This is a genomic window from Geminocystis sp. GBBB08 (assembly GCF_016743215.1).
Lineage (GTDB): Bacteria > Cyanobacteriota > Cyanobacteriia > Cyanobacteriales > Cyanobacteriaceae > Geminocystis.
The window spans coordinates 1-43115 of the sequence record NZ_VRZC01000011.1 but is presented as its reverse complement, the minus strand read 5'-3'; the positions used below and the strand labels follow the sequence as shown (position 1 = coordinate 43115).

General features: G+C 32.2%; 43 protein-coding genes and 3 pseudogenes. 24 read left to right on the top strand and 22 right to left on the bottom strand.

Annotated features, from left to right (window positions below; genetic code table 11):
* From FWJ34_RS03110 to FWJ34_RS03095, 4 genes are all read left to right on the top strand, one after another.
* On the top strand, positions 1 to 370 hold a 370-nt coding region (locus FWJ34_RS03110), incomplete at its 5' end, for an AbrB family transcriptional regulator (protein ID WP_308253866.1).
* A 157-nt stretch (positions 371 to 527) separates the two neighbouring features.
* The gene (locus tag FWJ34_RS03105) at positions 528 to 1343 is read left to right on the top strand and encodes a type II CAAX endopeptidase family protein (RefSeq protein ID WP_308253865.1); all 816 of its coding nucleotides are present in this window, start codon (positions 528 to 530) and stop codon (positions 1341 to 1343) included.
* A gap of 174 nt (positions 1344 to 1517) precedes the next feature.
* On the top strand, positions 1518 to 1817 hold the full coding sequence (locus FWJ34_RS03100; protein WP_308253864.1) for a hypothetical protein: 300 nt from the start codon (positions 1518 to 1520) through the stop codon (positions 1815 to 1817).
* Positions 1818 to 2023: 206 nt separating this feature from the next.
* On the top strand, positions 2024 to 4177 hold the full coding sequence (locus FWJ34_RS03095; RefSeq protein ID WP_308253863.1) for a polyribonucleotide nucleotidyltransferase: 2154 nt from the start codon (positions 2024 to 2026) through the stop codon (positions 4175 to 4177).
* Positions 4178 to 4195: 18 nt separating this feature from the next.
* Here FWJ34_RS03095 and tilS read toward each other — a convergent pair whose 3' ends face one another.
* Positions 4196 to 5158 (bottom strand): tRNA lysidine(34) synthetase TilS, encoded by a 963-nt coding sequence (gene tilS / locus FWJ34_RS03090; protein WP_308253862.1) that lies wholly within the window; start codon positions 5156 to 5158, stop codon positions 4196 to 4198.
* A gap of 94 nt (positions 5159 to 5252) precedes the next feature.
* Between tilS and FWJ34_RS03085 the strand changes: the two genes are divergently transcribed.
* Positions 5253 to 6542: a glucose-1-phosphate adenylyltransferase gene (locus FWJ34_RS03085; protein WP_308253861.1), complete on the top strand. Its 1290-nt coding sequence runs from the start codon at positions 5253 to 5255 to the stop codon at positions 6540 to 6542.
* 162 nt (positions 6543 to 6704) lie between these two features.
* On the opposite strand, the gene FWJ34_RS03080 is transcribed toward FWJ34_RS03085, so the two are convergent.
* Positions 6705 to 7952, bottom strand: coding sequence for a pitrilysin family protein (locus FWJ34_RS03080; RefSeq protein WP_308253860.1), 1248 nt, complete (start codon positions 7950 to 7952; stop codon positions 6705 to 6707).
* 196 nt (positions 7953 to 8148) lie between these two features.
* Here FWJ34_RS03080 and glp point away from each other — a divergent pair.
* The 3 genes and pseudogenes from glp (at position 8149) to FWJ34_RS03065 (ending at position 11404) form a co-directional block, all read left to right on the top strand.
* Positions 8149 to 9372: pseudogene (gene glp / locus FWJ34_RS03075) on the top strand (gephyrin-like molybdotransferase Glp).
* A 167-nt stretch (positions 9373 to 9539) separates the two neighbouring features.
* Entirely contained in the window at positions 9540 to 10574 is a 1035-nt protein-coding gene (locus FWJ34_RS03070; protein ID WP_308253859.1) for a permease, read from the top strand.
* 26 nt (positions 10575 to 10600) lie between these two features.
* Positions 10601 to 11404 carry a TIGR03943 family putative permease subunit gene (locus FWJ34_RS03065; protein WP_308253858.1) on the top strand — a complete coding sequence of 268 codons (804 nt, stop codon included), beginning with the start codon at positions 10601 to 10603 and terminating at the stop codon, positions 11402 to 11404.
* A gap of 369 nt (positions 11405 to 11773) precedes the next feature.
* On the opposite strand, the gene FWJ34_RS03060 is transcribed toward FWJ34_RS03065, so the two are convergent.
* Positions 11774 to 12295 carry a hypothetical protein gene (locus FWJ34_RS03060; protein ID WP_308253857.1) on the bottom strand — a complete coding sequence of 174 codons (522 nt, stop codon included), beginning with the start codon at positions 12293 to 12295 and terminating at the stop codon, positions 11774 to 11776.
* Positions 12296 to 12413: 118 nt separating this feature from the next.
* On the opposite strand from FWJ34_RS03060, the gene FWJ34_RS03055 reads away from it, so the two are divergent.
* Genes FWJ34_RS03055 through FWJ34_RS03045 form a run of 3 tightly spaced genes read left to right on the top strand, consistent with a single transcriptional unit; the run spans position 12414 to position 15534 of the window.
* On the top strand, positions 12414 to 13520 hold the full coding sequence (locus FWJ34_RS03055) for a hypothetical protein (protein ID WP_308253856.1): 1107 nt from the start codon (positions 12414 to 12416) through the stop codon (positions 13518 to 13520).
* A complete protein-coding gene (locus FWJ34_RS03050) occupies positions 13465 to 14745 on the top strand; it encodes a vWA domain-containing protein (RefSeq protein WP_308253855.1) in 1281 nt (426 codons plus the stop codon). The genes FWJ34_RS03055 and FWJ34_RS03050 overlap by 56 nt, the downstream gene beginning before the upstream one ends.
* A gap of 36 nt (positions 14746 to 14781) precedes the next feature.
* Positions 14782 to 15534, top strand: a complete 753-nt coding sequence (locus FWJ34_RS03045; protein ID WP_308253854.1) for a hypothetical protein — start codon at positions 14782 to 14784, stop codon at positions 15532 to 15534.
* A gap of 93 nt (positions 15535 to 15627) precedes the next feature.
* Here FWJ34_RS03045 and FWJ34_RS03040 read toward each other — a convergent pair whose 3' ends face one another.
* Positions 15628 to 16014, bottom strand: coding sequence for a type II toxin-antitoxin system VapC family toxin (locus FWJ34_RS03040; protein ID WP_308253853.1), 387 nt, complete (start codon positions 16012 to 16014; stop codon positions 15628 to 15630).
* The gene (locus FWJ34_RS03035) at positions 16011 to 16253 is read right to left on the bottom strand and encodes a DUF2281 domain-containing protein (RefSeq protein ID WP_308253852.1); all 243 of its coding nucleotides are present in this window, start codon (positions 16251 to 16253) and stop codon (positions 16011 to 16013) included. Before FWJ34_RS03035 ends, FWJ34_RS03040 begins: the two co-directional genes overlap by 4 nt.
* A 168-nt stretch (positions 16254 to 16421) precedes the next feature.
* On the opposite strand from FWJ34_RS03035, the gene FWJ34_RS03030 reads away from it, so the two are divergent.
* Entirely contained in the window at positions 16422 to 17894 is a 1473-nt protein-coding gene (locus FWJ34_RS03030; protein ID WP_308253851.1) for a VWA domain-containing protein, read from the top strand.
* A gap of 50 nt (positions 17895 to 17944) precedes the next feature.
* Here the strand turns inward: FWJ34_RS03030 and FWJ34_RS03025 are convergent, their stop codons facing one another.
* The 9 genes from FWJ34_RS03025 to FWJ34_RS02985 form a co-directional block, all read right to left on the bottom strand.
* Positions 17945 to 18082, bottom strand: a complete 138-nt coding sequence (locus FWJ34_RS03025) for a hypothetical protein (protein WP_308253850.1) — start codon at positions 18080 to 18082, stop codon at positions 17945 to 17947.
* A gap of 59 nt (positions 18083 to 18141) precedes the next feature.
* The gene (locus tag FWJ34_RS03020; RefSeq protein ID WP_308253849.1) at positions 18142 to 18465 is read right to left on the bottom strand and encodes a hypothetical protein; all 324 of its coding nucleotides are present in this window, start codon (positions 18463 to 18465) and stop codon (positions 18142 to 18144) included.
* Positions 18458 to 18598: a DUF1778 domain-containing protein gene (locus FWJ34_RS03015; RefSeq protein WP_308253869.1), complete on the bottom strand. Its 141-nt coding sequence runs from the start codon at positions 18596 to 18598 to the stop codon at positions 18458 to 18460. The genes FWJ34_RS03020 and FWJ34_RS03015 overlap by 8 nt, the downstream gene beginning before the upstream one ends.
* 270 nt (positions 18599 to 18868) lie before the next feature.
* Positions 18869 to 21025, bottom strand: coding sequence for a hypothetical protein (locus FWJ34_RS03010; RefSeq protein WP_308253848.1), 2157 nt, complete (start codon positions 21023 to 21025; stop codon positions 18869 to 18871).
* A gap of 142 nt (positions 21026 to 21167) precedes the next feature.
* Positions 21168 to 22034, bottom strand: coding sequence for a hypothetical protein (locus FWJ34_RS03005; protein WP_308253847.1), 867 nt, complete (start codon positions 22032 to 22034; stop codon positions 21168 to 21170).
* Between the two features lie 84 nt (positions 22035 to 22118).
* Positions 22119 to 22385 carry a nucleotidyltransferase domain-containing protein gene (locus FWJ34_RS03000; RefSeq protein ID WP_308253846.1) on the bottom strand — a complete coding sequence of 89 codons (267 nt, stop codon included), beginning with the start codon at positions 22383 to 22385 and terminating at the stop codon, positions 22119 to 22121.
* A 199-nt stretch (positions 22386 to 22584) separates the two neighbouring features.
* A complete protein-coding gene (locus FWJ34_RS02995) occupies positions 22585 to 23403 on the bottom strand; it encodes a hypothetical protein (protein WP_308253845.1) in 819 nt (272 codons plus the stop codon).
* Between the two features lie 13 nt (positions 23404 to 23416).
* Complete coding sequence (locus FWJ34_RS02990) at positions 23417 to 24166, bottom strand: hypothetical protein (RefSeq protein WP_308253844.1); 750 nt, start codon at positions 24164 to 24166, stop codon at positions 23417 to 23419.
* Between the two features lie 42 nt (positions 24167 to 24208).
* Positions 24209 to 24445 (bottom strand): hypothetical protein, encoded by a 237-nt coding sequence (locus FWJ34_RS02985; RefSeq protein WP_308253843.1) that lies wholly within the window; start codon positions 24443 to 24445, stop codon positions 24209 to 24211.
* A gap of 135 nt (positions 24446 to 24580) precedes the next feature.
* Between FWJ34_RS02985 and FWJ34_RS02980 the strand changes: the two genes are divergently transcribed.
* Positions 24581 to 26074: a hypothetical protein gene (locus FWJ34_RS02980; RefSeq protein WP_308253842.1), complete on the top strand. Its 1494-nt coding sequence runs from the start codon at positions 24581 to 24583 to the stop codon at positions 26072 to 26074.
* Positions 26075 to 26131: 57 nt separating this feature from the next.
* A pseudogene (locus FWJ34_RS02975) lies at positions 26132 to 26242 on the top strand (WD40 repeat domain-containing protein); the annotation flags it as partial.
* A 94-nt stretch (positions 26243 to 26336) separates the two neighbouring features.
* Here FWJ34_RS02975 and FWJ34_RS02970 read toward each other — a convergent pair.
* Together FWJ34_RS02970 and FWJ34_RS02965 are read right to left on the bottom strand one after the other, a co-directional pair.
* On the bottom strand, positions 26337 to 26711 hold the full coding sequence (locus FWJ34_RS02970) for a type II toxin-antitoxin system PemK/MazF family toxin (protein ID WP_308253841.1): 375 nt from the start codon (positions 26709 to 26711) through the stop codon (positions 26337 to 26339).
* Positions 26662 to 27030, bottom strand: a complete 369-nt coding sequence (locus FWJ34_RS02965; RefSeq protein WP_308253840.1) for a type II toxin-antitoxin system prevent-host-death family antitoxin — start codon at positions 27028 to 27030, stop codon at positions 26662 to 26664. Before FWJ34_RS02965 ends, FWJ34_RS02970 begins: the two co-directional genes overlap by 50 nt.
* Before the next feature lie 247 nt (positions 27031 to 27277).
* On the opposite strand from FWJ34_RS02965, the gene FWJ34_RS02960 reads away from it, so the two are divergent.
* The 10 genes from FWJ34_RS02960 to purU all read left to right on the top strand — a co-directional run bounded on the left by FWJ34_RS02960 (position 27278) and on the right by purU (position 37767).
* Positions 27278 to 27544 carry a hypothetical protein gene (locus tag FWJ34_RS02960; protein WP_308253839.1) on the top strand — a complete coding sequence of 89 codons (267 nt, stop codon included), beginning with the start codon at positions 27278 to 27280 and terminating at the stop codon, positions 27542 to 27544.
* 2 nt (positions 27545 to 27546) lie between these two features.
* Positions 27547 to 27951 carry a PIN domain-containing protein gene (locus tag FWJ34_RS02955; RefSeq protein WP_308253838.1) on the top strand — a complete coding sequence of 135 codons (405 nt, stop codon included), beginning with the start codon at positions 27547 to 27549 and terminating at the stop codon, positions 27949 to 27951.
* Between the two features lie 120 nt (positions 27952 to 28071).
* The gene (locus FWJ34_RS02950; RefSeq protein ID WP_308253837.1) at positions 28072 to 28959 is read left to right on the top strand and encodes a hypothetical protein; all 888 of its coding nucleotides are present in this window, start codon (positions 28072 to 28074) and stop codon (positions 28957 to 28959) included.
* 132 nt (positions 28960 to 29091) lie between these two features.
* Complete coding sequence (locus FWJ34_RS02945; protein ID WP_308253836.1) at positions 29092 to 29484, top strand: hypothetical protein; 393 nt, start codon at positions 29092 to 29094, stop codon at positions 29482 to 29484.
* A 133-nt stretch (positions 29485 to 29617) separates the two neighbouring features.
* Positions 29618 to 31018, top strand: coding sequence for a VWA domain-containing protein (locus tag FWJ34_RS02940; protein WP_308253835.1), 1401 nt, complete (start codon positions 29618 to 29620; stop codon positions 31016 to 31018).
* A gap of 68 nt (positions 31019 to 31086) precedes the next feature.
* On the top strand, positions 31087 to 31659 hold the full coding sequence (locus FWJ34_RS02935; protein WP_308253834.1) for an FHA domain-containing protein: 573 nt from the start codon (positions 31087 to 31089) through the stop codon (positions 31657 to 31659).
* Between the two features lie 147 nt (positions 31660 to 31806).
* Positions 31807 to 33648 (top strand): protein phosphatase 2C domain-containing protein, encoded by a 1842-nt coding sequence (locus FWJ34_RS02930; RefSeq protein ID WP_308253833.1) that lies wholly within the window; start codon positions 31807 to 31809, stop codon positions 33646 to 33648.
* 94 nt (positions 33649 to 33742) lie between these two features.
* Positions 33743 to 35896 (top strand): protein kinase domain-containing protein, encoded by a 2154-nt coding sequence (locus FWJ34_RS02925; RefSeq protein ID WP_308253832.1) that lies wholly within the window; start codon positions 33743 to 33745, stop codon positions 35894 to 35896.
* A gap of 76 nt (positions 35897 to 35972) precedes the next feature.
* Positions 35973 to 36848, top strand: coding sequence for a carbohydrate kinase (locus FWJ34_RS02920; protein ID WP_308253831.1), 876 nt, complete (start codon positions 35973 to 35975; stop codon positions 36846 to 36848).
* 64 nt (positions 36849 to 36912) lie between these two features.
* A complete protein-coding gene (gene purU / locus FWJ34_RS02915; protein ID WP_308253830.1) occupies positions 36913 to 37767 on the top strand; it encodes a formyltetrahydrofolate deformylase in 855 nt (284 codons plus the stop codon).
* Between the two features lie 303 nt (positions 37768 to 38070).
* Here purU and FWJ34_RS02910 read toward each other — a convergent pair whose 3' ends face one another.
* The 6 genes and pseudogenes from FWJ34_RS02910 to FWJ34_RS02885 all read right to left on the bottom strand — a co-directional run.
* Positions 38071 to 38880 carry a nitrate ABC transporter ATP-binding protein gene (locus FWJ34_RS02910; protein ID WP_308253868.1) on the bottom strand — a complete coding sequence of 270 codons (810 nt, stop codon included), beginning with the start codon at positions 38878 to 38880 and terminating at the stop codon, positions 38071 to 38073.
* Positions 38881 to 39018: 138 nt separating this feature from the next.
* A complete protein-coding gene (locus tag FWJ34_RS02905) occupies positions 39019 to 39375 on the bottom strand; it encodes a type II toxin-antitoxin system VapC family toxin (RefSeq protein ID WP_396231611.1) in 357 nt (118 codons plus the stop codon).
* Positions 39376 to 39443: 68 nt separating this feature from the next.
* On the bottom strand, positions 39444 to 39662 hold the full coding sequence (locus FWJ34_RS02900; RefSeq protein WP_308253829.1) for a transferase hexapeptide repeat containing protein: 219 nt from the start codon (positions 39660 to 39662) through the stop codon (positions 39444 to 39446).
* Between the two features lie 105 nt (positions 39663 to 39767).
* A complete protein-coding gene (locus tag FWJ34_RS02895; RefSeq protein WP_308253828.1) occupies positions 39768 to 41768 on the bottom strand; it encodes a nitrate ABC transporter ATP-binding protein in 2001 nt (666 codons plus the stop codon).
* A gap of 89 nt (positions 41769 to 41857) precedes the next feature.
* Positions 41858 to 42688, bottom strand: coding sequence for a nitrate ABC transporter permease (gene ntrB / locus FWJ34_RS02890; protein ID WP_308253827.1), 831 nt, complete (start codon positions 42686 to 42688; stop codon positions 41858 to 41860).
* Between the two features lie 45 nt (positions 42689 to 42733).
* Positions 42734 to 43115, bottom strand: a pseudogene (locus FWJ34_RS02885) (bicarbonate-binding protein); the annotation flags it as partial.

Below are 43115 nucleotides of genomic sequence, written 5' to 3'. Positions count from 1 at the left end.
CTTATCAGGAAAAGCCTTATTACAAAAAGTTAAAGAATTATCAGATATTCCTCGTCGTCAACGAGCTAAAGCCTGTGGTTATTATACCTTGGGAAAAAATGATAAAGAGCGAGTAAATTTAACAGCTTTTTATGATGCCGTCTTAGCAGCTAAAGGCGTTCCCCTTGATCCAGAAAGAATAAAAGATGGTCGTGGCAGAGAGGCAACTTTTCGAGTTAGTGTCCATAAAAATGGTCAAATTGTTATCGGTTCTAGTTATACCCAAAAAATGGGATTACAACCGGGTGATGAGTTTGAAATAAAATTAGGCTACAAACATATTCATTTAAAACAAGTTGGTGCAGATGATGTAGAAGATTATGAAGATTAATTCTTAATATTGAGATTTATCAATAGATGGGATCAAAAATTTAATTCTGTACAACTGCTCAAAAAACCACTGTTTCTGAAAATAATTAACCTTGTCAATAAAAATGCTAAATTTTGAGGGTGATTCATTAATTGCTCTATTTAATCAATTTAATTCAATGGTAAAAATCATTTTATTTTTGATAATATGGGCGGTTATCTGGTTTCCCATCGCAATTCCCCTCGCAAGGTTAGTTAAATGGCAAATAGCCGCACCAATTTCCAACACTCAAAAACTAACTTTTATTATTTCTCTTTATGCTCTAGCTCCTATTTTAACTTGGGCTATGATCACATTAGAGCAAACCTCCTTAGAAAAAATAGGATTGATTTTTCAAGCTAGTCTTTTTAAGTCTATCCTATTTGGCTATGGTTTGGGCATTATAACTACTTTCATCATTGATGCCTTAGAATTAGTAACAGGTTCGTTAAAGTTAAATAATCAAGAAGATTCCACCCCTAATAATATATGGTTAAATTTACCAATACTTTTATTCCTCAGTTTTTTTATTGCCTCCATTGAAGAGTTGATTTTTCGGGGCATCTTCGTCAATTTTTTAAGAGAAGATTTTAATATTTGGCTAAGTGCAATTATTTCCAGCGTGATTTTTGCCTTATTACATTTAATTTGGGAACAAAAAAACACATTACCGCAATTACCCGGATTATTTTTTATGGGAATAGTTCTTTTTTACGCCCGTATTATCGATAATGGTAGCTTAGGATTAGCTATCGGCTTACATGGTGGTTGGGTGTTTGTTTTGGCTTGTATCGATACATTTAACATTTTCAGTTATAATCCCAAACAAAAAAGTTGGCTCATCGGCAAAAAAGATCAACCATTAGGTAGTATTGCTGGTTTAGGAGTTTTATTATTAACTTCTTTATTTTTAGTTTTTCAATCTTCTCGCCTTCTAGTTTTCCCTTTCTCCTAGTTCTAGTATTCCTTTGATTTATTGATAAATTATTATAGGCAAGGGGGTTAAACCTCTTGTTATCATAGATTTGAGAAAAACAAAATCTACGATTAATTTTGCACTGGTACTTAGATGTAGCAAAAATAAAAATAATCAATTATCATTAATTTCTGTTAAGTAATTTTAAGATTCATGAATAGCAGTATCGATAACAGTACCATTGAAAATGAACTCAAAAAGTTAGTTAGTGATATGGGGAATTTAGCAGAAAAATCCCAAGATAACATTTTTGACGTGCTTTTGATTCTCCGAGAATTAGAATTGCTTCATCGTAACATCCGAGAAAAAATGCTTGAACCGAATTTACCCGATACTCGTCACCGACTTTATTTATTATTAAAACACATTGAAGAAGTGGGAGGTTGGCCTTATATTGAAAGAATGAGAGTAAAAGATATTTGTCAACAACTACTTTCTGAAGAAAAATCTTAATCAGCTAGGATTGATTAAAGTATAACACTCTTGATGAGGAGACTCTTATGACTAGAAGACTCTTATGACTAGAAGGCTAGGTTGACTTTTTGCTTTTTCATTCTAAATTCTAAATTCTAAATTCTAAATTCTAATTGTTCGTTACTGAAAAATGTTACCATTATAGGGTTTATAGAGAAAAGCGAAGAATAAGGAAAAAAAGTTGAATGGAAGAATATAATAAGTCAATTTCTTTTTTTGAAGGAAGAGATATAAAGATTAAAGTAGGATTATTAGCACCTCAAGCGGGTGGTTCGGTGTTAATACAAGCAGGTGAAACTGCAGTTTTTGTAACGGCAACTCGTACAAAAGGCCGAGAAGGCATTGATTTTCTCCCCTTAACTGTAGATTATGAAGAAAGGTTGTATGCGGCAGGACGTATCCCAGGAGGATTTTTACGCCGTGAAGGAAGACCACCAGAACGTGCAACCCTTACCAGTCGCTTGATTGATCGCCCTTTACGTCCTCTTTTTCCCTCATGGTTAAGAGATGATTTACAAATTGTGGCTACAACTTTATCTATGGATGAAGAAGTACCACCAGATGTGTTAGCAGTTACAGGCGCTTCCATAGCTACTTTAGTGGCACAAATCCCTTTTTATGGACCGATGGCGGCGGTAAGAGTAGGATTAGTTCATGATGAATTTATTATTAACCCCACTTTCCGAGAAATCGAAAACGGTGATTTAGATTTAGTCGTGGCTGGTACTCCTGATGGTATTGTCATGGTGGAAGCTGGGGCAAATCAGTTACCTGAACAAGATATAATCGAGGCGATCGAATTTGGTTATGAAGCGATTTTAGAATTAATTCAAGCACAAAAAGATCTTCTTCAAGAATTGGGCATTGAAATCAAAATCGAAAACAAAGAAGAAGATAATCCTCATGTAGTTAACTTTATTCACGAAAAAGCCACAGAGGAAATTAAACAAGTTCTTTCTCATTTTGATTATGATAAAAATACTAGAGATGAAGCTTTAGATGCTATTCAAGCTAATGTACAAGAAGCCATTAATAGTTTACCCGATGATGATGAAATTAAAGTCGCTGTTAGCGAAAATGGGAAACTTCTCCCCAACTTATTTAAACAGTTAACCAAAAAACTCATGCGTCATCAAATCATTGAAGATGGTGTGCGTGTTGACGGACGTAAATTAAATGAAGTACGACCTATTTCTTCCCGTGTCGGTTTATTACCGGCAAAAGTACATGGTAGCGGTTTATTTCAACGAGGTTTAACTCAAGTACTTTCGATCGCCACTTTAGGAACTTCAGGAGATGCCCAAGATTTAGCAGACGATTTACACCCTGACTTTGAAAAACGTTATCTTCACCACTATAATTTTCCCCCCTATTCCGTGGGTGAAACGAAACCCTTACGCCCCCCCGGAAGACGTGAAATCGGTCATGGTGCATTGGCAGAAAGAGCTATCACCCCTGTTTTACCACCTCAAGCAAACTTTCCTTATGTAATTAGAGTAGTTTCTGAAGTATTATCTTCTAATGGTTCAACCTCGATGGGTTCGGTATGTGGTTCAACTTTAGCCTTAATGGATGCTGGAGTACCTATTACCAAGCCTGTTAGTGGTGCCGCCATGGGATTAATCAAAGAAGGTGATCAAGTGCGTATTTTGACCGATATTCAAGGTATTGAAGACTTTTTAGGGGATATGGATTTCAAAGTAGCAGGTACAGATAGCGGTATTACTGCGTTACAAATGGATATGAAAATTACTGGTTTAAGAATGGAAACCATCGCCGATGCGGTGAAACAAGCCAAAGAAGCCCGTTTGCATATCTTAGGAGAAATGATGAAAACCATCAATGCCCCTCGTAAAGAATTATCACCTAATGCACCTCGTTTAATGACAATGAAAATTGATCCTGATATGATTGGTTTAGTTATAGGACCAGGTGGCAAAACGATCAAAGCGATTACAGAACAAACAGGCTCAAAAATTGATATTGCCGATGACGGCACTGTAACTATTTGTGCAGTACAAGCAGAAAGAGCTCAGGAAGCTAAACGTATTATTCAGACGATGACTCGTAAACTGAATGAGGGTGATGTTTATTTAGGGCGTGTAAGTCGTATCATCGATATTGGGGCTTTTGTCGAAGTGTTACCCGGTAAAGAAGGCATGATTCACATTTCCCAATTAGCAGAACATCGTGTCGGAAAAGTAGAAGATGAAGTTGCCATTGGTGATGAAATTGTGGTCAAAATTCGTGGTTTTGATCAAAAAGGACGTTTAAATTTAACCCGTTTAGGTATTCATCCCGAACAAGCAGAAATCGCCCGTCAGGAGTCTAAAATTTAGTACATTATTTTCTCAAACTCAAATGATTACAATTTTATCTCCTTTTACTTGAGCAAAATAACCTTTATGTAAGGTAGAAGTTCGAGATAGGTTCGGGGCGGTAATTAAGCTCACAATGGCTTCTATTTGCTCGAAATTCGGCATTGTTTTCAGTTTTTGTTCAAAAAAAACCTTGATAACCCTTCTTTGTAAACTGAGGGGTTTTCCTATTAATACAGAACATTTTATACTTTGCCCATCGCTACTTAACGCCAAATTAAATAATTTTTCAGCTTCTTGTGTCAAAAATTCCACTTCAGCGCGTAAAATCTCCGCCGTTTGAGTTAAATGTTTCTCTATCTGCGGATTAAACTCTTTTTTGAGGTAAGGAATTAAGTCAAGGCGAATGCGATTACGCGCAAATTTTTTATCCTCGTTATATTTATCTTCCCAGATAGGCAATTCTAATTGTTGGCAAAAGGCAAGAGTTTCACCACGGGTAAAATTGAGTAAGGGACGAACTAGGGTAAGATGATCACTAAGTTTTCTTGTCCACTGTAAGGCACTTAAACCCTCCATTCCCGCACCTCTCATTAAATTATAAATAAAAGTTTCACTACGATCGCTTAAAGTATGTCCTGTTACTAGATAATTAAATTGATGATTTGTCGCAATATTAATTAAACCCTCATAACGGTATTTTCGGGCATCTGCTTCGGTTTCTGGTATTTGTTGGTTAGCTTTCTTCAAATAAAACTTTATACCCCAATTTTCAGCGATTTTCTCTACATGACTAGCTAATCCTTCATCTAATACCCAATTATGATCATAATGGGCGATCGCCAAATTCCAACCCCATTTTGATTGTAAATCTAAGCATAAACGAGCTAAACAGAGGGAATCTTGTCCTCCTGATACTGCTATTAATATTTTGCTATTTTTTGGCAATAAAAGACGATTTTTTAACTCTTGATGTAATCTAGCATGAAAATTAGTCCACATTACTGATTCCTCATTACTAATTCCTAATTATCATTGTCGAATTGACCATAAACCCATAAACTTGCTAATAAAAGTAATTTAACAGATTAAATTTATGAAAAAAGTACTCGGAATAATTTTAGGCGGTGGCGCTGGTACAAGATTATACCCTTTAACTAAATTACGAGCAAAACCTGCCGTACCACTAGCTGGAAAATACCGTTTAATTGATATTCCCATTAGTAACTGCATTAACTCTGAAATTCTAAAAATTTATGTTTTAACCCAGTTTAACTCAGCTTCTTTGAATCGTCACATCAGTCGTGCTTATAATTTTTCAGGGTTTAGTGACGGATTTGTGGAAGTATTAGCGGCACAACAAACGAAAGAAAATCCAGAATGGTTTCAAGGTACAGCAGACGCAGTACGTCAATATATATGGTTATTTCAAGAATGGGATATTGACGAGTATATTATTCTTTCAGGTGATCATCTCTATCGTATGGATTATAGTAAATTTGTGGAACATCACCGCAAAACTAATGCTGATATTACCTTATCTGTTGTACCTATTGATGAAAAAAGAGCCTCAGCTTTTGGTTTAATGAAAATCGATGATAGTGGCAGAATTATTGACTTCAGCGAAAAACCCGAAGGTGAAGAATTGCAAAAAATGGCAGTGGATACTTCTATTTTAGGCTTAAGTCCTGAAAAAGCTAAAGAAAACCCTTATATTGCTTCGATGGGTATTTATGTTTTCAAAAAGGAAGTCTTAGAAAAATTATTACAAAATAATCCTAGTCAGACAGATTTTGGTAAAGAAATTATCCCCGCCGCCGCTAAGGATTATCGAGTACAAGCATATTTATTTAAAGGTTATTGGGAAGATATTGGAACGATTGAGGCTTTTTATGAGGCAAATTTAGCATTAACCAGACAACCTCAGCCCGATTTCAGCTTTTATGATGAAAAATCTCCTATTTACACTCGCTCTCGTTATTTACCACCGACTAAGTTATTAAATTCTAATGTAACTCAATCTATTATCGGTGAAGGTTGCATTATCAAAGAATGCCGTATTAATCACTGTGTTTTAGGGGTAAGAACTCGAATTGAATCAAATTGTATTGTTGAAGATAGTCTATTAATGGGTGCTGACTATTATGAATCTTATAGCATCAGGCAGAGTAAAATAGATGAAGGAAGTGTGCCGGTGGGCATCGGAGCCAATTCTACTGTAAGACGGGCAATTATCGATAAAAATGCTCGAATTGGCAAAAATGTGATTATTACCAATAAAGACAGAATTGAGGAAGCTAATCGAGAAAAGGAAGGTTTCTTAATTCGCAGTGGCATTGTGGTTGTGATCAAAAATGCTGTTATTCCTGATAACACTGTTATTTAATTTTTAACTGACAATTGACAATTAACACTTAATAGTTAATAATAGTTAAATAGGCATTTTGCCTCTCATTCCTAATTCCTTGGGTGAATCCTATTCACCCTTCTCATTCCTAATTCCTTGGGTGAATCCTATTCACCCTTCTCATTCTTAATTTTTAATTATTTATTGTCCTACAATAGATACACATAAAAAGTCGTCTTGAAAATAATCATTGGCGACTCTTTTTATGTCTTCTAAGGTGACTTTGGTAATTTCTTCAGGAAAAATGGTGTCATATTCAATACCTAAGCCTAAAGTTTCATACCATCCGAAAATTTGAGCAAATTCACCGTTTGTTTGTTTTCCTAAAGCATATTGCCCTAATAATTTACTTTTTGCTGTTTCTAACTCTTCTATACTTAGTTTTTCTTCTCTTAAGCGTTTGATTTCATTATATAAACCTTCTTTTCCTTTTTCTATATTATCAGGGGCTGTTCCCATGTAAACTACAAATTGAGACTTATCAAGACGAGTAGGATAAAAAGCAGAGACATCGTAAGCTAATCCTCTTTTTTCCCTCAATTCCACAAATAAACGGCTAGATAATCCATTTCCCAGATAAGTTGTTAATAATTTAAGTACAGGATAATCAGGATGTTTTATTTCTGGTGCTAGATAACCCATCATGATAATAGATTGTTGAGTTTCTTGATCAAGTTTTCTATAGTCTGATTTAGGAGAAAGGGGATAAGGGTTAAATTGAGGAATATCCCCATTAGATGGTTGCCAGTCACCGAAAATTTTTTCTAGGATCGAAATTGCTTGATCTAAATTTATTTTTCCTGCTAAACTAATAGTTAAATTATCCGGAGTAAAGTGTTTATTATGACACTGTTTTAAATCCTCTACCGTTAACTCCGTAACAGTTTTTTCTGTGCCTAAAACTGAAAACCCGTAAGGATGTTTACCATAAATCATTTCCCTGAGTTGACTAAAAGCAAGATTAAAGGGTTGCTCTTTTTGAGATAAAATATTCTGCAAAATTAGTTTTTTTTCCAGTTCTATTTCATGATTAGGAAAAGTCGGAAAACGCAGAATTTCCCCTGCTAAGGCTAAAATTTCGGGAAAATCAGCCGTAATGGTTTTTAAACTAACTAAAAAATAATCACTAGAAGTATCTGTACTTAATCCTGCACCAATAGACTCGATTTTTTCGGCAATTTCTAAGGATGACAAGTTATGAGTGCCTTTAGACATTACATTGGCTAACAGATGAAAAATTCCTGCTTGATGAGTTGCTTCCCATAAACTTCCAGCATGACGGCAAAAAATTCTGCCGGCAATTATTTCTGTGGTAGGATTTTCAATGACTATTAGGGTGATACCGTTACTTAAAGTGGCTTTTTGTATATGTTTTTGATGTTGTTTCACTGATTATAATTTTTTAAGTACATTTTTCTCATTATCAATCAAAAAAGGGCAAAATAATTAAACATCAGAAACGAGGGAAAAGGGAAATTATAGGCAAGATACTTATGGCACAATGATTATTCACTATTGACTAATCACTATCAACTATTTACTATCAACTAATCACTATCAACTATCAACTATTCATCCCATCATTATGCTTACTGTTACTGAAGTTGAAAAAATTATTATCGATTTAGTAAAACCTCTCACTGATAGGGAATTAGTACCTTTACATCAAGCCACTAATCGCATTTTAGCTGAAAATATTACTTCTAGTTTCGATTTTCCCTATGATGATAATTCGGCTATGGATGGTTATGCTGTTAAATTTCAAGACGTAGCCATGATCACCTCTGATAATCCTGTTTGTTTAAAAATCATAGAAGAAATTCCTGCAGGATACTGTCCACAAAAAACTATTTCTTCAGGAGAAGCCACCCGAATTTTTACTGGTGCAATTTTACCTGAAGGTGCTGATACCATCGTTATTCAAGAAAATACCCTACAAGAAGGGGATGAAGTTAAAATTTTTGCTTCCCCTCTCAAAAATCAATTTGTCCGTTATAAAGGCTCTTTTTATCAGGCGGGTGACTGTTTGTTATCGGCAGGTAGCAAAATTCATCCTCCTGAAATGGCTATTTTAGCTACTGCACAATGTTTACAAGTGCCCGTTGTGCGATCGCCGATTATTGCGATTCTTTCCACTGGTGATGAATTAATTACACCTTATCAGTCTATGGAAAAAGGTAAAATCATCGACTCTAATCAATACTTATTAGCTAGTTTTATTCAACAAAATGGAGGTATTCCTTTATCTTTAGGTATTATTCCTGATAATCCTCAAGCCTTAGAAAATGCTATTATTCAAGCCTTAAATAAAGCTGATTGGGTTATTTCCACTGGTGGAGTGTCGGTGGGTGATTATGATTATGTAGATCAAGTATTACAAAAAATAGGGGGTAAAATTCAAGTCAAGGGGGTAGCAATGAAGCCGGGTAAACCTTTAACTGTAGCAACTTTTAAACACGATAAGTTATATTTTGGCATCCCCGGCAATCCAGTTTCAACCATGGTGACTTGTTGGCGATTTTTACAGACTGCCATGAACAAATTATCAGGTAATCAAAATTATCATTACCCTTCTATGGTTAAAGCTATCACTGTTAATCATTTGCGATCGCAAGGTACAAGAGAAACCTATCTTTGGGGTAATGCTAACTTGATCAAAGGACATTAGCAGTTTACTATTGCCAAAGGTTCTCATAATTCAGGGAATTTAGTTAATTTACAAAATATTAATGCTTTAGCGGTTATTCCCATCGGTACAAATTTAATCGAAATCGGCGACGATGTGAACATAATGCTGGTAAATAATTAAAAGTAAGGAAACACGAAGCAATGCAGGAAGTAAAGTAATAATAATTGTGGAATAGGCATCTTGCCCCATAATTCTCATTTATCATAAAGGGTTTAAACCCATTACTCATGGCCAATTCCTGATTCTTCATCCTTAATCTATCATTCTTCATTCCTTATTATTATGATATGACTCAAATATATAGCGCTTTTACAATCTTTACTAGCTTATTAGTGGAAGCAATGCCTTTTCTTTTAATTGGGGTATTATTATCCAGTAGCCTGATCTTTTTTATGGATGAAAGTACACTAATTACTAAACTACCTAAAAATCCTTTTCTCGGTGCAATTATTGGCAGTATTTTTGGTTTTTTCTTTCCTGTTTGTGAATGTGGTAATGTTCCTGTGGCTCGTAGATTTGTACTAAAAGGCTTACCTACTTCTGTGGCTGTATCATTTCTTTTAGCCGCACCCACAGTAAACCCAATTGTGTTATGGTCAACTTATGTCGCTTTTCATGGGCAACCTCATATAGTTTGGTTAAGAATGCTTTTTTCTCTGACTATTGCTATTACTATTGGTTGTATCTTTAGTTTTCAATCTGATCCTCGCCCTTTACTAAAACCTATATTAGCTAAACGTTTAACGCTGTTAATGGAATTAAATGAAACGGAAAAAATACCGATACAAGAAACAAAAGTTCCAGAATATAGTTTATTGCAATCAGGGAGTTTCATTCTGGGAAGTGAGGGAAAAACTATTAAAATGGACGATAACTTATTGAAAAATTCTGAGGGAAAAAATCAGACTATTTCAGGGTGGCAAAAATGGAATTTATTTATTAATAATGTCCAAATTGAGTTACGAGAATTAGGGGGAGTTTTAATTTTAGGTAGTGCTATCGCTGCGTCAATTCAAGTTTTTGTACCTAGAGAAATTATTTTAAATTTAGGACAAGGAACTATTACTTCTATTATCGCTATGATGATTTTAGCCGTAGTGGTTTCTATTTGTTCAACAGTAGATTCTTTTTTTGTTTTATCTTTTGCTTCAACTTTTACCACAGGATCTTTAATCGCATTTTTAGTATTTGGTCCTATGATTGATATAAAAGGAATTGGTTTAATGTTATCTATTTTTAAGCCAAGAATGATTCTTTATCTAACGGCGATCGCTGCTCAATTAACCTTTATTTTTACTTTATCCTATAGTTACTTTTTTTAAAAATCGCAAATAATTCTCTCCCACAAATGAATAACATTAAAAATCAAGAATTATGGCTAAATATTTTGGATATAATAGCAATTTTGTTATGGTCATTATTATTGTTTAAATATTGGTTTACTCAAGAGTTAAATTTATTAATTCATCCGAATTATTTTATTTTAGTTTTAGTAAGTAGTGTGATTTTATTTTTATTATCAATAGCTAAAATTATTCAATTATTTATCTACCATAAAAAAAACTTTAACCAAAATAATTCTGGGAATAATCAACACTCTAATTTACTGCCAAAAGGATGGGCTAGTAGTTTATTAACTTTTGTGGCTATATTAGGTTTAACCATTAAACCAATGGTGTTAAGCAGTCAAACCGCTATGCAAAGAGGTGTAATTGATTCATTACCTCCTACTACCTTAGAAACTCAATCTTTTCTTAATCAAACATCTCCAGAAAAGCGATCGCTGATAGAATGGGTAAGAACTCTTAATGCTTATCCCGAACCAGACACCTATACAGGACAAAAAGCAAATATTACAGGATTTGTGGTACATTTAGACCAATTACCCGACAATTATATCTATTTATCTCGTTTTGTCCTTACTTGTTGTGCTGTTGACGCTTATCCTGTAGGTATCCTCGTAGAATTACCAAAATCGAGAAGTAATTTTCCGGCTGATAGTTGGTTAGAAATACAAGGAGTTATGAAAACAGCAACTTTACCTCATCTTGATTCTTCACCTCAAACGGAAAGAAAAGATAAACGTCATTTAGTCTTAAAAGCTACAGATGTTAAAATTATTCCAACCCCTAATAATCCTTATGCTTACTAATTTAGATCGTTTTAATGTTTACTAATAATCAATATTTTTTGATGAGGGTGGGCAGAAAATTTTTCAGCCCCTACAATTTTTATACCATCCCGTAGGAGTTAAACAATGTTCTACCCTTCCTTATCGAAAAAGATGAATTAAATAGTTATTAAACAAATAAAAGTTAGTTATATTTCTACTGTCATTAATTCTTTAAATCTTAATTAAGAAGCGATCGTTAATATTACCATTAGCCCAAAGTTTTAATGTTTTAGGAATTCCATTGATTCAAAATAATAAACTGATTTCTTAAATCAAAATTACTATTATCCAAATTTTTTGAGCAAATTAATTAAATATTTAGCTAAAGAATCCTCGTCAATTAATAAATTAAAACTCACCATTGACTCCTTTTTCTTTCAAACGATAGGCTTCTTCTTCCGCCTCCAACTTAATTAAATCTTGATAAGTTTCACCATAAGAAATAACTTCCTCAATAACTGCAATAGGCAAATTCCAATTATCGGCGGCTTCTTCCTTTGACATTTCATTAATGATTAAATCCTGCCACACCGTTGAGGCTAATAATTTTCGACCTTTTATATACAATTGTTTACGCCATTCGTGAGGACGTTGAACTAAATATAACCAATCTTCATTACTATTCGATTCTAACTCTGGGATTAAAAGTCTTATTTCCCCTTTCGATGTATGCACAAATAAACGATTTCCTCTTGTTAGATTCGATTTAAGAGTAAATACCACATCCAGAGATCTCAAAATAGTTTCCTTAATATTAGGAGTTCCCATAGCCTGTTGTAGCCAATTTAATTTGGCTTCCTGCTCCGGGGTAATATTAAAATTTTGCCTTTTAGTTTCTAGGGTTTCCGATTTTTTGGTTTTTAAAGACATGAGTATATAGTGAGTATTTTATGACCTTTTTTTTCTCATCATAACAAATCAACCAGATACTTTAAGATAAAATGAATTTACTTTATACCAATCTCAAACTAAGGTTAATATACTTTTTATGCGTATTTATTTATATTTAATAGCAGGAATAACATCTGCTTTAATCGGTTGGAATATTGGGCAATTTTTTCTTACAGATTTAGGTTTATTTTCTTCTTTTCCTGAGTTGATTTTGTATCCCTGTATCGCTATTTCTTTAGCCATTGGCATGGTGTTAAATGAAATTTTTATCTCTAGCCCTACTCGCCCAAAATTGTGTTTTAAAAAGGCAAAAATCCCCCTCATAATTGCTTTAGGATTAGGTTTAATTATTGGTTTATTATCAGGGGCGATCGCACAAATTTTATTTTTACCTTTTTTTGCTATTCCTGCGGCGATAATAAGGATTGTGGGATGGTTATTAATTGGGGTTGCGGTGGGATTGGCAGAAGGCTTAACATGGCGTTGGGAAACGGTGGAAGCCGGAGATAAAAAGCGATTTCGCAACCGTTTAATCGCTAGTATCGGGGGGGCAATGGGTGCAAGTTTAATCGCAGCTATTTTATTTGAAATGATGCGAGTATTTTTACAAGAAATGCCTAAAAATTTCCGTTTAGCAGAAGATCCTGTTGGTTTCAGCATTTTAGGCTTATTTTTGGGCTTAACTTTCAGTTTAACTAGCTCTCCTAGCTATTTAGTCGCTCTTAGGGCTGGTAGTGGTTTTGAATATGTTAGTCAAATTTTTGCTCAAATTTCCCCTCAATCCATGAATCTTAGTAAAGATTATCCTCAAATTGATCAATCTGTGTTAACTTTTGTTAGTGATAGTAGTCTCGATCGTATTGAGGAGGGATTATCAATTAAACTACCATCAAAGGGGAATCTTAAAATAGGTTCATCTCAAGACTGTCATATTCGTATCCCTAGTTTACCTGATCAGGTGGCGACTATTGAAATAAAATCAAGGGAGGCGGTGTTAATTCCTCATATTTTATATTTTAATCACATTGCGATTAATGGGGAAATTTTAAAAGCTAATAAAAAAATTACTTTAAAACATAATTATTTAGTAACTTTTTATCCCATTTTAGAAGTAGAAAACAACCCAGAAAATATCAATTTAATTAATTATGAAAAAAATTTCCGTTTTGTCTATTATAACCGCTTTTTTGACCCCCAAGGTTAGTTTAGTTTTATTATTATTTCTCACTTTAATTAGTCCTATTTCTGCACAAGAAAAGAACCCAAAAAAAGTGGATATTGTTCGTACTGCTGTTAATGATGATCAAGTTACTCTTCGGGTGAAGGTGACGGGAGAGGGCGATCGACCTGTGATGGGGTTATCATATAGAGATTTTGCTTTACAAGTGGAAGGTAATAAGGTAGAGTTTGATCGAAAAAACTGGAAATCTCCTGAAGAATCCGAGCCACCTCCAGCGTGGATTATCGTCTTAATGGATATGAGTGGCAGTATGCTAACCCCTGATAGTAGCGGTAAAACCAAGTTAGAAGGGGCGATGGAAGCTACTACCCAGTTTCTCTCGATTTTAGCTCAAAGGGGTGGTAATACCCAAGTTTCGATCGTGCCTTTTGGGGAAGGAAACGAAAAATGCGAGGGGTTCAAAGTTACTAAACAAGAATTAGACAATTTTTTAAGCCCTAATGATGTAAAATTGACTAATTTTTTAACCTTTTTAGCAAGTAAAAAACCTTGTGCTTCTACAAATCTTTATCAACCCTTAGAAGAAGCCATAAAATTTTTAGGAAATCGAGAAGATACACGTTTTTATCTTACGGAAGAACAACAAAAAGAGGGGAAATTAGAGCCTAGATTATCAATTATTTTAGTCTCAGACGGTTATCATAACTTCCCCAATGAAGCCGAAGATTTTGCTAAATTACTAGAAAGATTAGAAGATTATAACAACGTAATTGTTCATACTTTAGGCTATGGTTTAACTCCTCAACAATTGGCAAAAAAATATAAATTACCGAAACCTGCAACTCGTCAAGATGTTAATAAGGGAAAAGTACCGGAGGAAGAATTTGTCGATGAAAAAAGATTAGCAGAAATTGCCCAAAAAACGGGTGGAATCGCCGAATTTTCGGGGGATGCCGAAGATATAGCGGAAAATCTTCAATTATTTCTTAATGCCTTGTTAGGAGAGTACGAAATTACTTATACTGATCCAAACCCTGATCGAGGTGCAACTCATAAGGTTATAGTAAAAGCTCTTGACGTAAAATCGGAGGAAAAACTTTATATTATACCTATTTTTGGGCGCACATTAGCTTTAAATACTCGTCTATTAATCTTTTTTTCTACCCTAATTAGTTTAGGTTTATTTGGTGTTTTACCTTTTTATTTTTGGGGTAAATTTTTAAAGCAAAAAACCTTTGATAGTGAATAGTGAATAATTAATAGTCAATACTTAATATTAGTAGATATGAGCAGAATTTTATTAATTGATAAATGGTTAAATTTGACTGTTATTTTTTTATTAGTTTCTAGTTGTCAAAGTAATAATAATCTTAATAATCAAAGTAAGAAAATTACTGATTGTTTTAGTCAAAATAAGCTAGAATTAACGGAAAATAAGGTTAAATCATTAGATTTTCAAAATAGTTCGATAAAACAGTCTGGATTGATTAAACAAGGGGAAAAAATTGGTTTTAGTTTTACTGCTTCTTCAGGTGATAAGTTTGAATATCAAACTGAAAGTAGTAATATTTGTATCGATATTTATGCTCCTAATAACCAATTAATTAAGGATATTAATTTACCCCTTGATGGTAAGTATCACATAGAAGTTTATTTACCTCAAGGATCGCAATCTTTTGAGATTAATTTTAGCTTGAATAAAGAAACTAATTTAAGTGATAATAATAAAGATAATTATACATGGAATTTAACTAACTTTCCTCAATCTACTTGTGGTGATCAAAAACCTTCAGATTCTTCTGTTTACCCTGTTAATTTTTATCCTGTTAACATCCCCTATAGTGAAGAATATTTGAATATGATTAGAAATAATTTTTGTCAAGACTCCTATCAAAAAAGAGATAAAATTAATGGGGAAAAAGTGATTCAAATAGCATCTTTTTTAAGTGAAGATAAAGCCTTATCTTTTGCAAAGTTTATATCAGCAACAATACCAAATGCTAATGTAGGTGAACCAACTAAAGTTGAGCAATACTAATAATAATTAAAATATGTATAATATTATGATTTTATTTAGATATTATTTACCTAAATTATTTCTAACTCTTTTGTTTCTTATTACTGCATTAAATTACCAAATAATATTAACGGAATAGTTATTCAAAACAGAATCGATACTCAAAATCGGTATCTTTTCCGTCATAGCTTGAGCAATTAACATTCTATCAAAAGGATCTTTATGGTGTAAAGGTAAATTTTTTAACTGCCAAATATGCTCTAATTCTATAGGTAAAATTTGAACATTATTAATATTTTGTTGATAGGTAATTATTTCTGACAATGGGTTATCAAAATGTAATTTATTAATCGATATTTTTATCTGCATTTCCCAAACACTAGCAATACTCAAGTATAAAATATTTTCTTGATTCTCTATTAAGTTTAATCCATTTAAAGATAGTTTTTCTGGAGTTAAATTCCACCAAATAAAAGCATGAGTATCTAACAATATTTTCATATAATACCTCCTAAAACTTCAGGGGGTAAAGGCTCATTAAAATCATCACTCATCCAACCTTTTCCTTTATATAAACCAGCGATTCTCTTTTTCTGAGATTTTGTTTTTTCTGCCAAATTTTTATTATGTTTATAGGTAATAAATTCAGTAAAATCTAAGATTTCTTGTTGTTGCTCTAAAGGTAAATCTTTTATTTTTATTAAAATTATTGCTGTTAGATCGATCGTTTCAGTACTCATAGCTTAATATTATCTATAGTTGATATATTTATTTTACAAAAAATTAGAAGCAATTTAGCATAAATTTTAATAGCAACTTAATTTTAACCGTTTGTAGTAAGCCTTTTAAAGCTAAGAAGATAAATAAACTCATCACTACCAACTTGATTTTTTATTCAATTTATTCTCATGGAAATATTTAGAAATTGGCGAAGAAAGTTAGGTAAACCTTTGTTATTTGGTTTTTATGGTGCAATTGGTTGTTTAGTCGCCTCTTTACTCTTAGGAGAGTTGTTTTTATCTTTGACTGCCTTACCTCCGACTCCCCTTAGACAACCTCAAGCCGTTGTATTGTTAATTGATGCCTCTGGCAGTATGGATTACGGGAAATTAGAGGAAGTGAAAACCGCCGCTACTAAATTTGTTAAGCGTCAAAATCTTAGTATTGCTAAAACTACAGAAAATCAAGATCAAATTGCCGTAATTGGTTTTGGTACTGATGTTCATATTACTTCTCCTCTTACTTCTAATCTAAGGCAAATAGAAAAGGCGATCGAATCTGTGGATGATGGAGGAGGCACAAGAATAGATCGAGGTTTGGAAGCAGGGAGGGTAGAATTGAGTAATAGCAGTTTGCAGAAGAATTTGTTGCTGTTTACCGATGGAATTGCCGAATCTCTCGAAAAAACCATGGAGGAAGCACAAATCATCAAAAATGAAGGCATTAACTTAATTGCGATCGCCACGGGGGATGCGGATACACAGTTTTTGACGGAGTTAACCGGAGATGAGAATAAGGTTTTTTTTGCTAATAGTGGCAATTTTGATACAGCTTTCCAAGAAGCAGAAAAGTTGATTTATAGTCAACAATTAGTAGAATCGGGAGAATCGGGTAATTATCCTTTAATTTATGGTACTTTACGCATTGGTATTTGGACAGCCTTAATTTCTCTTGGTGTATCTATTGCTTTGATAATTGGGCAAAATCATTATTTACACCGTCGTTTACTTTCTCCCCAAGAGGCTACCCTTGGCTTAATCAGTAGTTTATGTGCTGGATTTGTGGCTGGTAGTATTGGGCAGTTAATTTTTACTCCTTTAGCAAATATGGGATTTTCTCCTATCATTCCCCGTTTAATTGGTTGGGGTATCTTAGGTGCATTGGTAGGCGGTGGTATGGCTTTTTTTGTGCCTAATTTAAAGTTGTCACGGGGGTTGATTGGAGGTTTAATTGGAGGTTTAATGGGTGCGATCGCATTTCTTCTCATTACTCAATATTCTACAGCTATTATCGGGCGTTTAGTCGGTACAACAATTTTAGGCTTTTTTCTCGGTTTAATGATAGCCTTAATTGAACAAATTAACAGGAAATATAGCTTAATTGTTAACTGGAATGAAAAAGAAAAAACTACTATTTCATTAGGAGAAAAACCCATTGTTTTAGGCTGTGCCAAAAATGCCCATATTTACTTACCCCAATCTCAAGGATATTATCCCATTACTGCCAAAATTTACATCGAAAATAATCAAATTATTATGGAATATGACACCGAATACGCCCAAGTTAAAGGTATGAAAACCTTAAAACATCAATTGAATGATCAAGATAAAAGAAAATTAGGATTTGTTACCTTAGAATTTCATCATCAAAAAACTGAATAAAATCTCAAAAAATATTAAGAAAACAGGGATTGTTTTATTCAAACTATCATTTAATCTGTTAAGTTGCTAATGTTAAGAAAATTAGTTGCAGTTTTTAGAGGTAAAAAAAGATAATTATTTTCATCTAATAATTCAAGAAAACCATAACGTTGATAAAATAGTTTTACTTTGTCATTTTTAGCAGACACTACTAAGGCGTAAATAGCAATTATTTCACTAGCTTTAATAACTCTTTTTATTGCATCTACTAATAATAGTTTACCAATACCTTTTTTTTATAATTTACATCAATTGCCAATCTTCCTAACAAGGAAACAGGTACAGGATATTTAGGTAATTTTTTGGCTATTTCCAGTGGTAAAGAAGATGTTTGAATAGCAAAAGCACTCAATGTATAAAAACCGATTATTTTCTCAGAATTTGATGGATAAATAATAAATACTTGAGCAAATTTTCTTTTTATATCCTGACTAGCATATTTTTTTAGGTAGATATTTAAGTCTTCAATACCGCAGTCAAAATTATCTTTCTGATAGCCTTTATCAAAGGAAATAATACGATATTTAGACATCTGACTCTACCAATTTATCATGATCAATTAGAGCATTTTTAAGTTCATTATTTGCCTCTGGTGGATTTAACAAAGCATTAAAAAATATTTCTTGATCTCGATGACTGAGTATCATAGTTTCATGATGTTGAATTGATGTTGAATAATCTCATCAGCTTTGGCTAACACGGTAGTCAAAATAAAGCTATTAAGAGATGACTGATTACGGCGGCGGCTTTTTCAATTTTTCCTTTGGTTATTTCGTCTAATCTTAAACTAAGACGCTCTGATTTAGTTATTTTCATGGCACATATTTCGATTTTGATATATTGTACCTTAAAATGATGTACATTTTTTTATCTGCTAGAAAAATATAACTTAAATGTAATCAGTCATTTTCCCTAATATCTATTTTTACTAAAGTTTATTTTGCTAAATCTTTTTTGAGTGATTCTAAGGTTTTTCCACCTGAATTAATAATTCCATCTGGGGTTAAATCATTATCAAGTTGATATTTATAAATCGCTTTTACCCAATATTCCTGATAATTTTTATGATTTTTTTCAATCGCTTCTATATAATTTAGTTTAGAATCATTTAAAATTTCTCTTAATTTTTTTTGCATATTATTATCATCTAATTTTAATTCACTTTTTATATTTAAGATAATTCCTCGTGTTTTATCAAATTGATTGACAGCAATGTTAATTTGTTCACTATATTTGTTTTTTACTTCGCATTTTTCAGGATTAGGATAACATTTAAAAACTTCTTTTATTAACTTACTATTTTCAGAGTCAAAAGTTTTGTATATGTTTTCTCTTATCTCTGATTTTTTATTTTTTAATTCATCTTTATTATCAAGATCTTTTACTTGATTTTGAATAAAACTGTTGGCAGATTTTTCTAGTTTAGAGGGAAATAAAAAAACACGAGAAAAAAAGCCTCCTAAGCCTCCTAATCCTAAACAGAAAAAAACTAAAATAATAATTTTCCAGAGTTTCATATCTATTTTTATATTGAATAATTCGTTTAATTCTAAGATAAATTGTTCAACAATACCGACTTCTCTAGTTGTATTAACATCATAAATTTTACAATAATAATTACTCCCAAAGCTAACTTTTTTTACCTTACTAAAAATATCTTTCGGTACTTTATCATACGCAACATGGGCGAAAAATAAAGCCAATTTACTCTCGTTTAAGCCATCAAATAATCTCACCCATACTTGATATTTAGGAATAGGTTTAAATCTTTTATTTGAGGTGGAATGAATACGCCAAGCTATAGTTAATTCATCTCTTATTGTTATCCATGATTCATTTTCAAATATTTTTAATTGATCACTTAATTCTTTTTGTTTACCATAGTTTTTCATTAACTTTAAATCATGATCAATATATTTACTAATGCGATTAATATAATAATATCTCCAAAGACTTTTTTCTGTTTTTAATAAATTTATTACTTCCTCTACTATAGTGTCATCTTTTAATAAAGAAGGGATGATTGAAATCACTGCTAACTCTATTCTTTCTACTATATATTTTGAGCTAACTTCTAAGGTTAATAGCTTTAATATTTCTTGTTGAAAATGATCAGATATAGTAAATAAATCATCTTTTTTAATGCCTTTTAGCCATGTTAAAAATTCTGATAATGTCTGAGGTAAAATGATAGCATATAGGGTAAAAAGCCTCATCATTTCATCATTATAAATACCCTCAGATTTAGATTTTTTTAATCCTTGTCCATCAAAAATTTTTTGCCAAAATTTATCGTTAATATCTGGGTTACTTAAAGCATTTTCTAAAGTTTGGATATATTCCCTTTTTATCTTATTCTTTTTACATAAACTTGTCACCGCCGTTTTAATTTTTTGTTCTTCAAAAATAGGGCGATTTAAAATTACTTGATTACTTAAACTTTTGCGAATAATTACTTCTGCTTTTTCATCATGGGGTTTGATGAGGTAAAAACTAGCAGGTTTATCCAACGCCTGTACATTATATGCCCATGCCGTCATATTTTCTCCTGCCATTTCTTCCGCTATGGCATTGATAACTGTAGGTACACAGGTTCGATCGAAAGGTATAATAACAGGGATAGATTGGGTAAATAAATCTTGAAAATTGTCGAGAGGTATTTTCATTTCATGGTTGTCGATGAATAGGTGAGGATTACCGATAGTTTTTTCATCGAGGGGGTTAAATTGTAGGGGATTTTCCTTCAAAAACCGCAAAATTTTGTTGAGATTACCCTTACCCTCCACACAAAAATAACGATAGGCGGAAAAACTGCGAGATTCGTCTCTAGCCTTAGTTACAATTGATACTACACACCAACATTCTTCTTGACTTTCTACTTCTCTCCCAATTATGGCGGGAGTGTCACTAGATGCGCCTTCGGCAATGGCAAACAGACGGTTACTAATGGCTTCTTGGATGGGGTAGGGAATCGGGTCAAATGTGCAATTCATGTATTTTCCCGTAAACCCTCTGGAAAACCAACTACCATCGGCTTTAGTTTCGATAACAATACCTGTGCTAAATTCGTGAATTTCTATTTGTCTAGTCATAGTTTTATTCGAGTTTCATTAACATTAATTATCCAAGTTTTTTTGTTGTTGAGAAAATCGCTTAATTCTTGATTGAATATCATTTAAAATCCCTTCTATTTCTTGTAAATCACTTTTAATTATTAATAGTAGCTGTCATAATTTACTCCTCTAATTTAGGATTACGTTTACCAGTGCAAAGCCAATAAATGGGGGATACTAAACCATAAGGGCGCCAACGGCGAGGATTTTTGATAATGGATTTTGTGCCTTCTCTACCCCTACTTATTTTCTGAGAATTTGCTTCGGGAAATTGACTTCCTAACACTCCAAAAGCAGAAGTAGTAAAATAAGATACCTCTCCTATATTTAATTTTTGCCATGCCTGTAAGCGTCTATAAAGTTGCGGAAAACGATTGTTTGCTATTTTTTCAGCAAATTGACGATTTATCCACAATTCTGATTGCTCACATTTGCTAAATGTTACCGCAATTCTTCTTTTTCCTTGACTCAAATCTGCTTGATTTAAGGCTACTAAAAATTTGTCTAATCCTTGAGCATATTCGCTATCTTTACGGTAAGATGTGCCGTCAATTAACAATATAATTCCTGTTGCTTGAAGGCAGTCATCTAAATAATCATCTAGTAAAGTATCTCCTATTTTAAACATTAAATCACTAAAAAATTCTCCAGCATAGTCTTTACAATTAATGGTTAATTTTACCTGATTTGCTAAGGTTATACTCAAGGTATAGTCTTTTACTTCGTCAATATTAGCTTTTAAAAAAGTGGGTTCTAATTCTAATCCTTGTTCGAGGATATTTTGGGCTTGGGTGATGAGGTTTTCTGCGTCTTCCCCAATGGGGATAATATTCTGCACGAAACTGTCTTTACTGGCGTTGGGATAATAGGCTAGGGATGCCATATAGCTTGTTTTTCCCGATTGTCGATCGCCGATCAGTCTAATATTAGCATTTTCTTGGGTAAATTCCGATGAATTTTTGAGTTTATTAATAATATTTTTAAACATAAAAAGTTATCTCATTATATAATTCCATCTTTTTTAATATTTTGAATAAATAAATTATTTTCTATTTTTAGCTTATTTTGTTATCTAAAAACAACTAATATCTTGGTCATGTTTTAAACAAAAATTACTGATAAAATAGCTATTATTTTCTATTTCATCAACGGGGTTAACGTCATCTTTTAAAACAACCAAAATATCTATATCTGAATCAGGTTTTGCATCTCCTCTAACCTGTGAAGCAAATAAGATTAATTTACTAAGTCGATCGCCATAAATAGAGGTTAATTGTTGTTTTAAATCCTCGATAATTTCTTTAATTTTATAGGTATTAGTATTAGCTATATTTATCATAATTTATTAACAAAACTATTTTTATTAATTAGAATATACATCTCAATAAATACAGGCAATATGCCCGTTATACGGTGGAAAAATCTTAATTTTTGGAGAAGTTTAATTAACGGATTTATACCAAAGCACATTATGAGATTGCTTCGTGCCTCGCAATGACAGAATATTGTTTATATTTTACAAATTATGTTAATATAAATTATTTACTTAACCAGTATAAAGGCTCAATTAAATTATAAGGTTGCCAACTATTAGGCTCTCTTAAAACTGATTCTGAACCATTTGAACCTGCTTGATCTATTCTATTAGGACGAGGATCATTTTTGTGTAAAACTCCGAAGGTTGATAGGGCATAAAATTGTAAATTTTTCGAGTTAAGACTATCTTTTAAAATCGTTTTTGTGCGGGGTAAATGAATGCCAAATAAATCCGTTTCAGGATCAATTCTTCCCGGCCACAATTCTCCTCTTTCACACTTACTCATTACTACCGCTAATTTTAAATTATTAGTGCGATTTCTTTCATCCATAAGTTTAAGAAATTGACTCATTACCCGATAATAAAATTTATCTGTACCATGTTCCCATTGAGTAAATAAAATTAGACAACCATTAACATCACTCATCAAACATTCGTCAATAAATTCCTGATGAATTTCATCGGATAAATTTCGATCGGCGATTTTTTCAAATACTTCTCCGGGGTAATCTCTGACATTTATTTGGATGTTTTCTGGTTTTTTTAATAAACCTTTTTTTACTTGTAATTGAAAAGAATAATAAGGCAAATCATCAACACTTTGTAATTTATCTCCTATGACTGTAGGCTCAAAAGTTGCTCCTTCCACAATGATATTTTCGGCATTTTCTGCTAAATCCCGTGATTCATCATTAAGGGGTTGAATTTTAAAATTGCTGTCTTTTCCTTTTCTACTTCTTAACGCTGGTAAATAAGATAATGCTGCTAAATAAGTAGTTTTGCCCGATCGACGGGGACCAATTACAACGATGTTGCCCATAATAATTAACCTTTTATTTTGATAAAAAACTGCCTAAATATATCCAAGGTAATTCTAGCAAATTGCGATTATAAATGCTAGTAATAAAAAAACGCACGGATAAACCCGAAATACTTTGATTTAATTCTCTGATTTGAGGGTGAATTGGAACAAAATAACGCTGATAAACGTATTCATTTCTTTGTTGCCAATTAAAACGAGAACGATTAGGAATATACCCTAATAAATTGCCTTCTTGTTGTACATTACAAAATAAATCAGCTTTATTTAAGCATAGTAATAAATGACGAATTTTAGGGCAATCATATTTAAAGAAATTAATCCATCTTTCAAAACGATTACACCATTGTTTTTGGGTAATAAATTCTTCGGGATTAGGATAATTATTTATTAATTGACGATAGGGCGGTAAAATTAATAAAATACCCTCACTTTGTCTAATGGTAGTTAAAAATTCTTGCCATTTTTCTGGGTTGCCTTCTTGCCAATATTTACGCCAAATTTCTCCCCCAGTGTCTAACCAATCGGAGTGGATTTCTTTATTTCCTGTGGGTAATTGGACATTAATATTTAGATATTTATCATGAAATGATTTATCGGCTTCTGTGGGTTTTGTTGACTGTGAATTAGTATCATATAACAAACTTTTTATCTGTTGATAATCGGGGTGAATTACTCTGACATAATTACTTTGAGGATTGGCTAATTCTAAGGCTAAATGGGTTTTTCCTGCCGTTCGATCGCCTATATAAATTACTCCCAAAATTTACCTCCCTTTTTACTATAATTTTAATATTTTTAAACTTTATTTAATTCTTCTTTTTTCTTCAAACATTTCTAACTTAACTTGACTAATTAAATCCATAATTTTTTCTCTGGAATCATAGCCATTATCTTTAGCCTGTTGACGCATAATATCAAATTCATCAGGCTCATTTTGAGTACTAATAACTATATCTACTTCACCATCATTAATATTTAATGGGGTTTTTGTTTTTAATTCTTCTTGTAGAATTTCACCCTTTGTTTGTAAAATTTTCATAAATTTACCTCAATTTAAAGATTGATATTTTTTTGTTTGACTATCAAATCAAGATTTAGTAATATATTAAGATTATTATACATCAATTTAATATATTATAAATAAGTGTTAATGAAATAAAGTAGTAACCAATCTATGAAAGTAGAAAAAGATCAAATTATTACAGCGGTTAAAGGTTTAACCAGACGGGTAAATATCAAACAAAAACATTTAGAAATCATCGATCAAGCCATTGGATATAATAAGTATAAGAAAGAAGAATGGGAGGAAATTCTTAATAGTAACAATATTAATTTAGCCCTTAATAACAAAATTTATACCATGGAAATGGTGCGACTTTTAACCTTAAGAGCGATAGTTAATCCTGATACTATTATTGAGTATTTTACATGGTTAAGTGAAGGGCAAAAACAAAATAAAGATGCTTTGAAATATGCTTTTTCTTTTCAAGAACAAGTTTATAATATCTCTCAAAATACATTAAATTATATTGATAATCAATTAAAAAGTGGTATTCGTAAGTTAAAAAGTCCTTTCGAGGCAATTTTTTGTAGAATTTTTGAAGATCGTACTTTTTCTCTTGCCCCTAATGAATTAGAATTATTAAAATTAAAATTATTAGACTTACAAACTATTATTAATCATAGCAATAGTTTATGGCAAACTTTTTGTATTGATGATGAAAATTTATTTAGCAAAAATACATTATTTGTTGAACCTAATTTTGAAGCATCTACAGGCAAAGAGAAAAATAAATGGTTTAATTTCCTGCCCGTTTATAAAAAAGAAGATGAATTTGATAAAATTGATAACATTAATTCCTTACTAATATTGGGATACGGAAGTGCATATCTTCCAGAATATTTACCAATATTAAGCTATTTACATAAAAAATTTAATCATACTAATATTCAAATTATTCCCATAGATGATTATACACTAAACCTTAGTGAATCTTGTGAATATATATTTCTTGAAGGGTTGTTATATGAATCACTATCTCTGACTAACTCTAAATGGAGTGATATTCATGATTCTTATTACTCTTTTAAAATTCAAAAAAAAACTACTTTCAATAATAAACAAATAATCGTCAGTATTATAGGAAGAGAATTTTTAGAAGGTATGAACAAGTATAAACTTGAAGAAAATGAGTGGTTAAAAGATTGTTTTGAACAGTTAAATTTTTCTAAAACACTATTTTTTTTTAATGGATTACGTCATGAAGAAGATTCTCAAATAGCAAAAAGTATTAATAATTTGAGCCGTTATTTAAGTCAATATGATAAACTTGTATTAAAAAGAATACCTGTCATTTTTCATCATTTTGATCATCCAAAATTATACCCTTATAAAAATGATATGAATAGTTTTTTAAAACAACGATTTCCTTTAACAAAAAATGCTTTTGATGAATGGGGGAAAAGATCAAATATTTCTATTGCTTATTTTTCATGTTCTTTATTTGGTATTGTCAAAAATAATGGAATGATAGAATCAAATGGATACTACTATGATCATTACGGAGCTATATTAAAAAATCCTGATAATTGGAAACCTTTTGGTATATTATCACCTATTTATTGGTTACTAACAGGAAGATATGATGCTAATTTTTTAGATATTTAAAATCATGATTAATTATTGTGTCTAAATCTATATCTAAAGTAAAGACAATTAAAACAGACTTTTAAAGCTCATTCTAATAGTGTAAATAGTGTGGCATTTAGTCCTAATAGTCAATATTTAGCTAGTGGTAGTGGTGATAAAACTATTAACATTTGGAGGCTAAAATGAGGATATTTAATCAATATCAAAAAACAAGAATTATCAACTATTTTTAGGCATTAATCATTATTTCAATCCTTCTAATATTTAGCGATCGCCATGATTAAAATTCACTTAAATTAACATCAATAATTGTAAGAATAGCCACCATAATTATCTTCATTTCTTCAGGGAATAAAACCCCTAATTTTTTTTGAAAACGTTGAATATCAACACCTCTCAATTGTAAAGTATCAACGGCGGAAATTTTACTTAAATTATTAACCTTATTAGGGATAATTTTAACGTGCCAAGGATTTTGAGCAAAGTAATTTTTCCAGTCAGTAACAGGTGCAATTAACTTTAATGGTAACTTACCAATAGCATCAGAATTAATGACTATGACAGGGCGTATTTTTTTTATTTCTACTCCCAAAGTTGGCTCTAAATTAACTAACCAAATTTCTCCTCTTTTGGGTATATTTTTCTTTATATTCAACAAAATCTCCTCCGCTTAATTCTTGCCATTCACTATTGTTTTGATAATGAGATAACATTTTATCAGCACTTTCTAATAGAATTTGAGAGCGTTCTTCTTCTGGTAATCTTAAAATAGCTAATCTTTCCTCAAGAGATAAATCCTGCTTGTCTAAATTAGATGATGATTGATTTGTCATTAATAAACGCTCATATTCTTCCACAGAAAGTAAAATAGCAACTTGTCGCCCTTGTTTTTCAATGATAACAGGTTCTCGTCTAGCCCAATCTAATAACATTCCAAACCTATTTTTTGCTTCTGATGCCGTTAAACTTTTCATTATTTTAGTTAATTTTCTTGGATTATATAGCTATTTTAGCTAAAAGTTAGGATGAAAATGATCAAGTAATAGACAAATTATGAATAGTTTTATATTTAGTTAAAATTGAGTAAGAGTATTCTGATTAATATTTTCCTTAATAAGAGTTAATAAGTGAGGAGAAATATCTGTTTTGTGAAATAATATTTTAAGCATAAATATTTTTTGTTATTATGTTTATATAGTATTTATTTGAGAATATAATTTTATGTTGGAAAGAGAACAATTAATTCATGAAATTGAAAATACACCTGATATTTTAGTCAAAGAAGTTCTAAATTTTTTATTATTTATCAAATCAAAAAAACAACTATCAACCTCGCAGGATTCTTTATCACAAGATACTCAAATTCCATCTTTTTTAACGTTTATTGATGAGCTTAACGCCGAAACTTCACAGGAATTAACGACAAAACTCCCTGAAGATTTTGCCCAAAATTTAGACTATTATCTTTACGGTAATCCTAAACAGTAACCATGAAAAAAATCTTTGCTGATACTGGATATTGGATTGCATTATTAAATCCTGATGATAGCTTACATCAAAAAACAAGAGAAATAACAACTTCTATTGGCAATACAACTATTGTCACCAGTGAAATGATATTTACTGAGTTATTAAATGCTTTTTCTGGGAGGGGAAAAATTTATAAACAAAAAGCAGTTAAATTTATCGAATATTCTTTCACAAATCCTCAAATAGAAGTCATATCTCAAACAGAAGAATTAATTAAAAAATCTTTAGAATTGTATAAAAAAAGATTAGATAAACAATGGAGTTTAACTGATTGCTCATCTTTTTATATAATGGAAAAACAAAATATTGTATTGCTCTTGCTTACGATAAGCATTTTGAACAAGCTGGATTTAGAGCATTATTAAGATAAAAAATTGTAATCCTTTTTTATTTTTATATTTTTCATGAAAATTTTTGTTAACCTTGCATAAATAGGCAAAGTTCGACTGATATATATAAGAAGGCTAAAACAGCAAAATGAAATCATGATTCTTTCAAAACTTTCCTCAAGACAAAATCTGCTTAAAAACATTCTCGACAACTCCCAACAAGCCTTACAACTAGGTTTGTGGGGGGCAACAGGAGGAGCGATGGGCAGTATAATTGGTGATATTATTTTAGCCGGACAAAATCAAACCACTTTTATCGCTGTAGTTATCATGACGGGTTTTTGGTTTGCCATTATTGGATTTGCGATCGCTCTTAGTTTATTATTAGGATATAATTGCTACTTAAAAAGAGGTATGAGGTGGGGAGAAAGCCTCAAATCGGCATTATTACCTGGATTACTGTCAGGGTTAATCGCTGGAGGTATCGCACAGGGGATATTTTCCATTTTGGGTGCAACAGAGATATTAAGAGTGATATGTTGGGGTATAGCTGGAGGATTATTGGGATTTGGTTTAAGTTTTCGTATCCCCAATTTAGACAAAATTCGAGGGTTAGGAGGAGGATTTTTAGGGGGAATAATTGGCGGTTGTCTTTTTATCGGTTTTAGCTTCATTGCTGGGGAAATAATTGGGCGTATTTTCGGATTAGCCGCCATTGGTTTTTTTATTGGTTTAATGATAATCTTAATCGAAGCAGTTTTTCGAGAAGCGTGGTTAATTGTGCATTATGGAGAAAACGAACAAAAAACCGTATCTTTAGGCAGTCAACCAGTGATTTTAGGCAGTAGTAATAAAGCCCATATTTATTTACCAAAATCTCAGGGTTATACCCCTATAACTGCTAAAATTTACTTAGAAAATAAACAAATTTTTATCAACTTTGATCAAGAATATGGACAAAAAATGAAACAATTAACCCAAGAATTAAAAAACGGAGATAAACGTAAATTAGGTAATATAGCTATTGAGATAAAAACCCAATAATTGTTACAAGCAACCAATAATTGTTACAGGCAAGATGCCTGTTTTACGGATTATATGTGATAAGCTAAGACGCATTTGAGTTGCCTATTTGCCTAAAATTATCTATCAAAATAGTTGAAATAATTATAAATAATGGTCAAATATACATTAACAATTACTAATAAAGAGGATAACCAAAATTTTAGTTATAGTTTACAATTAAATCAAAACCAAGAAGATAATCCTCAGCTTATTTTTAATCATGAAATTATCTCTAGTATAAAAACACAACTAGAAACTAAAAGTTTAGCTACCATTAATCAATATCAATTACAACAAATAATTAATAGTTGGATAGAAGATATAAAAGAGGGTTATCGTCTCACTCCTATAACGATAAAATTAAAATCAATGCTAGATGAAAAAATAAAATTATTAATAGATTCAGGTAATCAAGAAATACCTAATTTTATCGAACCAGATTTAGAAAATATCGAACCAACAGGAGGAGTTTTACCACCTTTATCTAGTATCTTTTCTTTTTAATTAGACATTTGGTATAGACTATTTGTTATATAGGTTTGTAGTGAGGGCTTCCGCCCTTATTCTTCAAAATTTTGTCCACAATAGTTAAAGCCATTACTACGAACTTAAACTATTAAAATTATCTAAAAAAATTATGGAATTAAATAACCCTTTAAAAGTAGAAATTACACCCCATCGAGAATTTTTAGCCGCCGATACAGCAGATCAAAAATTGTTTATTATGCTAAAATTACGCCCGATAAAAGAAGTAGCAAATAGTCGCCCTTCAACCACTGTTAGTATTTTAATTGACACCAGTGGTTCAATGTATGAAATTGTCTCAGGTAATCCTCAACCAACAGGTAATTTTATTACCACTGACGGCAACCAATATCGAGAAGTTACTGGCGGTAAAAGTAAGATTGATATTGTCATTGAATCCCTCAATAATTTAATCGATTCGGGTTTACTTAATCAGCAAGATAAGGTATGTTTAATACAGTTTGACGATCAAGCGTCCACTCTTATTCCTTTAACTCCAACTACTCAAAAACAAGACTTAAAAAATGCGATCGCCCGTTTAAAAGAATTTAGCGGAGGCACTTGTATGGGTAAAGGCATGGAAGAAGCCTTAAATATTTTAAGTAAACAATCCATGACAAGTAAAAGGGCGATTATATTTACTGATGGGCAAACATTTGATGAATTTGAATGTCAAGAATTAGCGAAAAAATTTGCTGAAAATAGTATTCCTATTACCGCTTTAGGTATCGGTGAATATAACGAAGATTTGTTAATTAACTTAGGAGATACCACCGCCGGGCGACTATATCATATTGTCGAAAAAGAAGCAAAAGGTACACAAATACCAGTAGAGAAAGTAGCACAAACAATCTTTGAAGAATATCAAAACACTATCGGTGAAGTTATCAATAATCTTGCCATGAATATCAAAACCGTCAAAGGAGTTGAATTAAACAGAGTAACAAGAGTATATCCCGAACAAGCAGAATTTCCCTTATTACAGCAACCCTATCATATCGGTTCAGCTAGAGGCAACGATGAAACAGTGTTTATCCTCGAATTTGATGTAGATAGTCGAGCTAGTTCTAAAGTTAGAGTAGCACAATTAGGCTTAACTTATGATGTCCCCGCCCAAAATCGTCGAGGAGAGTTACCTCCCCAGAATATTGTAGTCCAATTTTTAGCAGGACAAGGAGCAACCACTGCCGTAGATCAAGAAGTAATGGGGTATGTTCAACAAAGAAACATAAGTCAATTAATAGATGATGCCACAAAAGTAGCTGAAGAAAACCCCGAATTAGCAGAGCAAAAAATGGAGACTGCCCGTCGTCTTACCGTTAAAATTGGGAATCAGGATATGTTAGAATCCCTCAATGAAGGCATTATCGAGTTACGCAAAACCCGTAAAATTTCCTCTAGCACTCGTAAAACCGTTAAAATGGGAGCTAAGGGTAAAACCGTCAAAATGTCAACTACTGATTTAGATGAGGGCTTATCCGATGAGCAAATTCGCCAATTAACAGGCACTTAAAGAAGAATAAATTAGTCGTTATAAATGGTAAATTCGATATTTTTATTACTGATAAATTAATTAATTCTATGACTATTACTTGTAATGTTTGTGGATATGATCGAAACCCCGAAGACTTAGAATTTTGTGATGCTTGTGGAGCAGAACTTGTTATAAATACATTAGATGTAACTCCAAATATACCTCCCTCTCCTCCTTCACCTACTTTTGATGACTCCTTAGAATCCTCTCCTACTGTTAAAGTTACCCCTTCTAATCCTGAATCCATTATTCCCTCTTCTCCTCCTTCACCTATTACTACTGGTAAAGCCAAGTTGATTAGTAAAATGCCTAAGGCCCCTATTCCTGAATTTATGATCGAGAACTATGCTAATATTGGTATATTCGACCCTGATACTGGGCCTGTGGATATAGACTTAGAGCATTTTTTAGGTAATGAGACAGTTTCTCGTCAACACGGTGAAATTTACTTCGAGAATCACCAATGGAAGATTAAAGATTTAGGCTCAACTAATGGTATTTTTATCAAAAAAGTTGGACAAAATCGTTTTAATGCCCGTATTACCACTCCTGACATTCTGGAAAATGGTGATGAAATTGCTATCGCCAAAATTCGTTTTACCTTTCAAATTATCGATTAATTTTTTTCTCTCGCAAAGACGCAAAGACGCAAAGTCTGGTAAAACTCATAGGTTGAGGATAAGGAAGAAAGAAGTATCTGGAAACTATTATTTCTTGCTTACCTTTACCCCAAGTCTATTTACTATATAAATATTCACTAAAAATCAATGGATTTAGTCACAATTCAACAAGGAAAAACTATAACTTTAGATAATATTGAAATTGAAATTATTAAATATTTGGGGTTACTAAATAATCGAATTCACTATTACCAAGTTAAAGTTATTAACGCTGAAAAATATACTTTAAATCAATGTTTAGGATTATTGAGAATCGGTGATATTGATAGTAACTTATCCCACGAAATTAACCTCAGAAATCAACTTAATGATTATGGCATGATTAGTGATTTATGGGCAAATATCACCCTAGAAAATATCATCCTTAATCCATCGTCTTCCTTAGAGATAACTAATCAATCTACAGACTTAGAATTTCAAGAAAACTTACCTCTTACTGACAGTCCAAATTTAGAAATAATCGAGAATCAACAAGATGAAAATAGAGAAGATAAACAAGAAGATTTTACCCTAGATTTACCCCTCACTTCGCAACAGAATAATTTAGAAACAGACAGTTATTTAGCAGAAGAAAAAGATGATGATTATTTAGAAGAAGAATACTATCCTGAAATCGAAATTGACAACCAAGAATCATCCACTAAATTATTGATTCTTATCCCTTATCCAGAAGAAAAAAATACCCTTACTTACTGGTTAAGTCAATCTCATAGTGACGAAGAAAAACTATCCCTTTTAGTCACCCTTTGTCAAGGCTTTTTTTATATCTCTCAAAATGGTTGGTATTGTTTAGATTTATCACCACAATTTATCTCCATTGGCACACCAATTAAGTTTTTTGATTTAACCCATGTTTATCCCCAAGAAATAAAACTAAAAACGGGTTTATTAGGCACATATTCAGCACCTGAATTAGCCTATAGTAAAGAGATTAATCAATTTATGAGTAGTTATGTTATCGGTGCATTAATGTATCAAATGTTTCATGAACAAAAATTACCTATTCGTCAAAATTTAACTATTAATTTAATTCCTAGAATATATCAAATTTTACAAGTTTGCTTATCACCAATTGCCGAAGAAAGATACTCATTAAATCAACTATTAAAACTACTAATCGAAACGAGAAATAGTTTAAGACAAAACATAATCTCATGGAAAATTGCCAAAAAATCGATACTAGGTTTATCTCCAAAAAGATTAGTTAATGAAGACAGTTATGGCATCAAACAGCAAGAAATCAACCAAAATAATCTAATTTTAGCAGGTATAGCCGATGGTATGGGAGGAATGGCACAAGGAGAATTAGCCAGTAAATTAGCCATTCAAACCTTATTAGAAACTCCCTTTAATTTTGAATTAAACAATGCAGAAAATCAACAAAAATGGCTAACAGAAATCTTTAATCAAGCAAACCAAAACATTAACCAACAAGTAAAAGAAGGAGGCACAACATTAAGCGTAATTTTAGCGATAAATAATCAATTAATAATTAGTCATGTGGGTGATAGTCGCATTTATTTAATCAGAAGAGAAGAAATAAAACAACTCAGTGAAGATCATTCTTTAGTTAATATGTTATTAGCTAGTGAACAAATTACCTATGAAGAAAGTTTAGATCATCCTGACAGAAATGTGTTAATAAAATCCCTAGGCTCAAAATCTGTTTTAAGTGCTGGTTATGTGCAAAATTTAAGTAAAAATAATCAGGCAATATCTCTAACTTTAGAAAACAATGATATATTGATTTTATGTAGTGATGGAGTTTGGGATTATTTTACTAATCAAGAGTTTTTAGATATTTTTATTCAGGAAAATAACCTCGATTCAGCCATTAATAAAATTATCCAACAGGTTTTAAACAAAGGTGCATCTGATAATGCCACAATTATCGCTTTAAAATGCTCTGTTAAACCTTATGAATTTTAAAAGTTTGCCATAAATCCTTGAGAATTTCAACGGCTGATTTATTATCAAAAAATTAAATTGATTTTGCGATGCACACCTCGCCCTACTATAATATATGACTATTCAATGTCCAGCTTGTTTAGAACAGAATCCTCTAAGTGTAACTTTTTGTCAAATTTGTGGCTATTCTTTAATCGAATTTTATTCTGATAATGATTCAAAAAATCAAGAAAAAACCCAAAATACTGGAAATAATTCTCCCCATCATTTAAAACTAAACACTTTATTATTAAATGGGCGTTATCAAATATTAGAAACCCTCGGCGAAGGTGGTTTCGGTATCACTTATAAAGGTATCTATCTCGCAAATCAAGCTACCGTTGCGATTAAAGAATTATGGGCAGAAAAATCAGCTAGACAAGATAATAACGTTATTTGGTCACTGAATACAACTCCTAAAGAAAAACAATTACAAATTCAAAAATTTAAGCTAGAATCTGACAACCAAAAAAAATGTCTTCATCCTAATATTCCCAAAGTTTATGAATGTTTTGAAGAAAATAATACTGCTTATATTGTCATGGAATTTATTGAAGGTAAATCTTTATTAAAAATTCTTGAAGAAGAAGGAATAATCAGTGAGAGTCGAATTAAAAAATACTTTATTCAAATAGCAGAAGCCTTAAAAATAATTCATGATAATAATTTCTTACATCGAGATATAAAACCAGAAAATATTATTATTAATCCTCAAGATAACGCCATTTTAATCGACTTCGGTGCTACCAAAGAATTTATTAATGGTATGATAAGTGTAATGAGTACTGTTCTAACTCGTGGATATGCCCCCTATGAACAATATAGCACTAAAAGTAAACGATTTGCGGCTACAGATTTTTATGCTTTGTGTGCCTCAATGTATGAATTATTAACGGGAAAATTACCTGAAGATGCGGCAGAAAGAGTTGATTCTATTTTACATAATAAAGGTAAAGATCCTTTAATTTCTCCTCGTCAATTACGCCCTGATATTACTCCTTTAATGGAGAATATTATTTTAACAGGAATGCGGATTAAAGTTGAAGAAAGATTCCAAACTGCTACTGAATTAATTAAGGCTTTACAAGGAAATTTTCTTTCTCCTTTACATAAAAAAGCTCAAGATTTTTTACAGCAACATAATTTAGTAGAAGCCGTAAAAGCCTATCAAAATTGTCTGCAAAGTGAGCTGAATAATGATCAGGTAATGATAGAATTAGCATTAGTACAAACTCATGTTAACCCTCAACAAGCAGAAATTACAGCAAATCAGGCGATAAAATTAAATCCCCATGACGGCAGAAGTTACGCTGTTTTAGGTTTAATGGCTTGTCGTCAGGGAAATTGGCAAAAAGCTGTGTCAGATTTACAAAAAGCCTCCGAGTTAACACCACAACAAGGGTGGATAAAAAGTAACTTGGCTTGGGGATTGGGAAAGTTAGGCAAATGGCAAGAAGCAGAAACCGTTATAAATCAAGCCTTATCTTTAGATAGTAATTGTACTTTTTCTTTAGGTGTGAAAGCATGGATTTTAACCAAACAGAAACAATGGAATTGCGATATTTCCCCCGCAACTCAAGCTATTTTTAAGTCAAAACAAATTAATAATAGTCATAGTCAGGAATTGCAAAGTTGGGTATATCCTATTCTTATTTTTAGCTTAAAACACGCTGTTATCACTAAAAATGCTCAAGATGTCGGAAGAAAAATTAACGATTTTTGTCAACAAATTCCTGATAGTGGTTATGCTTGGGGTTTAAAAGGGTGGCATTACGCTAAAGAAGGGAAGTTAAATGAGGCAATTAATTACTTGCAAAAAGCGACTTCTTGTCAAGATTTTCCTCATGGGGTATTAATTAATCAAGGCATTATTTATGAGATGATAAATCAGCCTGAAAAAGCGATAAGTAGTTATAGCCAATATGAACAAATATTTTCTAATCATTATTTAGTTTATTATCGTTTAGGCACTTTATTTGCTCATCAGCAACAATGGCAGAATGCTCAAATTTATTTAGAAAAAGCCCTCAAAATTAATAATAAATTACCAGAGTTGTATCATAATTTAGCATGGGTTTTATTGAATGTTAGAAATATGGATGGAGATATAGAGAATTCTATTCAAGTTATGGCTAATTATCGTCAAGCGATTAAGTTATATTACGCTCAAAATTCTCCTTATGCGACACAACTCAAAAAACAATTTGATGATTTACAAATTAAACTTTAGTAAATAATGCGATTTGATGATTTACAAATTAAACTTTAGTAAATAATGCGATCGCCTTTTCTTGTTTGATAAATTAATGAATAATCCACAAATAATTATTTTCGGTGAAGTTTTATTCGATTGTTTTCCTGATGGTAATCTGGTTTTAGGAGGCGCACCTTTTAACGTAGCATGGCATTTACAAGCATTTGGTGTTTCACCTTTATTTATTTCTCGCATTGGCAATGATGCTTACGGAAAAATCATCAAAAAGGCTATGGAAGATTGGGGAATGAATATAACAGGGTTACAAGAAGATAAGATTAATCCTACGGGTATGGTGCAGGTAAAATTGATCAATAATGAACCACATTACGATATTCTCGAAAATAGTGCCTATGATTTTATTGATTCTTCTCTGATTCCGAATCTTCCTCAACATAGTATTCTTTATCATGGTACACTAGCTCTAAGAAATTCTACCTCTGCCAAAACTCTTGAGAAAATAAAAACTGATATATCTCCGTCTATATTTATTGATGTTAACTTACGATCGCCTTGGTGGAATTTAAACAGGATTAAATTATTATTAAAACAAGCATCATCATTAAAGTTAAACCAAGAAGAATTATCTTTTATTGTAAAGGAAGAAAAAAATATTAATCAAGCAATTAATCACTTATTCTCGACTTATCCCTTCAATAATATTATTCTCACCAAAGGAAAAGCTGGGGCAATTTTATTCACTCGTGACAATATCACTCACCAAATTTCACCCTCCCAAAATACCACTGTTATTGATACTGTAGGTGCTGGAGATGCTTTTTGTAGTGTATTAATTCTCGGTATGGTTAAAAAATGGGATATATTAACTACTTTAATCAAAGCTCAAAAATTTGCTAGTGCTATTGTAGGCATACAAGGAGCAACGACAAACCTAAAATCATTTTATGCCTCTTTTTTAAAACATTGACATCAATTATAATTAGCACATTTAGGGATAAATTCCTGACTATCTATGAAACAATGGAAAATTTATGAGTTCAGATACTGCTACTTTACTATTATCTTGTCCTGATCAACAGGGTTTAGTGGCAAAAATTGCCAATTTTATTTATGCTAACGGTGGTAATATTATTCATGCTGATCATCATACAGACTTAGAAGCAGGTTTATTTCTTTCTCGTATTGAATGGCAGTTACAAGGTTTTAATTTGCCTAGGGATTTGATAGGTAGAGCTTTTGAGGCGATCGCCCAACCATTAGAAGCAGATTGGCAACTACATTTTTCTGATACAATTCCTCAAATAGCAATATGGGTAAGTCAACAAGATCATTGTTTATATGATTTATTATGGCGTATTCAGGCAAAAGAATTAAAAGTAAAAGTTGGTTTAATAATTAGTAATCATGAAAAATTAGCTAAAATAGCCGATCAATTTGGAATCGAATTTCATTATTTACCGATTAATAAAGATAATAAAAAAGAGCAAGAATTAAAACAGTTAGAATTACTAAAAAATGCTAATATTGAGTTAGTAATTTTAGCAAAATATATGCAGGTTTTAAGTGCTGATTTTCTTCAAAAGTTTCCTAATGTAATTAATATTCATCACTCTTTTTTACCAGCATTTGTCGGGGCAAAACCCTATCATCAAGCCTATAGTAGAGGAGTTAAAATTATTGGGGCTACTGCCCATTATATTACCCAAGATTTAGATGCAGGACCAATTATTGAACAAGATGTTGTTAAAATTAGTCATCGAGATACCGTAGAAGATTTAATCAGAAAAGGTAAAGATTTAGAAAAAATTGTCTTGGCTAGAGGAGTGCGATTACACTTACAACATCGAGTTTTAGTTTATGGAAATCGTACTGTAGTTTTTGCTTAATTTTGGTTTTATTAATTTTCTTACAGTGCTTTTCAATTTGGTAAATCATACCCTCAAATTCTGGGCTGTGCATCGCCCTACTTTTATAAAAGAATTGTTGTTTATTGATCTGAAAACTGCTGTAAACTAAATAATTTAGTAAAACTCTATATAGCAATCCTAAATGATTCGTGGCAAAATAAGGACTACAAATTTAAAGGCAAGGGGTTTAAACCCCTTGTTGAATAACAGGTAAAACATTATTTCCTAATGTACATAATGTTAATATCGTGTGATTTTTTCGACTTTTTCAGCAAACCCTACTTAGGCTACATCATCGTGAGCAAAGCGATTATAGAGGAAGTCTAAAGCATAATTGCGCAGATCGTAGTATTGAGGATCTTCCATAATACGCTCCCTGTCACGAGGACGAGGGAAAGGTATATTTAATATTTCACCAATAGTCGCCGCTGGGCCATTAGTCATCATAATAAGACGATCGGCTAAAAACAAGGCTTCATCTATATCATGAGTAATCATTAAAACATTACAACGATATTCATTCCAAATATTAAGTAATTCTTCTTGTAACTCTTCTTTGGTAATAGGATCTAATGCACCAAAAGGCTCATCTAAAATAAGTACTTCAGGACGTATAGCTAAAGCACGGGCGATCGAAGTACGTTGTTTCATACCCCCAGAAATTTGGGTAGGCTTTTTGTCGGCAGCTTCCGTTAAACCGACTAAGGCTAAATGATCCCTTACTATGGCTCTTTTTTCTGCTTCTTTTTTCTCAGGATATACCGAATCAATAGCTAGATATACGTTTTCAAATACTGTTAACCAAGGTAAAAGGGAGTAGTTTTGAAATTCTACCATGCGATCGGGACCGGGTTTGGTAATAGGTTTACCTTTTAATTTTACTGATCCTGAAGTAGGTTGAGCAAAGCCTGAAACCATGTTTAAAAGTGTGGATTTACCGCATCCAGAATGGCCAATTACACAAATAAATTCCCCTTGATTAACATTCAAATTAACGTCTTGAAGAACGGTATAACTTCCTGTGGGAGTGGGATAAACTTTAGAAACATTTTCGATAGTTAAAAATGAGTCTTGATAGAGTTGTTTTTCCATTTTTTGTGCGAATTGTTTAGTGGATATTTGCATTATTTTGACTCCTGTTTAGATAATTTAATATCCCTTAAATAAGAGATAATTTTAAAGTTTTTGATAGTTAGTTTTATGAAAATAGAAAGGACATAAATAAAATATTTAAGTTGTCCAATCTTCTATTTTGAGATTCGGGACTTTAGAAAAATCCTGATTATTACAAGTTAACAAAATTAAGTTTTGATAAAGGGCGATTGCAGCAATTCTTAAATCCATTGTTGATACTGAAATTTTTTGATTTTTTAATTGTTCAAAAATGTCAACTACATTATCATCAAAGTCTAAAATTATTGCTTCCGAAAAACTGTTAATAATCTGTTGTAATAATGTGTAACCTTTAACTAGATTTTGTGTGTTTTGAGAACGAATAATAAAAGTATGAGCTCCAATTATTTGTTCATGAAAGCTAACGATAGAAAAGGCAAAATCCCTAGAAGAATCTTGACGAAGATTACTGATTAAAACTTGATATTCAGTACCTGATTTTCTTTGTAAGAAACTAATGTGATCAGTGTCTAATAAATATTTTATTTTTGCTGATTAATTTCTTCAAAAGACATTTTTTCTTGGCGGAATAATTTACCATATTCTAAGGCTTCAAGGAAAGTTTCTTCATCCGATATTGAACCGATTACATTTTCAAGCCAATCATCAGATTTAGTATTTTTATTAATCTGATTTTGTAAATTAAGAACTGTTTGTTCTAATGTACTCAAACGTTGTTCTATATTTGTTTGATCTGACATAATTTTCAATAACTTTACTCAATTTATTCTCTATTTTATCCCCCTAAATCTATGGTTAGTAGTAATAGTAATGACTTTAGAGTACTCTAAAGAAGAAATTACAAACTATGCCGCTAGTAATGCACGAGAATTTAAGGGAATTTCCGCCATCGTTACATTACGTTTAATTTCAAGATGGTTTAAATAACCGATCGGATCTTCACCATCAAAAGGTATTCCATCAAATAATTTAATGGCTTCTCGGCGATATTTTAAGTCACTTAATCCTAATTCACGACAAGCAGTACTAAAGACACCAACTCGGCATACTCTTTCTAAAATTTCTACCCAGTTACGGGGGAAGGGAATATCTCCCCATCGTGCCATTTGTGTCATCATCCATAAATGTTCTGTACGACTTGGGCGATTCATGCCGTCTCCATAAAACCGATGATGAGCATATTCAACAGATTTTTCTAAGTTACAACTGTAGGAATTAGGATCACCTAATTGAATATAATCAATTTTAGTACTTAAATATTTACGATCGCTTAAAATAGTGCGTATTTCTTCCTGATTACTAGAATCAGCACAATATTGACAGGCTTCCAAAAGGGCTTTGACAAGGGCAATATGGCTATTAGGATAGTTGTTTGCCCAATCTTCCCTTACCCCTAATACTTTACCCGGATGTCCATTCCATACTTCCAAATCTGTTGCTACGGTGAAGCCGAAACCTTCCATAGCCGCGCGTAAGTTCCAAGGTTCACCTACACAGTAACCGTCAATACTACCTGCTTTTAAATCAGCGATCATTTGTGCGGGGGGAATAGTCTGTAAGTGTACATCATAATCAGGATCGATGCCTTCAGCCGCCAACCAATATCGTAGTAAAATATTGTGCATAGATGATGGATGTACCATACCAAAAGTATGATTCTCTTCTACAGATTCCAGTAACATTCTTTTGAGATGATGCCCATCATGAATTCCCATGTCATAGAATTTCTTAGCGAGAGTTACACCATTACCATTACGAGTCATTGTCAAAGCACTTACAACGGGTAAAGGTTCATTTTGATTGCCTCCCACCGTTAACCAAGTGGGCATTCCTGCCGGCATTTGAGCCGCATCTAAATAACCCCCTGCGATACCATCAACAATACCTCGCCAACTGGTTTCTCTGACTAAATTAACCTCATCTAAGCCATGTTTAGTGAAAAATCCTTTTTCTTTAGCAATGGCTAAAGGTGCGCAAGCAGTTAAAGGTAAAAAACCGATTTCCAAATTGACTTTTTCTAAGCCATGACGGGAGATAACTCCTTGTTTTTGGGCTCGAATTTTTTTGATGCGTTTTTGTTGATTTAAAAAGTAAATAATTTCGCTTCTTAAACTGTAATAACTAGGGTGATTTACTACTTCCATTCTTTGGCGAGGACGAGGAATATCTACTTCTAAAATACCGCCAATTTTTGAGCCAGGCCCGTTAGTTAACATGACGATTTTATCTGATAATAAAACTGCTTCATCCACATCATGAGTCACCATTATGGCAGTGATTTGATAGCGATCGCATATTTGCATTAACTGTTCTTGTAAATTGCCTCTGGTTAAAGCATCTAATGCACCAAAAGGCTCATCTAATAAAAGTAATTTCGGACGAATAGATAAAGCACGGGCGATAGCAACTCGTTGTCTCATACCACCAGATAACTGATTAGGGAACTTATCAACGGCATGACTCAAACCCACAAGATTAATATGATCTTCAACGATTTCCTTTCTTTCACTATCAGAATAACCCTTCATAACTTCATCAACAGCTAAAGCGATATTTTGACGAACAGTTAACCAAGGTAAAAGACAATAACTTTGAAAATTAACCATCCTTTCAGGCCCTGGTTTTTGGATTTTTTGCCCCTCTAAAGTAACAATTCCTTCCGTTGGTAAATCTAAACCAGCAATCATATTTAAGAGAGTGGACTTACCACAACCAGAGTGACCAATTAGAGAAATAAATTCACCTTTTTTTATCTCTAAATTAATGCCTTTTAAAGCTAAATATTCACCACCACCTGTTAAAGAAAATACTTTTTCAATATTATCAACTGCGACAAAAACTGACATAAATTTAACTCCTTAAAATACTTAAAAATAATTAATTGTTTGTAGTTAGGGCTTTAGCCCTTTTTTCGTCCTAAAAGACTTACTACGAACTATTGGCGGACAATTTTAGATTGAATCCAAGCCATGAATTTATCAAGAATTAAACCAATTGCACCGATATAAATTAGTGCTAAAATAATGTCACTAATATAATTATTTTGATAAGAATCCCAGATAAAAAAGCCAATTCCAACGATACCAGACATAACAATTTCTGCCGCAATAATCGCTAACCATGCCAAACCAATAGCAATTCTTAAACCAGTAAAAATGTAGGGTAATGCAGAAGGAATTAAAATTTTAAAGAAGAATTTTTTGTTAGAAAGTTGTAAAACTTGTTGGACATTAATATAGTCTTGAGGTATTTGTTGAACACCAACTACAGTATTAAGTAAAATAGGCCAAACTGCGGTAATAAAAATAACGAATAATGCGGCAGGTTGATTTTGCTGTAATGCAGCGAGGGCAATGGGTACCCATGCTAAAGGAGGTACGGTTCTTAAGAATTGAAATAGGGGATCTAATGCCTTATTTAAGAAAGGATTTAAACCAACTAAAATACCAACTCCAATACCAACAACTGCAGCAAAAGAATAGCCGATTAAAACTCTTTGTAAACTAGCCATTGCTTGCCAAAATAAACCAACATCAGTACCGCCACGATCGAAAAATGGGTACATTAAATAAATGCGAGTTCGTTCATTAGTAATAAGAGAAATTGGCCCCGGTAATTTAACTAATCCGATAGTTGAAAATAGTTGCCAAATTAATAAAAAACCTACAATTCCTAAAATGGGGGGTAAAATATTTTTCCCGTTTTTCTTCCAAAATTTAGTTAAAAAATTACTATTATTTCTTGATGTTCTGATGGTGGTAGCCATGATGTAAATTTCCTCTTTTTTTTGATTAATATTTATTGGTAATAATTAAACTTTTTTTATCGCTAAACTATCTAAATAAGCCTTGGGATTTGCTGGATCAAATGTTTTTCCGTCAAATAATGTTTCTACTCCACGGGAATCACTACTGGGAATGTCCGCCGAAGGAATACCTGCTTCTGTTGCCGCTTCTCGCCATAAGTCAGATCGATTTACCTTGTCAATCAAGGCTTTAGCGTTATCATCTAAATAACTAGCAGGTAAAAAGCCCCAACGTACACTCTCCGTAATAAACCATAAATCGAGACTCTTATAAGGGAAAGAAACACTGCCTTTATCAGTTTTCCAATATTGAACCGCCATTTTGTAATCATCTATATCTGGTTGCCCGTCACCCATTTTATATTTACCCATTAAAGCTGGTTCGAGT

What these genes read in the sequence shown, in the direction of transcription:
- FWJ34_RS02925 (WP_308253832.1), top strand. Translation starts at nt 33,743, where the DNA reads ATGACTATTCAATGTCCAGCTTGTTTAGAACAGAATCCTCTAAGTGTA.
- FWJ34_RS03045 (WP_308253854.1), top strand. Translation starts at nt 14,782, where the DNA reads ATGAGCAGAATTTTATTAATTGATAAATGGTTAAATTTGACTGTTATT.
- FWJ34_RS02960 (WP_308253839.1), top strand. Translation starts at nt 27,278, where the DNA reads ATGTTGGAAAGAGAACAATTAATTCATGAAATTGAAAATACACCTGAT.
- FWJ34_RS03040 (WP_308253853.1), bottom strand. Translation starts at nt 16,014, where the DNA reads ATGAAAATATTGTTAGATACTCATGCTTTTATTTGGTGGAATTTAACT.
- FWJ34_RS02980 (WP_308253842.1), top strand. Translation starts at nt 24,581, where the DNA reads ATGAAAGTAGAAAAAGATCAAATTATTACAGCGGTTAAAGGTTTAACC.
- FWJ34_RS02920 (WP_308253831.1), top strand. Translation starts at nt 35,973, where the DNA reads ATGAATAATCCACAAATAATTATTTTCGGTGAAGTTTTATTCGATTGT.
- FWJ34_RS03010 (WP_308253848.1), bottom strand. Translation starts at nt 21,025, where the DNA reads ATGACTAGACAAATAGAAATTCACGAATTTAGCACAGGTATTGTTATC.
- FWJ34_RS03060 (WP_308253857.1), bottom strand. Translation starts at nt 12,295, where the DNA reads ATGTCTTTAAAAACCAAAAAATCGGAAACCCTAGAAACTAAAAGGCAA.
- FWJ34_RS03005 (WP_308253847.1), bottom strand. Translation starts at nt 22,034, where the DNA reads ATGTTTAAAAATATTATTAATAAACTCAAAAATTCATCGGAATTTACC.
- tilS (WP_308253862.1), bottom strand. Translation starts at nt 5,158, where the DNA reads ATGTGGACTAATTTTCATGCTAGATTACATCAAGAGTTAAAAAATCGT.
- FWJ34_RS03035 (WP_308253852.1), bottom strand. Translation starts at nt 16,253, where the DNA reads ATGAGTACTGAAACGATCGATCTAACAGCAATAATTTTAATAAAAATA.
- FWJ34_RS02900 (WP_308253829.1), bottom strand. Translation starts at nt 39,662, where the DNA reads ATGTCAGATCAAACAAATATAGAACAACGTTTGAGTACATTAGAACAA.
- FWJ34_RS02940 (WP_308253835.1), top strand. Translation starts at nt 29,618, where the DNA reads ATGGAATTAAATAACCCTTTAAAAGTAGAAATTACACCCCATCGAGAA.
- FWJ34_RS02945 (WP_308253836.1), top strand. Translation starts at nt 29,092, where the DNA reads ATGGTCAAATATACATTAACAATTACTAATAAAGAGGATAACCAAAAT.
- FWJ34_RS02985 (WP_308253843.1), bottom strand. Translation starts at nt 24,445, where the DNA reads ATGAAAATTTTACAAACAAAGGGTGAAATTCTACAAGAAGAATTAAAA.
- ntrB (WP_308253827.1), bottom strand. Translation starts at nt 42,688, where the DNA reads ATGGCTACCACCATCAGAACATCAAGAAATAATAGTAATTTTTTAACT.
- FWJ34_RS02965 (WP_308253840.1), bottom strand. Translation starts at nt 27,030, where the DNA reads ATGAAAAGTTTAACGGCATCAGAAGCAAAAAATAGGTTTGGAATGTTA.
- FWJ34_RS03070 (WP_308253859.1), top strand. Translation starts at nt 9,540, where the DNA reads ATGACTCAAATATATAGCGCTTTTACAATCTTTACTAGCTTATTAGTG.
- FWJ34_RS03065 (WP_308253858.1), top strand. Translation starts at nt 10,601, where the DNA reads ATGAATAACATTAAAAATCAAGAATTATGGCTAAATATTTTGGATATA.
- FWJ34_RS02930 (WP_308253833.1), top strand. Translation starts at nt 31,807, where the DNA reads ATGGATTTAGTCACAATTCAACAAGGAAAAACTATAACTTTAGATAAT.
- FWJ34_RS03105 (WP_308253865.1), top strand. Translation starts at nt 528, where the DNA reads ATGGTAAAAATCATTTTATTTTTGATAATATGGGCGGTTATCTGGTTT.
- FWJ34_RS03000 (WP_308253846.1), bottom strand. Translation starts at nt 22,385, where the DNA reads ATGATAAATATAGCTAATACTAATACCTATAAAATTAAAGAAATTATC.
- FWJ34_RS03055 (WP_308253856.1), top strand. Translation starts at nt 12,414, where the DNA reads ATGCGTATTTATTTATATTTAATAGCAGGAATAACATCTGCTTTAATC.
- FWJ34_RS02995 (WP_308253845.1), bottom strand. Translation starts at nt 23,403, where the DNA reads ATGGGCAACATCGTTGTAATTGGTCCCCGTCGATCGGGCAAAACTACT.
- FWJ34_RS03085 (WP_308253861.1), top strand. Translation starts at nt 5,253, where the DNA reads ATGAAAAAAGTACTCGGAATAATTTTAGGCGGTGGCGCTGGTACAAGA.
- FWJ34_RS02955 (WP_308253838.1), top strand. Translation starts at nt 27,547, where the DNA reads ATGAAAAAAATCTTTGCTGATACTGGATATTGGATTGCATTATTAAAT.
- FWJ34_RS02910 (WP_308253868.1), bottom strand. Translation starts at nt 38,880, where the DNA reads ATGGAAAAACAACTCTATCAAGACTCATTTTTAACTATCGAAAATGTT.
- FWJ34_RS03030 (WP_308253851.1), top strand. Translation starts at nt 16,422, where the DNA reads ATGGAAATATTTAGAAATTGGCGAAGAAAGTTAGGTAAACCTTTGTTA.
- FWJ34_RS03100 (WP_308253864.1), top strand. Translation starts at nt 1,518, where the DNA reads ATGAATAGCAGTATCGATAACAGTACCATTGAAAATGAACTCAAAAAG.
- FWJ34_RS03050 (WP_308253855.1), top strand. Translation starts at nt 13,465, where the DNA reads ATGAAAAAAATTTCCGTTTTGTCTATTATAACCGCTTTTTTGACCCCC.
- FWJ34_RS02950 (WP_308253837.1), top strand. Translation starts at nt 28,072, where the DNA reads ATGATTCTTTCAAAACTTTCCTCAAGACAAAATCTGCTTAAAAACATT.
- FWJ34_RS02935 (WP_308253834.1), top strand. Translation starts at nt 31,087, where the DNA reads ATGACTATTACTTGTAATGTTTGTGGATATGATCGAAACCCCGAAGAC.
- FWJ34_RS03020 (WP_308253849.1), bottom strand. Translation starts at nt 18,465, where the DNA reads ATGTCTAAATATCGTATTATTTCCTTTGATAAAGGCTATCAGAAAGAT.
- purU (WP_308253830.1), top strand. Translation starts at nt 36,913, where the DNA reads ATGAGTTCAGATACTGCTACTTTACTATTATCTTGTCCTGATCAACAG.
- FWJ34_RS02895 (WP_308253828.1), bottom strand. Translation starts at nt 41,768, where the DNA reads ATGTCAGTTTTTGTCGCAGTTGATAATATTGAAAAAGTATTTTCTTTA.
- FWJ34_RS03095 (WP_308253863.1), top strand. Translation starts at nt 2,024, where the DNA reads ATGGAAGAATATAATAAGTCAATTTCTTTTTTTGAAGGAAGAGATATA.